Source organism: Paraburkholderia sp. Cy-641, from assembly GCF_011752945.1.
GTDB lineage: Bacteria > Pseudomonadota > Gammaproteobacteria > Burkholderiales > Burkholderiaceae > Paraburkholderia.
Window position 1 is genome coordinate 1 of sequence record NZ_VWWM01000019.1, and the last position, 57,671, is coordinate 57,671.

51 protein-coding genes and 1 pseudogene (1 of these 52 running past the window's edge) are annotated in these 57,671 nt (G+C 65.2%); 29 read left to right on the forward strand and 23 right to left on the reverse strand.

What is annotated here, in order from left to right; translation table 11 throughout:
* From ilvA to queF, 3 genes are all read left to right on the forward strand, one after another.
* The coding region (gene ilvA / locus F3J20_RS12310; RefSeq protein ID WP_167283512.1) for a threonine ammonia-lyase, biosynthetic at positions 1–854 on the forward strand (854 nt) is incomplete at its 5' end.
* A gap of 23 nt (positions 855–877) precedes the next feature.
* A complete protein-coding gene (locus F3J20_RS12315; RefSeq protein ID WP_167049763.1) occupies positions 878–1,780 on the forward strand; it encodes a 5'-nucleotidase in 903 nt (300 codons plus the stop codon).
* Positions 1,777–2,601 carry an NADPH-dependent 7-cyano-7-deazaguanine reductase QueF gene (gene queF, locus F3J20_RS12320; protein ID WP_167283513.1) on the forward strand — a complete coding sequence of 275 codons (825 nt, stop codon included), beginning with the start codon at positions 1,777–1,779 and terminating at the stop codon, positions 2,599–2,601. Before F3J20_RS12315 ends, queF begins: the two co-directional genes overlap by 4 nt.
* Positions 2,602–2,717: 116 nt before the next feature.
* Here the strand turns inward: queF and F3J20_RS12325 are convergent, their stop codons facing one another.
* The 3 genes from F3J20_RS12325 to F3J20_RS12335 form a co-directional block, all read right to left on the reverse strand.
* Positions 2,718–3,104: a RidA family protein gene (locus F3J20_RS12325; protein WP_167049759.1), complete on the reverse strand. Its 387-nt coding sequence runs from the start codon at positions 3,102–3,104 to the stop codon at positions 2,718–2,720.
* Between the two features lie 71 nt (positions 3,105–3,175).
* Positions 3,176–4,657: a D-aminoacylase gene (locus tag F3J20_RS12330; RefSeq protein WP_167049757.1), complete on the reverse strand. Its 1,482-nt coding sequence runs from the start codon at positions 4,655–4,657 to the stop codon at positions 3,176–3,178.
* 14 nt (positions 4,658–4,671) lie between these two features.
* Positions 4,672–5,562: a MurR/RpiR family transcriptional regulator gene (locus tag F3J20_RS12335; protein WP_167049755.1), complete on the reverse strand. Its 891-nt coding sequence runs from the start codon at positions 5,560–5,562 to the stop codon at positions 4,672–4,674.
* Between the two features lie 165 nt (positions 5,563–5,727).
* Between F3J20_RS12335 and F3J20_RS12340 the strand changes: the two genes are divergently transcribed.
* Positions 5,728–7,005, forward strand: coding sequence for an amino acid deaminase (locus tag F3J20_RS12340; RefSeq protein ID WP_167049753.1), 1,278 nt, complete (start codon positions 5,728–5,730; stop codon positions 7,003–7,005).
* 130 nt (positions 7,006–7,135) lie between these two features.
* Here the strand turns inward: F3J20_RS12340 and F3J20_RS12345 are convergent, their stop codons facing one another.
* A complete protein-coding gene (locus F3J20_RS12345) occupies positions 7,136–7,639 on the reverse strand; it encodes a MarR family transcriptional regulator (RefSeq protein ID WP_167049751.1) in 504 nt (167 codons plus the stop codon).
* Positions 7,640–7,669: 30 nt separating this feature from the next.
* The gene (locus tag F3J20_RS12350) at positions 7,670–9,265 is read right to left on the reverse strand and encodes an MDR family MFS transporter (RefSeq protein ID WP_167049749.1); all 1,596 of its coding nucleotides are present in this window, start codon (positions 9,263–9,265) and stop codon (positions 7,670–7,672) included.
* 149 nt (positions 9,266–9,414) lie between these two features.
* Here F3J20_RS12350 and F3J20_RS12355 point away from each other — a divergent pair, with 149 nt between their 5' ends.
* A complete protein-coding gene (locus F3J20_RS12355) occupies positions 9,415–10,254 on the forward strand; it encodes an EcsC family protein (protein WP_167049767.1) in 840 nt (279 codons plus the stop codon).
* On the opposite strand, the gene F3J20_RS12360 is transcribed toward F3J20_RS12355, so the two are convergent.
* The 8 genes and pseudogenes from F3J20_RS12360 to F3J20_RS12395 all read right to left on the reverse strand — a co-directional run bounded on the left by F3J20_RS12360 (position 10,224) and on the right by F3J20_RS12395 (position 21,955).
* The gene (locus F3J20_RS12360) at positions 10,224–11,207 is read right to left on the reverse strand and encodes an alpha/beta hydrolase (RefSeq protein WP_167049747.1); all 984 of its coding nucleotides are present in this window, start codon (positions 11,205–11,207) and stop codon (positions 10,224–10,226) included. The two genes, F3J20_RS12355 and F3J20_RS12360, sit on opposite strands and share 31 nt — an antisense overlap.
* Positions 11,208–11,414: 207 nt before the next feature.
* Positions 11,415–11,849 (reverse strand): CHRD domain-containing protein, encoded by a 435-nt coding sequence (locus F3J20_RS12365; protein WP_167049745.1) that lies wholly within the window; start codon positions 11,847–11,849, stop codon positions 11,415–11,417.
* A gap of 434 nt (positions 11,850–12,283) precedes the next feature.
* Positions 12,284–16,717, reverse strand: a complete 4,434-nt coding sequence (locus tag F3J20_RS12370; protein ID WP_240162785.1) for a transporter substrate-binding domain-containing protein — start codon at positions 16,715–16,717, stop codon at positions 12,284–12,286.
* A gap of 209 nt (positions 16,718–16,926) precedes the next feature.
* Positions 16,927–17,670 (reverse strand): aquaporin Z, encoded by a 744-nt coding sequence (gene aqpZ / locus F3J20_RS12375; protein WP_167049743.1) that lies wholly within the window; start codon positions 17,668–17,670, stop codon positions 16,927–16,929.
* Between the two features lie 264 nt (positions 17,671–17,934).
* The gene (locus F3J20_RS12380; protein WP_167049741.1) at positions 17,935–18,579 is read right to left on the reverse strand and encodes a response regulator transcription factor; all 645 of its coding nucleotides are present in this window, start codon (positions 18,577–18,579) and stop codon (positions 17,935–17,937) included.
* 285 nt (positions 18,580–18,864) lie between these two features.
* A pseudogene (locus tag F3J20_RS12385) lies at positions 18,865–19,527 on the reverse strand (response regulator transcription factor); the annotation flags it as partial.
* A 131-nt stretch (positions 19,528–19,658) separates the two neighbouring features.
* Complete coding sequence (locus F3J20_RS12390; RefSeq protein ID WP_167049739.1) at positions 19,659–20,339, reverse strand: response regulator transcription factor; 681 nt, start codon at positions 20,337–20,339, stop codon at positions 19,659–19,661.
* Positions 20,340–20,530: 191 nt separating this feature from the next.
* A complete protein-coding gene (locus F3J20_RS12395) occupies positions 20,531–21,955 on the reverse strand; it encodes an MFS transporter (RefSeq protein WP_167283514.1) in 1,425 nt (474 codons plus the stop codon).
* Between the two features lie 94 nt (positions 21,956–22,049).
* On the opposite strand from F3J20_RS12395, the gene F3J20_RS12400 reads away from it, so the two are divergent.
* From F3J20_RS12400 to F3J20_RS12435, 8 genes are all read left to right on the forward strand, one after another.
* Positions 22,050–22,931, forward strand: a complete 882-nt coding sequence (locus tag F3J20_RS12400) for a LysR family transcriptional regulator (RefSeq protein WP_167049735.1) — start codon at positions 22,050–22,052, stop codon at positions 22,929–22,931.
* Between the two features lie 492 nt (positions 22,932–23,423).
* Entirely contained in the window at positions 23,424–24,143 is a 720-nt protein-coding gene (locus F3J20_RS12405) for a c-type cytochrome (RefSeq protein WP_167283515.1), read from the forward strand.
* 227 nt (positions 24,144–24,370) lie between these two features.
* Positions 24,371–25,636: a cytochrome c gene (locus F3J20_RS12410; protein WP_240159354.1), complete on the forward strand. Its 1,266-nt coding sequence runs from the start codon at positions 24,371–24,373 to the stop codon at positions 25,634–25,636.
* 35 nt (positions 25,637–25,671) lie between these two features.
* Positions 25,672–25,845: a hypothetical protein gene (locus F3J20_RS12415; RefSeq protein ID WP_167049729.1), complete on the forward strand. Its 174-nt coding sequence runs from the start codon at positions 25,672–25,674 to the stop codon at positions 25,843–25,845.
* 2 nt (positions 25,846–25,847) lie between these two features.
* Positions 25,848–26,420, forward strand: coding sequence for a cytochrome C oxidase subunit II (locus tag F3J20_RS12420; RefSeq protein WP_167049727.1), 573 nt, complete (start codon positions 25,848–25,850; stop codon positions 26,418–26,420).
* On the forward strand, positions 26,407–28,032 hold the full coding sequence (locus F3J20_RS12425; protein WP_167049725.1) for a b(o/a)3-type cytochrome-c oxidase subunit 1: 1,626 nt from the start codon (positions 26,407–26,409) through the stop codon (positions 28,030–28,032). The genes F3J20_RS12420 and F3J20_RS12425 overlap by 14 nt, the downstream gene beginning before the upstream one ends.
* On the forward strand, positions 28,029–28,844 hold the full coding sequence (locus F3J20_RS12430; RefSeq protein WP_167049723.1) for a c-type cytochrome: 816 nt from the start codon (positions 28,029–28,031) through the stop codon (positions 28,842–28,844). Before F3J20_RS12425 ends, F3J20_RS12430 begins: the two co-directional genes overlap by 4 nt.
* Before the next feature lie 85 nt (positions 28,845–28,929).
* Positions 28,930–29,727, forward strand: coding sequence for a DUF4239 domain-containing protein (locus F3J20_RS12435; protein ID WP_167049721.1), 798 nt, complete (start codon positions 28,930–28,932; stop codon positions 29,725–29,727).
* Positions 29,728–29,798: 71 nt separating this feature from the next.
* On the opposite strand, the gene F3J20_RS12440 is transcribed toward F3J20_RS12435, so the two are convergent.
* Complete coding sequence (locus tag F3J20_RS12440; protein ID WP_167049720.1) at positions 29,799–30,308, reverse strand: hypothetical protein; 510 nt, start codon at positions 30,306–30,308, stop codon at positions 29,799–29,801.
* 355 nt (positions 30,309–30,663) lie between these two features.
* Between F3J20_RS12440 and F3J20_RS12445 the strand changes: the two genes are divergently transcribed.
* Positions 30,664–30,891: a hypothetical protein gene (locus tag F3J20_RS12445; RefSeq protein ID WP_167049718.1), complete on the forward strand. Its 228-nt coding sequence runs from the start codon at positions 30,664–30,666 to the stop codon at positions 30,889–30,891.
* Between the two features lie 264 nt (positions 30,892–31,155).
* On the opposite strand, the gene F3J20_RS12450 is transcribed toward F3J20_RS12445, so the two are convergent.
* Entirely contained in the window at positions 31,156–31,686 is a 531-nt protein-coding gene (locus F3J20_RS12450; protein WP_167048258.1) for a single-stranded DNA-binding protein, read from the reverse strand.
* A 158-nt stretch (positions 31,687–31,844) separates the two neighbouring features.
* Positions 31,845–33,032, reverse strand: a complete 1,188-nt coding sequence (locus F3J20_RS12455) for an MFS transporter (protein WP_167048260.1) — start codon at positions 33,030–33,032, stop codon at positions 31,845–31,847.
* A 196-nt stretch (positions 33,033–33,228) separates the two neighbouring features.
* Here F3J20_RS12455 and uvrA point away from each other — a divergent pair, with 196 nt between their 5' ends.
* From uvrA to F3J20_RS12470, 3 genes are all read left to right on the forward strand, one after another.
* The gene (uvrA, locus tag F3J20_RS12460; protein ID WP_167048262.1) at positions 33,229–36,102 is read left to right on the forward strand and encodes an excinuclease ABC subunit UvrA; all 2,874 of its coding nucleotides are present in this window, start codon (positions 33,229–33,231) and stop codon (positions 36,100–36,102) included.
* 34 nt (positions 36,103–36,136) lie between these two features.
* Positions 36,137–37,222, forward strand: a complete 1,086-nt coding sequence (locus tag F3J20_RS12465) for an AI-2E family transporter (protein ID WP_167048264.1) — start codon at positions 36,137–36,139, stop codon at positions 37,220–37,222.
* Positions 37,223–37,593: 371 nt separating this feature from the next.
* The gene (locus F3J20_RS12470; protein ID WP_167283516.1) at positions 37,594–38,850 is read left to right on the forward strand and encodes a PepSY-associated TM helix domain-containing protein; all 1,257 of its coding nucleotides are present in this window, start codon (positions 37,594–37,596) and stop codon (positions 38,848–38,850) included.
* A gap of 77 nt (positions 38,851–38,927) precedes the next feature.
* Here F3J20_RS12470 and purU read toward each other — a convergent pair whose 3' ends face one another.
* The 5 genes from purU to F3J20_RS12495 all read right to left on the reverse strand — a co-directional run bounded on the left by purU (position 38,928) and on the right by F3J20_RS12495 (position 44,195).
* Positions 38,928–39,797 (reverse strand): formyltetrahydrofolate deformylase, encoded by an 870-nt coding sequence (purU, locus tag F3J20_RS12475; RefSeq protein ID WP_167048268.1) that lies wholly within the window; start codon positions 39,795–39,797, stop codon positions 38,928–38,930.
* 109 nt (positions 39,798–39,906) lie between these two features.
* A complete protein-coding gene (locus tag F3J20_RS12480) occupies positions 39,907–40,755 on the reverse strand; it encodes a DUF4743 domain-containing protein (RefSeq protein WP_167048270.1) in 849 nt (282 codons plus the stop codon).
* 71 nt (positions 40,756–40,826) lie between these two features.
* A complete protein-coding gene (locus F3J20_RS12485) occupies positions 40,827–41,441 on the reverse strand; it encodes a LysE family translocator (RefSeq protein WP_167048454.1) in 615 nt (204 codons plus the stop codon).
* Between the two features lie 100 nt (positions 41,442–41,541).
* The gene (locus F3J20_RS12490; protein ID WP_167048272.1) at positions 41,542–42,108 is read right to left on the reverse strand and encodes an adenine phosphoribosyltransferase; all 567 of its coding nucleotides are present in this window, start codon (positions 42,106–42,108) and stop codon (positions 41,542–41,544) included.
* A gap of 80 nt (positions 42,109–42,188) precedes the next feature.
* Positions 42,189–44,195 carry a cation:proton antiporter gene (locus tag F3J20_RS12495; RefSeq protein ID WP_167283517.1) on the reverse strand — a complete coding sequence of 669 codons (2,007 nt, stop codon included), beginning with the start codon at positions 44,193–44,195 and terminating at the stop codon, positions 42,189–42,191.
* A gap of 194 nt (positions 44,196–44,389) precedes the next feature.
* Between F3J20_RS12495 and kdsD the strand changes: the two genes are divergently transcribed.
* From kdsD to F3J20_RS12550, 11 genes are all read left to right on the forward strand, one after another.
* Positions 44,390–45,373: an arabinose 5-phosphate isomerase KdsD gene (kdsD, locus tag F3J20_RS12500; protein WP_167048276.1), complete on the forward strand. Its 984-nt coding sequence runs from the start codon at positions 44,390–44,392 to the stop codon at positions 45,371–45,373.
* The gene (locus F3J20_RS12505) at positions 45,373–45,933 is read left to right on the forward strand and encodes an HAD family hydrolase (protein ID WP_167048278.1); all 561 of its coding nucleotides are present in this window, start codon (positions 45,373–45,375) and stop codon (positions 45,931–45,933) included. The genes kdsD and F3J20_RS12505 overlap by 1 nt, the downstream gene beginning before the upstream one ends.
* Complete coding sequence (gene lptC / locus F3J20_RS12510) at positions 45,930–46,529, forward strand: LPS export ABC transporter periplasmic protein LptC (protein ID WP_167048280.1); 600 nt, start codon at positions 45,930–45,932, stop codon at positions 46,527–46,529. The genes F3J20_RS12505 and lptC overlap by 4 nt, the downstream gene beginning before the upstream one ends.
* A gap of 29 nt (positions 46,530–46,558) precedes the next feature.
* Positions 46,559–47,230 (forward strand): lipopolysaccharide transport periplasmic protein LptA, encoded by a 672-nt coding sequence (gene lptA, locus F3J20_RS12515; protein WP_167048282.1) that lies wholly within the window; start codon positions 46,559–46,561, stop codon positions 47,228–47,230.
* Positions 47,231–47,247: 17 nt separating this feature from the next.
* The gene (lptB, locus tag F3J20_RS12520; protein ID WP_167048456.1) at positions 47,248–48,024 is read left to right on the forward strand and encodes an LPS export ABC transporter ATP-binding protein; all 777 of its coding nucleotides are present in this window, start codon (positions 47,248–47,250) and stop codon (positions 48,022–48,024) included.
* Between the two features lie 210 nt (positions 48,025–48,234).
* Complete coding sequence (locus tag F3J20_RS12525; RefSeq protein WP_167048284.1) at positions 48,235–49,749, forward strand: RNA polymerase factor sigma-54; 1,515 nt, start codon at positions 48,235–48,237, stop codon at positions 49,747–49,749.
* 169 nt (positions 49,750–49,918) lie between these two features.
* Positions 49,919–50,275, forward strand: coding sequence for a ribosome-associated translation inhibitor RaiA (raiA, locus tag F3J20_RS12530; protein ID WP_167048286.1), 357 nt, complete (start codon positions 49,919–49,921; stop codon positions 50,273–50,275).
* A gap of 323 nt (positions 50,276–50,598) precedes the next feature.
* A complete protein-coding gene (locus F3J20_RS12535; protein WP_167048288.1) occupies positions 50,599–51,114 on the forward strand; it encodes a PTS sugar transporter subunit IIA in 516 nt (171 codons plus the stop codon).
* Between the two features lie 68 nt (positions 51,115–51,182).
* Entirely contained in the window at positions 51,183–52,151 is a 969-nt protein-coding gene (gene hprK / locus F3J20_RS12540) for an HPr(Ser) kinase/phosphatase (protein ID WP_008921706.1), read from the forward strand.
* Between the two features lie 119 nt (positions 52,152–52,270).
* On the forward strand, positions 52,271–53,164 hold the full coding sequence (rapZ, locus tag F3J20_RS12545; protein WP_167048290.1) for an RNase adapter RapZ: 894 nt from the start codon (positions 52,271–52,273) through the stop codon (positions 53,162–53,164).
* Positions 53,165–53,203: 39 nt separating this feature from the next.
* Positions 53,204–53,839: an LON peptidase substrate-binding domain-containing protein gene (locus F3J20_RS12550; RefSeq protein WP_167048292.1), complete on the forward strand. Its 636-nt coding sequence runs from the start codon at positions 53,204–53,206 to the stop codon at positions 53,837–53,839.
* A 75-nt stretch (positions 53,840–53,914) separates the two neighbouring features.
* On the opposite strand, the gene mutY is transcribed toward F3J20_RS12550, so the two are convergent.
* Both mutY and mutM read right to left on the reverse strand, forming a co-directional pair.
* Entirely contained in the window at positions 53,915–55,060 is a 1,146-nt protein-coding gene (gene mutY, locus F3J20_RS12555) for an A/G-specific adenine glycosylase (protein WP_205299278.1), read from the reverse strand.
* 7 nt (positions 55,061–55,067) lie between these two features.
* Positions 55,068–55,898, reverse strand: a complete 831-nt coding sequence (gene mutM, locus F3J20_RS12560; protein ID WP_167048296.1) for a bifunctional DNA-formamidopyrimidine glycosylase/DNA-(apurinic or apyrimidinic site) lyase — start codon at positions 55,896–55,898, stop codon at positions 55,068–55,070.
* A gap of 87 nt (positions 55,899–55,985) precedes the next feature.
* Here mutM and F3J20_RS12565 point away from each other — a divergent pair, with 87 nt between their 5' ends.
* Positions 55,986–57,671 carry the 5' portion of a tetratricopeptide repeat protein gene (locus F3J20_RS12565; protein WP_167048298.1) on the forward strand. 156 nt of this gene lie beyond the right edge of the window, so only the first 1,686 of its 1,842 coding nucleotides appear in the window; it begins with the start codon at positions 55,986–55,988; its stop codon lies beyond the right edge, outside the window.

The window sequence follows — 57,671 nt, forward strand, 5'->3', positions numbered from 1 at the left end:
TGACGCTGAACGAAGTGGGCCTGTTCTCCGATGGCACGGCGGTCAAGCTCGTCGGCGAGGAAACCTTCCGCCTGTGCAGCGAGTATCTCGACGAAGTGCTGCTCGTGAATACCGATGCACTGTGCGCCGCGATCAAGGACGTGTTCCAGGACACGCGCAGCGTGCTCGAACCAGCCGGTTCCTTGGCGGTGGCCGGTGCGAAGCAGTATGCCGAACGGGAGGGCATCGAAAATCAGACGCTGATCGCGATCACCTCGGGCGCGAACATGAACTTCGACCGCATGCGCTTCGTCGCCGAGCGCGCCGAAGTCGGTGAAGCGCGCGAGGCGGTGTTTGCAGTGACGATCCCCGAAGAACGCGGCAGCTTCAAACGCTTCTGCGAACTGGTCGGCACCCGCAGCGTCACCGAATTCAACTACCGGATCGCGGATGCCAATTCGGCGCACATCTTCGTCGGCGTGCAGATCCGCAACCGCAGCGAGTCGGCGCAGATCGCGGGCGCATTCGAAGCCCACGGTTTTGCCACCGTCGATCTCACACTCGATGAACTCTCGAAGCAGCACATCCGCTACATGGTCGGTGGACGCTCGCCGCTCGCTCTCGATGAACGCCTGTTCCGCTTCGAATTCCCGGAGCGCCCGGGCGCGCTGATGAAATTCCTCTCGTCGATGGCGCCGAACTGGAACATCAGCCTGTTCCACTATCGCAACCAGGGCGCGGACTACAGTTCGATCCTGGTCGGTATCCAGGTGCCCGAGAGCGACCACGCCGCGTTCGAGCGCTTCATCGAAACGCTCGGCTATCCGTGCTGGGAAGAAACGAAAAACCCGGTCTATCGCCTCTTCCTCGCCTGACCTCTCTGAACCGGAACGCACCGATGGCGCTGTCACTCGCCGACAAACTCGTGGTCGCCATCTCGTCGCGCGCGCTGTTCGACTTCGAGGAAGAGAACCACATCTACGAGGCCGGCGACCTGAAGGCCTACGAAGCATTGCAGCGCGAGCGTCTGAACGTGCCCGCCAAACCGGGCGTGGCGTTTCCGCTGATCCGCAAGCTGCTCGCGTTGAACGCGGGCGGCCATCGCGTCGAAGTCGTGATCCTGTCGCGCAGCGATCCGATCAGCGGACTGCGCGCGTTTCACTCCTGCCGCGAACATGGGCTCGCGATCGAGCGCGGCGTGTTCACGCGCGGGCGCGCGCCGTTCGGTTATCTGAAGCCGCTGAACGCGTCGCTGTTCCTGTCGGCGAATCAGCAGGACGTGCGCGATGCGCTCGCCGCGGGTTTTCCGGCCGCGCGCGTGTTGCCGGAATCGGCGAAAATGGCGAGCAAGTACCCGGATGAAATCCGCATTGCGTTCGACGGCGACGCGGTGCTGTTTTCCGACGAGGCCGAGCGCATCTTCCAGCAGGACGGCCTGCGCGCATTCGTCGGTCACGAGATCGACAACAAGCACCTGCCGCTCGCGGACGGTCCGCTCAAGCCGCTGCTCGAAGCGCTACACCGGCTGCAGAAACTCGCGGACGCGGCCGCGCCGATGCGTATTCGCACGGCGCTGGTCACGGCGCGCTCGGCGCCCGCGCACGAGCGCGCGATCCGCACCCTGATGGCATGGAACATCGAAATCGACGAAGCGATGTTCCTCGGCGGCCTCGATAAAAGCGCCTTCCTGCGCGAATTCGAGCCCGACTTTTTCTTCGACGACCAGATCGGCCACTGCGAATCGGCCCGCGTCGTAACGGCGACCGGGCATGTGATGAGTGGCATCGTGAACGCATCATGACACCCGAACAATCTCCGCTCGGCAAGTCCTCGACTTACACCGAACAATACGATCCGACGCTGCTGTTTCCGATTGCGCGCAGCCATGCGCGCGAGGCGATCGGCATTACCGCGCGACTGCCGTTTTTCGGCACCGACATCTGGAACGCCTACGAGCTGTCGTGGCTCAACACACGCGGCAAGCCGCAGATCGCGGTCGCGACGTTCTTCGTGCCGGCCGACTCGCCGAACATCGTCGAGTCGAAATCGTTCAAGCTCTATCTCGGCTCGTTCGCGCAGACCGCGTTCGACTCGGCCGAAAGTGTGCGCGACACGATCAGGCGCGACGTGTCCGCATCGTGCGGCGCGACGGTGTCGGTGCATCTGCACACGCCGCACGAATTCGGCAAGCTGAAAATGGAAGAATTCGACGGCCTGTCGCTCGATCGGCTCGATCTCGAAGCGAGCGTCTATCAGCCGGACGCGTCGCTGTTGAGCGCGGCGCACGACGACGCGCCGGTCGAGGAAACGCTGTTCTCGAACCTGCTGAAGTCGAACTGCCCGGTGACCGGCCAGCCCGACTGGGGCAGCGTGCAGATTCACTACGCCGGCCCGCAGATCGATCATGCGAGCCTGTTGCGCTACATCATTTCGTACCGCAATCACACGGGCTTTCACGAGCAGTGCGTCGAGCGGATCTTCGTCGACATCATGAAGATGTGCAAACCGCTGAAGCTCGCGGTGTATGCGCGCTATACGCGGCGCGGCGGGCTCGACATCAACCCGTTCCGCACCAACTACAACCTGCCGATGCCGGACAACATGCGGCTCGCGCGGCAATAACGCCAACGCGCGCGCACGGCAAAACGCGGCGGCAGGTCAACGCGACGAGGGCGCAGCAGCGCCATCACAGCCTGCCGCGCCCTCGTCATATTTGAGGCCTTCAGTCGGGTGCCAGATCAGGCCGCCGGCTTCTTATAAGCCACGCAATCCACCTCGACCTTGCAGTCGATCACCATCGACGACACCACGCACGCACGCGCCGGCGGATTCTCGCCGAAGTACTCGCGAAACACCTTGTTGAACGAAGCGAAGTCGCGCGGATCGTCGAGCCACACGCCGCAACGCACGACGTGCTCGGCACCGTAACCCGCTTCCTCGAGGATGGCGAACACGTTCTGGATCGCCTTGTGCGATTGCTCGACGATGCCGCCGTTGATCACCTCGCCGTTTTCCATTGGCGTCTGCCCCGATACGAACAGCCACCCGTCCGCTTCGACCGCACGGGCGAACGGCATATGCTGACCACCCGTTCCTTTTCCGCCTTCCACGCCATATCGCTTCATCGTCATACTCCTTAAAAAAAGTCGGGCATGCGCGGCGCCCTCGCTGCGCATGCCGCCATCAATCGAAAAATTTAGAACGCGCCCTGCGCATCGCCCTGCGACGGCGCGCCGCGCGTGACGAACCGGCCGGCCCGCTCGCCCGTCGCCGCGCCGTCGCGATACGACAGCACGCCGTTGACCCACACCGCGTCGATACCGGCGGCCGCCTGCTGCGGCTGCTCGAACGTCGCCGTGTCCTGCACTTTCGCCGGGTCGAACAGCACGAGGTCGGCGTGATAGCCGACATGTACTTCGCCGCGTTCCGCGAGACCGAAGCGGCGCGCGGACAGGCTCGTCATCTTGCGTACCGCTTCTTCGAGCGGCAGCAGCGCGGCATCGCGCGCATAGTGGCCGAGCACGCGCGGAAACGCGCCCCACAGCCGCGGATGCGGCAGCGGATCGTTCGGCAGGCCGTCCGAGCCGACCATCGTCGCCGGATGCGAGAGGATGCGCCGCACGTCGTCTTCGGACATGTTGTGATAGACCGCGCCCGCCGGTTGCAGGCGCTTGCCCGCTTCCTGCTGCGAGACGCCCCACTCTGCCGCGACTTCCTTGATGAGCTTGCCGGCCATCTCCGGATGCGGCTCGGACCACGTGATCGTGATGTCGATATCGCCCGTGACCTGCTTCAGATCGAGCGTCGACGAACTGCGGTTGTACGGATAGCAGTCGCAGCCGACCAGTTGCCGGCCGCGCGCACCTTCGAGCGACTTCAACACCTCGACGCTGCGCCCCCAGTTCGACGGCCCCGCGCATTTCAGATGCGAGATGATGACCGGCACGCGCGCATGGCGGCCGACGCGGTAGGCCTCGTCCATCGCGTCAAGAATCGCGTCGAACTCGGTGCGCATATGCGTCGTGTAGAGCGCGCCCGCCGCGGCGAGCGGTTCGGCGAGCGCCATCACTTCCTCGGTCGGCGCGGCGAACGCCGAACCGTACGCAAGCCCCGAACTCAAGCCGAGCGCGCCATGCGCGAGCGCTTCCTCGAGCTGCGCGCGCATGCCTTCGATTTCCTCTCGCGTCGCCGCGCGATCGAGCCGGTCCATCTGGTTGTTGCGCAGCGCCGTGTGGCCGATCAGCGCGCCGACGTTCACGGCCGGCCGCGCGGCGTTCACCGCGCTTACGTAGTCGGCGAAGGTCGGGTACTGGAACGCGTCGCGCTCGCCGAGCAGGTTCATCGGGTCGGGCGGATCGCCCTTCAGCGACACCGGCGACGCGCTGATCCCGCAATTGCCGACGATCACCGTCGTCACGCCCTGGGTGATCTTCGGCAGCATCTGCGGCGAGCGGATCACGTGCGTGTCGTCGTGCGTATGCACGTCGATGAAGCCCGGCGCGAGCGCCCGGCCGTCGGCCTCGATCACCTCTTCGGCGAGCCAGTTCGACAGATTGCCGATCGCGGCGATGCGTCCGTCGCGGATCGCCACGTCGCGCTCGACGGGCGGCGCGCCCGTGCCGTCGTACAGTTGCGCGCCGACGATCAGCGTGTCGGCGGCTTCGGGGTGCGAATGCATGGATCAGTCTCCTATCAGTCCCCTAAGGGTTGTCGATCGCCGCCGCCGCGGTGCGCGTCGAGCGCGTGCTTCATGCGGCGCAGCAGTTCCCGGCTCTCGTCGCCCTGACTGACGGCAAGTTCGGTGACGAGCACATCGAGCGCCATCATCATCGCGTAACGGGATGACGACGGCTTGTAAATAAAGTCGGTTTCGAACGCGACGATCGGAATCAGCCAGTCGGCGAGCTTCGCGAGCGGCGACGCGGGCGCGGTCAGCGCGATCACGGTCGCGCCGTAGCTGCGCGCAATCCGGCAGTTCTCGACCACCTCCGGCACGCGCCCCGTGGTGGACAGCGCGATCACCACGCACTCGCGCGACACCGTGCTCGCGACCATGCGCTGCAACAGCCCGTCCTGATAGGTCGCGACCGGCCGGCCGAGGCGCACGAGGCGGAAACGCATTTCGTCGGCGAGCGCGGTCGAGCCGCCGCCCATGCCGAACACGTAGATCATGCGCGCGTCGCGCAGCGCGGCCGCCGCTTCGGCGAGCGGCGCCTGGCGCAGCAACTGATGATTGTGCGCGAGCGCCGTTTGCAGTTCGTCGAAAACGCGCGTGGCAATCGGCTCGGGGGCATCGCCGGTGGCCCCCGCTTGCAGGAAGCGCTGACCGACCGCGGCCGCCTGCGCGAGCCGCAGCTTCAGTTCGCGCACGTCTCGGCAGCCGACCGCCTTGGCGAAGCGCGTGACGGTCGCGACGCTGACCTCGGCCTGCTGCGCGAGTGCGCCGATGCTCGCGCGCGACGCGCCGGTCAGATCGTCGAGAATCAGCGCGGCGACCTTGCGTTCGGCCGAGCGCAACTCCGGCGCGCATTCGGCGATGCGCGCGACGATGTCGAAAGCGAGCGGTTCGGCGCTACTGTTCATGGCAGGCAGTGGGGTTCGCGGCACGTCCTGCGCGGGCCTTTCCGGCGGCCGGCGTGAGCGTGGCACTCGCGTGGTACTAAATAACATTTCTCCGGACATCCTACTTTCGGTAACATACTAAAGTCAAATCCGTTTCAATTTAACTGGCCGATGGAGCACGGAGACATGAAAGTTACAAACTATCAAGGCGCGACGATAGATCCTTATAGCAAGGGCTTGGGCATCGTTCCGGGCACCAGCATCCAGCTCACCGACGCCGCGCGCCTCGAATGGAATCTGCTCGACGAGGACGTGAGCCTGCCGGCCGCCGTGCTGTATGCCGATCGCGTCGAACACAACCTGAAGTGGATGCAGGCGTTCGTCGCCGAATACGGCGTCAAGCTCGCGCCGCACGGCAAGACCACGATGGCGCCGCAACTGTTTCGCCGCCAGCTCGAAACCGGCGCATGGGGCATCACGCTCGCCACCGCCCACCAGGTGCGCGCCGCCTACCACGGCGGCGTGTCGCGCGTGCTGATGGCGAATCAGCTGGTCGGCCGTCACAACATGATGATGATCGCCGAATTGCTCAGCAATCCGGATTTCGAATTCTTCTGTCTCGTCGATTCGGCCGAAGGCGTCGAGCAGCTCGGCCAATTCTTCACGTCGGTGAAGAAGCCGCTGCAGGTGCTGCTCGAACTCGGCGTGCCGGGCGGGCGCACCGGCGTGCGCGATGAAGCGCAGCGCAACGCGGTGCTCGATGCGATCGCGCGCTATCCGGACGTGCTGAAGCTCGCGGGCGTCGAACTGTACGAAGGCGTGCTGAAGGAAGAGCATGAAGTGCGCGCGTTCCTGCAAAGCGCAGTTGCCGTCACGCGCGAGCTCGTCGCACAGGGCCGTTTCGCGCGCGCGCCGGCGGTGCTGTCGGGCGCGGGGTCGGCGTGGTACGACGTGGTCGCCGAAGAGTTCGCGCAAGCCACCGAATCGGGCAAGGTCGAGGTCGTGCTGCGTCCCGGCTGCTATCTGACGCATGACGTCGGCGTCTACCGCAAGGCGCAGACCGACATCTTCGCGCGCAATCCGGTCGCGAAGAAAATGGGCGAAGGGCTGCTGCCGGCGCTGCAACTGTGGGCTTACGTGCAGTCGATTCCCGAGCCCGATCGCGCGATCATCGGTCTCGGCAAGCGCGACTCGGCGTTCGACGCGGGCATGCCGGAACCGGCGCGCCACTATCGCCCGGGCAGCGAGGCGCCGCGCGACATCGCCGCGAGCGAAGGCTGGGAAATCTTCGGCATGATGGACCAGCACGCGTATCTGCGGATTCCCGCCGGCGCCGATCTGAAAGTCGGCGACATGATCGCGTTCGACATTTCGCACCCATGCCTGACGTTCGACAAGTGGCGTCAGGTACTCGTCGTCGATCCGCAGTATCGCGTGAAGGAAGTAATCGAAACGTTCTTCTGATTCGAATTCGAGCGCGCGGCGCCGTTGCTTGCGGCGACGGCCCAAAAAACGAAGGCTGTGGACCCTGAGGTCCACAGCCTTTTTTATTGCACGGCGAACGCGTGGTGAACCTGTGAACGCGTGGCGCGCTTCAGATACGCTGCGCCGCCTCGTCGCCGGCCGTTTCCGGCACCGCCGCGACAGTAGCGTCCGCCATGCCCGGTGCGGCTGCTACTTCGCCGATGCGCGTCTCCAGTATCTTCAACGCGCTCGACAGCGCCCCGAGCGCATCGTCCGGCAACCCCGCCATCGTGTCGTGCAGAAACGCATTGCGGCGCGGCAGGCTCGCCTCGGTCGCGGCCTGCCCCGCGTCGGTCAGGCGCACGTTGGTCACGCGGTTGTCGCGCGTATCCATGCTACGCGCGATCCAGCCCATCCCTTCGAGCACCTTCAACTGCCGCGTGAGCGCGCCCGGATCGACGCGCAGCCGCTCGACGAGCCGCTTCTGCGACGACTCGCCGGCCTGCTCGTGCAGCGCGAGCAGAATACGCCAGCGCGGCAACGGATGCCCCACCTGCGCCTCGAAAGCGGACATGAACGTCCGATACGTGCGGCCGAATTGCTGCATCACGGCGACGCGGTCCTGTTCTTCCATAGTCTGTCCGTCAAACGCCAAGTCCAAAAATCAGTCCACGTGCATCACGGGCTCGAGCTTGCGCTGCAGCTTGATCGGCGGCACGCGGCGGCTTTGCCACACCGACACCACGGCAATCACCGCGGCCATCGCGAGACCCAGATGGATCGCCGAGACCAGCGCCTCGCGCGCGCCTTCGAGCAGCACCGCGCCGTTGTGGCCCGCGTGCGTCAACTGGGCGACGAGCGTGGTCTGCGCCTCGCGGTTGATGAGAATCTGCGGATCGCCGAGATCGCCGAACCAGTGCGACGCGCCCGCGCTGTCGAGCGCGCTGCGCACGCCACTCTTGTACATGTGGGTGACGAGCGTGCCGGTCAGCGCCGTGCCGATCATCCCGCCGATCATCCGCAGCGACTGCAGCAGCGCCGTTGCGATACCGAGGTGCTCGCGGCCGGCTGTCTGCTGCGCGAAGATCGTCAGGTTCGGCATCACGAAGCCGAGCCCGAGGCCGCCCGCGACCATGAACGACATCAGCGCCCACTGCGGCATCGAACGGGTCGCGACGACGACGCCGAGGCAGGCCACCGCAACCAGCGCGAAGCCGACGTACAGCATCAGGTTCGGATTCTTCACGCGCGACACGACCCGCCCGTTCGCAATACTGCCGATCGTGATGAACACGACGAGCGGCGTGATAACCAGCCCCGCGTCTTTCGGCGACATCCCGAAACCGCCCTGGAACAGCAGCGGCGCGTAGAACAGCAGCGAGAACATCGAGAAGCCGCCGAGCACCGCCAGCGTAAAGAGCGCGGACAGGCTGCGGTTACGGAACATGTCGACCGGCAGGATCGCGGTCGGGCAGCGCTTTTCCCACTGCCACAATCCCACCGCCGAGGCGATGCTCAGCGCGAGCAGCGCGAACGCGCTCAGCGTGACGCCATGCTTCGGCAGCAATTCGACGAACAGTTGCAACGAGCCGAGTGAGACCGCGATCAGCACCGCGCCGGGCCAGTCGAGCCGCATCTTGCCCTCGTGCTCGACCTGCCGCAGATGCGGCAGGAACCGCCACACGAAAAACAACGACAGCAGCCCGACCGGCAGATTCACATAGAAAACCGAGCGCCAGCCGTAGTACTGCGTAAGAAAGCCGCCGAGCGACGGCCCGACCGCGTTGGCGATGCCGAACGCCGAACTCATCAGCACCTGCCAGCGCAGCCGCACGACCGAGTCGGGAAACAGATCGGGAATGCACGCGAACGCGGTGCCGACCAGCATGCCGCCGCCGATGCCTTGCAGGCCGCGCGCGAGCACGAGAAACAGCATGCTGTTGGCGGCGCCGCACAGCACCGACGCGCCGGTGAACACGACGATCGACGCGATCACGAACGGCTTGCGCCCGTAGTAATCGCCGAGGCGCCCGAAAATCGGCACGGTGATGACCGAGGTCAGCAGATACGAGGTGGCGACCCACGCGTATAGCTCGAAGCCCCGGAGCTCGGACACGATGGTGGGCAGCGCGGTGCCGACCACGGTCTGGTCGAGCGCGACCAGCATCGTGACGAAGGAAATGCCGAGCATCGCCAGCAGGGATTCACGGAACGGTAAAACTTGCCCACTCGAATGGTGGGCGGCGGTATGGACAGCCATTTTTGATAGAGCAAAAGTTGACTTGTCAAAGAATAGGGAATCATACCACGGCCAGGGGCTCTAAGCGTGACGTGCCGGCGCAACACCTCACACCGGCAAGCCGACCCATCGGATCCATGAACATGAACACGACCACGCCAGGGAGGCTCATGCAGCCGAGTTCGCTCGCAACACCGTCTTTATCGGAGCAGGACCTGAGCGCGCTGCGGCGCGCGAAACATCAGCTCGAAAGCCCCGCACTCGCGATGAAGCTCGCGAGCATCGTCGGCGCGCCGATCGAGAAGCTGCTCTCGCGCATTCCGGCGTTCGCCAACGAAAAGGTCGCCGATGCGACCCAGGCCGCGCTGCGCAAATGTCTGTCGATCGCGCTGCGCACGCTCGGCCGGCGCGACGCGGCCAAGCTGCTCGCGCCCGACAAGCCGAACAATCTGCTGCACAAGTTCGCGGTGGCGACCACCGGCGCGGCCGGCGGGGCGTTCGGCCTCGTCGCGCTGCCGGTCGAGCTGCCGGTCACGACCACGCTGATGTTCCGCTCGATCTGCGATATCGCGCGCAGCGAAGGCGAAGACCTGAGCTCGATCGAAACGCAGCTGCAATGCCTGACGGTGCTCGGCATGGGCGGCACGTCGAGCGAGGACGACGACGCCGACCTCGGCTATTTCTTCATGCGCGGCGCGCTCGCGCAGGCGGTGTCGAAGGCGTCGTCGGAAATCGCGAGCAAGGGCTTCACGACGCACGGCTCGGCGGCGCTGCTGCGGCTGCTCAACGCGATCGCCGCGCGCTTCTCGGTGCAGGTCAGCGAACAGATCGCCGCGAAGTCGATTCCGGCGATCGGCGCGGTGCTCGGCGCGATGGTCAATACGGTGTTTATCGACCACTTCCAGCAGGTCGCGCACGGGCACTTCACGGTGCGGCGGCTCGAACGCGAGTATGGCCAGGCAGCGATCGAGGCCGCGTATCAGACGCTCGACGTCACGCCCGATAACTGAGCGGCATCGGCGACGCGGGCGGCGCTCGCGGCGCGGCTCGTCGCGCGCCGCACGAACGCGGCCGCGCGGTCGAGCGCACGGTTCGCCTCGGGCATGAACGGCGCGAACATCGGCCAGACGTGCGGCACGTTCTTCCACACCTCGCATTCGCAATCGACGCCGGCCGCGCGCGCCTTGTCGGCGACGCGCCGCGCGTCGTCGAGCAGCACTTCGGTGCTGCCCACCATCATGTAGAGCGGCGGCAGACCGCGCAGGTCCGCATAGAGCGGCGACGCATACGGATGCGTGGCCGGCGCATCGCCGAGATAGACGCTCGCCGCGCGCGCGATCGACGCGCCGCAGAACATCGGGTCGGCGCTGTCGTTGTCGAGAAGGCTCGCGCCGGTCGTCGCGAGATCGGTCCACGGCGAGAACAGCAGTCCGCCCGCGGGCAGCGGGTCGCCGGCGTCGCGCAATGCGACCAGCGTGGCGAGCGCGAGGCCACCACCGGCTGAATCGCCGGCAATCACGATCGAGCTGGGCGCGATACCCATGACGAGCAACTGGCGATAGGCGGCGATCGCGTCGTCGAACGCGGCCGGGAAGCGATGCTCGGGCGCGAGACGGTAATCGAGGGAAAAGAGCCGCGCGTTGACGCGCGGCGCGAGCGCGAACGTCAGCGAGCGATGCGTGTCCGGCGAGCAGAAGTAGTAGCCGCCGCCGTGGCAGTAGAGCACGACCGGTTCCGCGGCGCCGGCCGGCGTGCCGTTCGCGCGCTCGAGCCATTCGCCGCGCAATGGCGCATCGTGCTCGCCGTACGTTTCTCGCAGATGCCAGCCGCGCGGCACGCGAGGCGTCCAGACGCGCTTCGAGGTCAGCGCGCGCGCCCGTTCGACGTCGATATGCGGCTTGAGCGTTTCCGGCCGGAAGTGCCTGCGCAAATACCAGCATGCGAGCGCATTTTGCCAACTCATCGGGACATGCTCCTTCAATGATGTCCCGTCATGGTACGTGCGTTGGCCGCGATGCCGGTGGATGGCGGGTTCTAATCGCGGGTTGCCTGCTGAGGTTTGGTGGGGCTGGGTCGTTGAGCGTCCATGTCCGGGCGCTTGGGCTTGAACTCATGCTCAAGCCGCAACCGGGACCGCAGCCTCCGCAGCGAGCCCGCGCCGACGCTGGACCTAGTTGGCCGGCAGGACCTGCCCGCGAATCTCGCCCATCGGGTTCTGCGCGGTGTGCACGTTGAAGTACCACTGCCCCGCCATCAGATCCGTGACCTGCTGCTCGGTCAGCTTCGCCGATCCTTTGATCGGGCTCGCCAGCGCGTTCTTGTCGATCGGCACCTGGACCTTCGCGTTCTGGCCGACCGGCGCGGGACCATGAAAATGCGCGGCGCTCGCCGGGCCGCTCAAGCCTTCATAGGTGACGGTCCATTGCAGCGATTGGGTCGACGTGTCGAAGGTCGCGTTCAGCATGCCGTGCCCCTGACTCACACGCGGCGGCACCTCGCTCGACGGTTCGAGGTCCGCTTTCAATGCCACCGTATCCGCAAGCGCCACACCCGACGCCAACGCCCACATCACCACGGCCAGATTCAATTTTCGCAGCGTAATCATAGTTTTCTCCGGACTTTGACGCGCCGCCGCGGTGTCGTTTCGGGCCGCGCGGAGCTCCCACATACTAGTGCAAATCGGCGGGCCTCGGTGGACGTGCTCGGGTGTTCCGGCAAGCGCAGATCGAGCTACGCCGGACGCCGGTTCGTCGCGGTTCATCGTTATTCGTTGCGATGAAAAGTACGCAATACGTACACACGTTCGACAAAAAAGCCCTGAAAAAGGGACTCAAATGCGCGACACCACTGTTTTAAGCGATTTATTCAAACAATTAATTGTGCAATTTGTAATGAATAAATGAGACTACAGCGGTTATGCTTCTGCCTGCGAGAAGTGACTCCTTCATCGAAGGACGTCTCCAAATCTTTAACGCGGCTTCGGCCGCGTTTTTTTTTCGTCCATAGCGTTTGATTCGCGCGTTTTTACGAGACAAAACGCTACGCGAGCAACGCCGCCTGCTGTTCGATCCCGTCCATGAGCGCCTCGCACTCGCGGATCAACGCAAAACCCTCGTCGCGCAAACGCTCGGACGTCTTTATGTCAATGCCGTGACGATATGTTTCGAGCAGCTGCATCAGCGGCGGATACTGCAACACGCTCGCCGCGCCCTCCACCCGATGCAGCCATTGCCGCACGCGCGCGACCTCGGCACGTTCGAGCAGCAACGCGAGCGATTGCAGATCGTCGCGCGTGGACGAAACAAACGAGTCGAGCAACGCCTTCACCGTCGATTCGCTTCCCCACAGCTGGATCATGTGTGCGAGGTCGACCGGTACGAACGGCTCCTGTCGTCGAAGGCCCGGTTGAACCGTCGGGCCTTCGGGGGCCTCTACCGCTTCCGCTGTCGCCCCTGTGACCACAACCGCGTCGGCCGGCGCGGCCTGCCCCTGCCACGCACTGTCGGTGCCGAACCAGCGGCTCAGATAGTCGCGCAAGGTGGCGAGCCGGGTCGGCTTGATGAGGCTGTCGTCCATGCCGGCCTCGCGGCACAGGTCGAGGTCGTCGGGTGCGGTGTTCGCCGTGATGCCCAGAATCGGCAGACGATGCGCGCCGCCGCGCGCCACCTCCGCTTCGCGGATGCGCCGCGTCAGCTCGTAGCCGGAGAGATTCGGCATATGGCAATCCGTGAGCAGGCAGCCATAGCGCGTGTGTTCGAGCGCGACGAGCGCTTCCGCGCCGTCGTTCACGACGTCGCAGGCGAACCCGAGCAAAGCCAGTTGATGGCGAATCAATTCCTGATTGACGGGGTGATCTTCCGCGACAAGGATCAGCCTTCCGTTCGCGATGGCCCGCGCGCGATCGGGTGGCGTCGCGACGCCTTCGGGCGCATGCGCCACACCGGCCGTGCGCGGCACGAGCGCGGCGAGTCCGGTCAGCGCAGCGGCGCACGCAGCGCCGAGACCGCGCCACGAAATCGGATTGATGCTCACGCGCACCTTGTCGTCGAGAATGCGGTAGCCCGTCGGCTTCGACTTTTCGGTCAGCGTGACGATGCGCGTATTCGCGCCGATAGCCGCCGGCAGCACCACGTCCTCGCCGACGAACAGCAGGTCCACGCCGGCCAGCGCGGCAGGCGCGCGCAACCGTGCCGCTTCGGGCACGATGGCATGCAACTCGAGCCCGAGCGCCTTGCCGAAATGCGTCAAGGCAAGGCCGACACGCGGGTCGCCGGCAATCACGACGCCGCGCTTGCCACGCAAACCGTTGACCGAATAGCGTTGCGCGACGACGGATAGCGTGAGCCGCACGATCATGTTCGTGCCGCGACCGGGTTCGCTGCGCAGCGCAAGCGTACCGTTCATCAGTTCGATCAGCTTGCGGCAGATCGTCAGCCCCAGACCCGTGCCGCCGAAGCGCCGCGTGGTGGACGATTCGGCCTGCACGAACGGCTCGAACAGACTGGCCTGCACGTCCGGCGCGATGCCGATGCCGGTGTCGTGCACGCTTATTTCGAGCGTTTGCGCAGATGTCTCCGCGAATGGGCGCGACAATGGACGTGACCCGCCGCCGTGCGCGGCGACCGACACGCTCACGCCGACCTCGCCCTTCGTCGTGAACTTGATCGCATTGCCGAGCAGATTGAAGAGAATCTGCCGCAGGCGCACGCTGTCGCCGCGCAACGTCGCGGCAACCTCGGCGGCGATTTCCACGCGCACCTTGAGCCCTTTTTCATGGGCTCGTCCCGCAAGCAGGCCGACCGCGTTATCGACGAGTTCGCGCAGATCGATCGGCTCCGCTTCGAGCGTCAGCCGCCCCGCTTCGATTTTCGAATAGTCGAGCAGATCGTCGAGAATCTGCAGCAGTGCGCCCGCCGACTCGTGGATCATGCCGAGCATTTCGCTCTGGTCCGTGCTGAGCGGCGTGCGCTCCAGCACCTCGACGAGACCGAGCACACCGTTCATCGGCGTACGGATTTCGTGGCTCATCATCGCGAAGAAGCTGTCTTTCGCGCGCGCGGCCGCCTCGGCCAGATCGCGCGCCCGCGCGAGTTCCTCCGAGCGCGCGTGCTCGAGGCTCGCATCGACCCAGTAGCCACTCCAGACGACACCGCCGTCCGCTTCGCGGCGCGGCACCAGTTCGGCGCGCACCCACTTGGGCTGGCCACCGCTATCGAGGCGAAACTCGGTGTGCACCGGCGTTTCGCACCGCGCCGAGCGCTCGAGTTCGGCCAGCACGAGCGGCCGGTCTTGCGCCGACACACGCTGAAAATCACCCCAGCCATGCGGCCCCGGCGACACCTCGCCGTCGCCGAGCAGATGCCGCGTGTCGCCGCCGACATACGGAAACGAATACACACCGGCCGGACTGCGCCGCAGTTGGAACACGACGGCCGGCAACGAGCGCGTCACGTCGAACAGGCGCCGTTCGGTTTCGCGCGCAAGCATTTCGGCGCGGCGGATGTCGGTGACGTCGACCATCGTGCCGAGCACGCAGACCGGCTGGCCGTCGCTGCCGCGGCAAACGCTCGTCCAGAAGAAGCCGTGCCGCGTCTCGCCTGCCTCGTCTTCGAACTGCAGTTCGACCTTCGCGAGACTGCCGCCGCGGAGAATCTCGCGCGTCATCTCGTCGAGCTTGCGGCTGTTCTCTCCGCCCCAGGTTCCCACTTCCGCCGTGGTGCGCCCGAGTACCGCGTCGCGGCGCTTCCCGCACGCTTTTTCATAGGCCTCGTTGATCGCGATATAGCGCCCATCCAAGTCTTTCGCGATGAGCGGATAGGGCACCGTCTTCATCATCGTCTCCTGAAAGTTCAGTTGCAGCGCGAGTTCGCGCTCGGTCTGCTTGCGCAACCTGACTTCGCGTTGCAGCAGCAGATAGGCGCGCAACGTGACCAGCAGCACGACGCCGATACCGATCAGCACCGGCAGCAAGCGCATTGCGGTCACGCTCCAGACTCTCTCGTTGGCGGCAACGGGGCTCACCCACTTCTGCCGGATACGCTGCTTTTCGGCAGCGGGCATCGCCTGCAATGCGCGGTCGATCAGTTTGACGAGCGGACTCAAGTCCTGACGCACCGCGAAATACAGCGAATCGGCTTCGCCGAGCGTGCCGAGCACCGCGAGCACGCCCGCATAGCGCTGCTGGAGTTGCGCATTGATGGCGGCCGCATTGCCGACGAGGATGTCGGCCTCGCCGCTCGCGACCTTGCGCAACGCATCGCCGAGACTCGCCGCGACGGCGATGTGTCCGGCCGGTACGGCTGCGAACGCGAGCGGCAGCGAGCCGGCCACATGCGAGGGAATGACGATGCGGCATGAAGCGAAATCGCCGAACGAACACGCGGGTGGCGCACCGCTGCGTCCGACGATCACGAGCGGATCGCGCTCGTAGACGCGGCTATGCTCGGCGCCTTCGAGAAGCGGGCCATGGCGCGACGCCGTCGAGAGAATCGCGAGGTCGCCGCGCTGGAACGCTTCGACGGTGGACGGCCAGTCGGTCATGCGCGCGCGGTTGAATACGACACCCAGCGTGCTGCTCAGATAGGCGAGGTAGTCGGCGGTGAGACCGACGGGTCGGCCCGCGTCGTCGATATAGCTGAACGGCGGCCAGTCGCCGTCGAAACCGACCTGCAACGGCGGCAGCGAGCGCAGCCAGTTCTTCTCCTGCGACGTCAGCGTGAAGCCGGGCTCGGCCGGCTCGGGCGCGGCGCCGAAGTTGCCGGAAAGCCAGCGCGCGCGAATCGCGGCGGCCTCGGCGGGATTCATCGACGCGATTGCGTGGTTCAGACGATCGCGCAACGCAATGCGGTCGAGCGGCACGCCGAAGCGCAAGTCGAGTGCCTTGCCGCCCTGCTCGAACGCCACGCGCAGGCCGCGAAACTCGTCGGTCGCCAGTTCGAACTGCACGACCGGCGTGAAGCCGATGTAGAGATCGGCGTCGCCGCGCAGAACCGCCGCCAGTGCCTCGCGCGTGGTCGTGAACGGAACGAGCGCCGCGTGCGGAAACCCCTCGCGCAGCAGACGCTCGCGGGCGAACCCGTGCTCTATCGCAATCCGCGCGCCGGCGAGTCCGGCCAGATTGGTATAGCGGTCGTCGTCGCGCCGCACGACCGCCGAGGCGAACGCGCGGAAATAGGGCGCCGTAAAACTGAGGCAGCGCTCGCGCTCGGGCGTGCGGGCAACGCTGATCAGCAGATCGACGTCGCCGGCGCACGCCGCCGCGAGCAATTGCGCCATATCGGGAAACGTCTTCGCCTCGATGACGACGTTCGGCCCGACAAGCGCGCGCAACAGATCGCCGCTCACCCCCGTGAGCCGGCCGCCCTGCTCGATATCGAACGGCGGCCAGCCTTCGGCGAGCACACCGACGGTCAGCCTGGCGGGGAAGTTCGTGGAATGCGCGGCGAAATCGGTGGTGAAGGAAGCGAGAGGCAACGCCGATGCGCGGGGAGCCTGCAACGCGCCGTGAGACGGCCTGGCGATGCCGGTCGCAAACACCAACGCCGCGACACATATCGCGAGCAGCCGCCACAACGAGCGACGCGCCCCGCACGTTGCCGGCATGACGTGGCGCACATTCGCGTAACGCGCAACCGCATGACGCAAGCCCACGCGCAACGACGCCGCCTGCCCTCGACAACCGCTCACGCGACGTCACCCCGCTCATCGGCCAACTTAGCGGACGGATCGGCGTTGCCGTGCATCAACGAGAACAGAACGCCGGCCGCGACCGCGCCCGAAAGTGGCGCGGCCCAGAACAACCAGAGCTGATCCAGCGCCCAGGCACCGACGAACAACGCCTGCGCCGTCGAACGCGCCGGATTGACCGCGCCGTTGGTGACCGGAATCGACACGAGATAGGCAAGCATCAAACAGGCGCCCGTCACGAGCGGCGCGACCGGCGCCAGCTCTTTCCGGTCGACGACGAGCAGGCAAGCGATGACGAACACGAAAGACAGCGCGAACTCGATGACGAGCGCCGAATGCAAGGGATAGTCCGCCGGCGAATGCGCGCCGAAGCCGTTCGCCGCGAAGTCGCTCGCGGCGATTTCGAAGCCGGGCCGGCCGCTCGCGACGTAGACGAGAAAAGCCGCCGCAAGCGTCGCCCCCACGAGTTGCGCGGCGATATACGGCAGCAGGTCGCGCACCGGAAAGCGTTGCGCGACCGTGAAGCCGATCGTGACCGCGGGGTTGAAATGCGCGCCCGAAGTCTCGCGAAACACATAGCTCGCGGTCGCAAAAGCAAGCCCGAACGCCAGCGACATTTCCAGCGCGCCACTGCCTTGCAGCACCCCGCCCGGATCGAGCACGGCGCTCCCGCACCCGACGAACACGAGCCATGCGGTGCCCACGCTTTCGGCCCACAGACGCTTACCTAGCGCGACCATTCCCTCTCCCATTCGTGTCGATACAGGGCAGAGGGCGCCGCCGGACAGCACGAAAACCTCTGCATTGATATCCCTCACCGCCTTCTATCAGGATGGCGAAATAAACGCCGCGCTACTCACAACGCTTGACGAGTCGTGAATAACACCGTGACGGGTTCGACATTATTGAATGGTGCCTACCCACGACCAATCAGAATATTCTTAAAACCAGGAGCAATCTGAATTGGGCTGTCACGAGACGCTGCGCGCATACGTCAAACATCGTCAAATCAATCCGATCTGACTCGCGTAGTTGACGAGATCGCCTTCGGTTTCGAGACCGAGCTTGCGCATCGCGCTGCGTTTCTGCGTGCTGATGGTCTTGCCGCTGCGCCGCAAGCGCCTGGCAATTTCATGCACCGAGAGTCCATGCGCGTAGAGCTGGAACACTTCCCACTCGCGCGCGCTGAGCGTGCCCGAATCCAGCTGCAAGTCCGGCTGCGCCGCTTCGAGCACCGCGCGCACCTGCTGCGACAGATGAATCCGCCCCGCGGCGACCGCTTCGATCGCATCGATCAAGGTCGCCGCGGCATCGCGTTTGTCGACGATGCCGGTCACGCCGATTCTGCGCAGGCCCATCAGCATCGGCGCGCGGTTCACCATCGTCAGCACGACGACGCGCGGATGCCGCTTGCGCCTCAGCACACGGCGCAACAGCGGCACGGCGTTGCCACTGCCGTCGAGCCCCGGCATGCCGATGTCCGAGACGACGACATCGCACGCGCAAGTGTCGAGCAGTTTTTCGAGCGCGTCGGCATCGGCCGCTTCACCGACGATTTCGAGATTGGGTCGCGTGTGCAGCAGATGTCTGACGCCTGCGCGAATGCAGTCGTGATCGTCCGCCACGACAATTTGGATCTTGTTTGCCATCCGTTGTTGTGTTGTCATCGGCACGCCCGCACGCAACGTGCTCCCCGGGTCATGCCGATAGTGATGCCAGTGCCGCGCGGCTGCGCGGCACATCGCCGCCGCTCAGCGCTCCTGCCCGTCGCCCTGCCGGTCGCCGGGGTATTCGTCCTGCTGCCAGTCCGGTTCGGGGTCGCCGGCGCGACCGTAGACCGTGCCATGCTCATGGACATATTCGTGGCCATATCCGTGACCATATTCGCCGCCATAGCCAGGCCCGTACTCGAAGCCCCGGCCCGGCCACTCGGACACCACGCCGTGCTCGAACGCAAAGCGGAACAGTTCCGCGTCGCTATGGAGAGCCAGCTTGCGCATCGCCATGCGTTTCTGCGCGCTGATCGTCTTCACGCTGCGCCCGAGCCGCGCCGCGATCTCGGTGACGCCGGAGCCGGCCGCATATTGGGTGAACACCTCGAGTTCACGGCGCGACAGCGTGGCGCGCACGATGTCGCGCTGCTGGCTCATGGCGACGTCGGCGAGCAGCGCGCGCACTGCGGGCCCGACGTAGCACTCGCGCGCGAGCGCCGTCACCACCGCCACGCGAATCAGATCGATCCGGTCGCGCTTGCTGAGCAGTCCGTCGACGCCGAGCGACATCAGCCTGCGCAACGTCGACGCCTCGGTTTCCATCGTGAGGATCACGAGCGCGACATTCGGGTAGCGCTCCTTGAACAGCCTGACGGCATGGAAACCGCCGCCGTCGAACGCGCCCGGCATGTAGAGGTCCATCAGCACCAGGTCGCATGGACTGCGATCGACCTGGCGGAACAGCTCGTTGAGGTCCGCCGCGCGGCCGACCAGTTGCAGATCCGGATAGTTGCCGATCAGGTGCTCGATAGCCAGCAGAACCAGCGGATGGTCGTCCGCGATAATGGTTCGAACCGGCATGCCTGTCGCAGCAATGGAGTTCATCGTCTCACGCTCCCTCTTACGTTCGTTTCGTGATGCCTGATTCCGTGTGAACGGCATCTTCGAAATGATTGAGGATTTCGGCGGCGATACATATAAGAACGCTCTGAAATGGCGCGAACGATTTCGCGCATCTACGCCGGCTGATCCGATTCGAGGCAAGGCATGCCGTGAGCGCGCACATGCGCAAGCAGATCGGGGTCGGTGGCGACGCCGAGCCGCTCCATCGCCGCGCGCTTTTGCCGCGTGACCGTACGGCGATGGCAGCCGAGCGCCACCGCGATCTCGCCGATCGACTCGCCGCACACGAGCCGGCGCAGGATTTCGCTTTGGCATCCCGACAATTGCGACTCGGGCGCGAACGCCGGTGCATTCCCGTCGTCCGGCACGGGGCCAAGCGCCGCGACGACGGAGCGGCCCAGATAGCGCACGCCGGCCGCGCTGCGCGCAATCGCCTGGGCAAGCTCGTCGAGCGGGTCCGCTTTGGAAAACACACTCACCGCGTCATCCGAGACGAGTGCGCGCAGCACGTCGAGATCCGTTTGCGCGGTCGCGACGACCACGCGCAGCGCCGGCCAGTCGCGGCGAATGCACTGCACGAGGCCGAGTCCGTCTTCGAGCGTGCCGGCGGGTTCCGGCATCGAGAGATCGATCACGAGCACGTCGCACGGCGTGCTTTGCAGCAGCGCGATCAACGCGGCGGGAGTGTGCGCCTGGCCGACGACCGCGACACCCGTTCGGATCGCGAGCGTGGAGCGCAAGCCGAGCAGAATGAACGGGTGATCGTCAGCCAGGATGATTCGGAGAGTCGTCACGATGGACCTCGCATGTCGTAGCGGTGATGGGCTCGCGCGGCAAACGCCTGGTTGCGCCGCGCGTGTCGGGCCGCTTCCCGCTGCGCGCCAACGTGCCGAATCGGCTATCAGATCATCGCCACCATCGCGCGACAATCGGACCGTTCCGAATCCGCTTCAAAAGCACATCGTGAGACTCGCGTTCCGGCGTCTCACGATCCGGCGACATCGCAGGCGCGCGCCGTCGGCATCGCGCGTGCCGAGGCCGCGCGCGGCAGCACCGGCAGCGCGATCAATGCGCATGCGCTCGCGACCGCCCACACCATCGGCCACGAACCCACGGACAGCAGAGGCGGAATCACGAGCGGCGTCACAAACAGCGTGAGGAACACACAGGTGTTGCCGATCGCGAGCGCGGTGCCCGCGCGGCTCGTGCCGGCGAGCGTCGCGAGTTCGGTGAACGCGACGCCGTGCCATGCGGACGCACTCACACCACCGAGCACGATCATCAGCGCGAACAGTGCCGCGAGCGCGCCGTGATGCAGACCGGCGATCCCCGTCGCAAGCGCGAGCGATGCGAACAGCACCGCGGTGAGCAGACTGCAGGCGCGCATATACGCACGGCGATTGCCGCGCCGGTCGGTCCACGTGCCGCTCCACACGCGCGCGATCGCGGCCCCCGTTTGCACGGCGGCCATCGTTACGCTGATCGCGAGCACGCCGGCCCGGCCGAAGTCGTGCAGAAACACGGTGCCGAACGTGATGACGGCGATCTGCGGTGCGCACAATGCGCCCGCGCCCAGCGCGACGCGCCAGATGCGCACGTCGCGCAGCGGCGAGACCGCCGCCGGCACGCTGGGCCGCGCCGCCGCCGCCGCCGCAGCAGCAGCCTGCCGGCAAGCCGGGCGGGCGGCGTGGGTGCCGCGCGCCCGTTCCGCGCCGCCAGCATCGTTAGCCGCGTTGGCTCCATTCGCGCCGTCTGCCCTTTGCCCGTCTTCCGTGCGCAAATGCGCCGGCTCATGCAGCCAGCACCACGCAAACCACGCCGTCACCGCGCACGCCACCGCCAGCACCGCATACGCGCTCGCAAAACCGCAGCGCGACACGAGCACCGGCAGCACCAATGCACCGAGCCCGCCGCCGGCCGGCACGGCCGTCTGCCGGATGCTCATCGCGAGACCACGCTCGCCTTCTCGAAACCACGCCATCACGGCGCGGCCGCTCGATCCGTTGACGCTGCCACCGAGCAGGCCGACGAGCAGCAGGCCAAGCGCGAGCGGCGTCATGCCCGGCACCTGCGCGCCGCCCGGCGACACGAATAGCGCAAGACCGGCGAGCGCGGCCGCGGTCGACAGCAAGCCGAGCAGCAGCACGCGGCGGTCGCCCCAGCGGTCGGTCAACAGCCCCCACGGCAACTCGCTGACCGCAATGCCAAGCCCGAGCATGCCGAGCACGAGACCGAGCCCGTCGTTGCCGAGGTGATAGCCCGAGCGTAGAAAAACCGCCGTCGTCGGAATGCCCGAGAACGCCGCCGAAAAGCTCGCGTTCGCGGCAAAGCCCACGCCGAGCACCTTCCAGCGATGCTTCGCGCCGCGTTCGACCGCACCGCCCAGCGGCACCGCAGATTCGTTGTCCATTCCACCCTCCGAAAGAATTCAGAGGTATCCTACGGCTGGGCTTTCCATCGGAAAAGCCGGAAAATCAGATCGTCATCATCGGAAATACCGAATCATGAGCCAGCGCGGATTCGACCTCACGCAGTTGCGGACTTTCGTCGCCGTCGCCGAATCGGGCAGCGTGTCGGCGGGCGCGGAACGCGTGTTCCTGTCGCAGTCGTCGGTGAGCGAGCAGTTGAAGAAGCTCGAGGAACGCGCGGGCCAGCCGCTGTTCGTGCGCAGCAAGCAGGGCGTCAGCACGACGCCCGCGGGCGAGCGGCTGCTCGATCATGCACGGCGCATCATCGCAATGAGCGAAGCGGCATTCGACGACCTGCAGGGCCGCTCGCTCGACGGCGAACTGCGCATCGCGATCACCGACTATTACCGGCCGCACGACATCGCGCGCATTCTGAAAGCCTTCTCCGAGCAGCACCCGCGCCTGAGGCTGCACGTCACGGTGCAGCCGAGCGCGGTGATCGACAGCGGCGCCGACGATCACACCTCGTTCGACATCGGGTTGTCGGCGCGGCTCGTCACCGGCCAGACGCGCACGCGCGGCGGCGCACCGGCGAGCACGGTCGTGAGGCGCGAAAAGCTGCTGTGGGTCAGCGCCGCCGATGCCGCGCCGCGACCGTCCGCGCCGTTTCACCTCGTGCTGCTGCCGTCGACATGCCAGTTGCAGCGTTTCGTCGTCAAGCTGCTCGACGAGCACAAAGTGGCCTACGTGGTGTCGCATTCGGCCTCGGGCGTCGCGGGTCTGCAACTCGCGCTGAAGGCGGGGCTCGGCATCTCGTGCCTGAACGAATCGTCGACCGGCAACGGCGTGGTGGCCTGCCCGGCCAACACGGGCTTGCCCGCGCTGCCCGCGGTCGAGTTTCATTTGCTGCCGGGGCGGCCCGGCGAAAGCGAACGGGTCAGCAATGCGCGCACGGCGCTGATGCGGCTCTTCGCATAAGACGTCACGCGCCAACATCGGACGATCACATTCGCATACCAACCCGCATCGCCCAAGCGACGCTGTGCGCCCGCACATTGAAATTGCGTTGCATCGTGCATAGCATGGTTTGATCTAGCTCAAGAATCCGTCGAAGCGTCGGCCGTTGCGATTGACGCTCCTGTTGAATTGCTGCAACCTGTGCGCGCTGTCCTGGCCCGACTCCACGCAGCCGTTTGAATGCGTTGCTCATGCTCAGTGCGGCAGCAGCCGTCCTCGGCGTATTCAGCGTGCATCATCGTTGTCGCCATGCAAGTGCATCGCCATCGCGAATCGATACTTCGCGATGCCAAACAAACCGGTTCCGCCTCGCTGTTCAAGCAGTCCTTAAAACAACGGGCAGGAAACACACGATGGTCCGTCATGCGCCGCCGGCCGGATTCGCCTGAGAGCCCGCGAACGCGTATGAAAAATCGATCGTGAGAAAAGAACGTTCCCCTGACGAGGCCTCGCGTGCATCGTAGAACCATCGGATCTTCAGTTCTGCTATTTCTGCTGTACGCGCTCGGCAGCGGTGCGTCGCTCGCGGCCGCCGAGGTGCCCGGCGCGATGCCCTCGGCGATGGACGAGCGCGTGCGCGCCTGCACCTCGTGCCACGGCGTGCAGGGCCAGGGCCTGAACAACGACTACTTTCCGCGCATCGCGGGCAAGCCCGCCGACTATCTGTTCAACCAGCTCACCGCGTTTCGCGACGGCGGCCGTACCTATCCGCCGATGGGCTATCTGCTCGCGTTTCTGCCCGACGACTATCTGCGCAAGATCAGCCAGTATTTCGCCGATCTGCAACCGCCCTATCCCGAGGCCGATCACGGCAACGTATCGCCCGAGGTGCTCGCCGCAGGCGAGCGGCTCGTGCGGCACGGCGACCCGGCGCGCAAGATACCGGCCTGCATCGCCTGTCACGGCGCGCGCATGACCGGCACGCAGCCGGGCATTCCAGGCCTGCTCGGCCTGCATGCGAGCTATATCGCCGGACAGATGGGCACGTGGCGCTCGGGCACGCGTCACGCGCTCGCGCCGGACTGCATGCATACGATCGCGGTCAAGCTGAGCGACCGCGACATCACCGCGGTGTCGAGCTGGCTCGCGCGCCAGCCGCGTCCGGCCGATCCGCGGCCCGCGCCGACGGCCGCCGGGCCGCTGCCGCTCGCCTGTGGGAGCCAGCCGCAATGAAGCCGATACGTCGTTCGCCGGATTGGCTGCGCTCGCTGGGTGCGAGGCTGGGCTTCGGCTCGGATCGTGGTGTGAGATCCGGGTTGAGTTCTTCCGGGTCGAGTTCCATTCCGCGTTTCGTCACGCGCCTTGGCAAGCCGCGCCACACAATGAGATCGCTCGCGGCCGGCTCGCTGGCAGCTGGCCTCATCGCGAGCGGCGCTGGCCTGCTTGTCGATCTGCCGGCCATGCCGTTGATCACCACGGCCCATGCCGCGGCGCCGCAAGCCACGCCCGCCGCCGCCAACGCAACGACAACCGCAACCACCGCGGTCACCACACCCACCGCCGCCCCCCGCTCCGACCTCGTCAAGCGCGGCGAGTATCTGGCGCGCGCCGGCGACTGCATCGCCTGCCACACCGCGCCGCGCGGCAAGCTGTTCGCGGGCGGCCTCGCGATGGACACGCCGTTCGGCACGCTCTATTCGCCGAACATCACGCCCGATCCGCAATACGGCATCGGCACGTGGAGCGAGGACGCCTTCTTCAAGATGATGCGCACGGGCCGCAAGCCCGACGGCACGCTGATCTATCCGGCCATGCCGATTGCGCAATACACGAAGGTCACGCGCGAGGACTCCGATGCGATCTTCGCATTCCTGAGAACCGTCGAGCCGGTGCGCGAACCGAACCGCAAGCACACGCTGCGCTTTCCGTTCAACCAGCGCGAGCTGCTGTACGGCTGGCGCACGCTGTATTTCCACGAGGGCGAGTTCAAACCCGATCCGGCCCAGTCGGTCGAGTGGAACCGGGGCGCGTATCTCGTCGAAGGGCTCGGACACTGCTCGATGTGCCATACGCGCATCAACATGCTCGGCGGCTCGTCGCAGCGCGAGCAGTTCGCGGGCGGGCTGATTCCGGTGCAGAACTGGTACGCGCCGTCGCTCACGTCCGACAAGGACGGCGGCCTCGGCGACTGGAGCATCGAGGACATCGTCGATCTGCTGCAGGCCGGCATTTCGAAGCGCGGCGCGGTCTACGGTCCGATGGCCGAAGTCACCTATCACAGCCTGCAGTATCTGTCGGACGACGACATCCGCGCGATGGCCGTCTATCTGAAGTCGCTGCCCGACAATCGCGGCCGCAAGAGCGGCCCGAGCGCGACGCCCGACGCGCAGGTGTTCGCGCTCGGCAAGCAGATCTACGCGGACAAATGCGCGCTCTGCCACGGCGCCAACGGCGAGGGACAACTGCCGCACTATCCACCGCTCGCGGGCAACCAGTCGATCGAAATGGATTCGGCCGTCAACCCGATCCGCATCGTGCTCAACGGCGGCTTCCCGCCCGGCACGAAGCGCAATCCGGAGCCTTACGGCATGCCGCCGTTCGGCCAGGAGCTGAACGACACCGAGGCGGCCGCCGTCGTCACCTTTATCCGCACCGCGTGGGGCAATCACGGGCTACCGGTGACGGCCCGCGAGGTCAACGCGTTGCGCAACGCGCCGCTGCATTGACGCGCCGCCCCGGACAACACGGAGAAAACCGCAAGATGGAAGCGAACGACACCCACGACGCGCCGCCCACCGACGCCGAAGTCGAGCGCATCGTCGCCGCCGGTCCGCATGGCGCGATCGCGCTCGCCGGCGTCGCGACGCTGATCGTCATCGCGATCTGGTTCGGCTTCTACTTTCTGGTGTTCCTGCCGCGCGGCATCATCCACTGACCATGTCGACCGAATCGAGCCATCAACCCCATAGCGGCCATGCGGTCGCGTTACGCGCCGAGCGCCGCTGGGCCATCTTCGCCAGCGCGCTGATCGTGCTGCTGCTCGCCGTGATCGTGTTCTCCGGCGTGCACTGGGCGATGATGCCGCCCTCGCGCGTCGAGACGATCGATCCCGCGCGGCTGCAACTGTCCGGCGAATTCGTCGAGGACAATCTCGGCAGCGCGGTCCAGCCCGACGGCTCGGTGATCGTGCGCTTCGTCGCGCAGCAGTACTCGTTCACGCCGCAGTGCCTGCTCGTGCCCGCCGACACGCCGGTCACGATCCGCACGACGAGCGCCGACGTCGTGCACGGCCTGCTCGTGAACGACACCAACATCAACACGATGATCGTGCCCGGCTACGTCTCGACGCTGAACACCTATTTCGACCATCCCGCCGACCACGCGATGCCGTGTCACGAGTTCTGCGGCTTCGGCCATCAGACCATGTGGGCGCACGTGAAAGTGATCGACAAAGCCGCCTTCTTCGAGCAGGCCCGACAATCACGGAGACTCAGCTGTGTTTCACGCTAAGCGACTCGTTCTCGCGCATTTCTGGCTCGCCTTCGTGCTGTTCCTCGTCGCGCTCGTGCTCGGCGCCTGGCAGATGCTCGCGCGCAGCCCGTTCCTGCCGTGGGTCGGCGACCCCGAGCTGTACTACCGCTCGGTGACCGCGCACGGCACCGTGATGGCCTACGCGCTGCCGACGCTCGTCGCGATGGGCTTCGGCTACGCGATCGTCGAGCTTGCGCTCGCGCAGCGCCTCGCGGGCCTCAAGTGGGCATGGGCCGCGTTCTTCATCCTGCTCGTCGGCGCGGTCATGGCGATGGTGCCGGTCGCGCTCGGCGAGGCCTCGGTGCTCTACACGTTCTATCCGCCGATGATCGGCAGTCCGTTCTACTACCTCGGCGTGGTGCTCGTGGTGATCGGCTCGTGGATCTGGGTCGCGCTGATGCACGTGAACCTGCGCATCTGGAAGCGCGCCAATCCGGGCAAGCCGGTGCCGCTCGCGATGTTCGCCAACGTGGCGGGCGCGTATCTGTGGGCGTGGACCGCGGTCGGCGCGGCGCTCGAAATCCTGTTCCAGATCCTGCCGGTCGCCTTCGGCCTCACGAAGACGATCGACGCCGGCCTCGCGCGCATCCTGTTCTCGTGGACGCTACATGCGATCGTCTACTTCTGGCTGATCCCGGCGTATATCGCGTACTACACGCTGGTGCCGCGCGCGATCGGCGGACGGCTCTACAGCGACTCGATGGCACGCGTGTCGTTCATCCTGTTCCTCGTGTTCGCGATGCCGATCGGCATCCACCATCTGTTCGCCGATCCGCAGGTCGGCGCGGGCTTCAAGTTCCTGCACGCGGTGTTCACCGGCATGGTGTCGGTGCCGACGCTGCTGACCGTGTTCACGATCTGCGCGTCGGTCGAAATCGCGGGCCGGCTGCGTGGCGGCAAGGGAGCGTTCGGCTGGCTCACGGCGTTGCCGTGGCGCAATCCGATGATGCTCGTGATCGCGTTCTCGTTCGTGATGCTCGGCTTCGGCGGCGCGGGCGGGCTCATCAACATGAGCTATCAGCTGAACTCGACCGTGCACAACACGCAGTGGGTGACCGGGCACTTCCACCTGATCTTCGGCGGCGCGATCGTCATCATGTACTTCGCGATCGCGTATGAACTGTGGCCGCAATTGACCGGCCGCGCGATCTGCTCGGCGAAGCTCGTACGCACGCAGTTGTGGCTGTGGTTCATCGGCATGATGGTCGTGACACTGCCGTGGCACTACGTCGGCCTGCTCGGCGCGCCGCGCCGCATGGCCTATTACGACTACAGCATGCCGGGCATGCAGGGGCAGGCGTTCTGGGTCGGCATGTCGGCGGTCGGCGGGCTGATCCTGCTCGTCTCGGGGGGGCTGTTCATCTATATCCTCGCGAAGTCGCAGTTCGGGCCCGCGACCGAACCGCAAGCATTCCGTTTCGCGACCGCCGCGCATCCGGTCGAGCGCGTGCCGGTCGCGCTCAACGGCTTCGGCCTGTGGGTCTCGCTGATGATCGGGCTCACGGTCGTCAACTACAGCGTGCCGATCCTGCAACTGCTCAGGCTGCCGCAGACTTCGGTGCCGGCGGTCGTCATCGGAGCGCAGCGATGAACGAGGAACGCGTCTTCAGCTTGCGCAATCCATGGTTCACATGGAGCGTGGGCGGCACGATCGCGATTGCGATCGTCGCGATACTGATCGGCTTCGTCTGGCTGCCGTCGGCGAGCACCGCGTTCGGCGGCCTCGATCTATGGGCGCGCATCTGCGGCGCGGCGGGCGTGCCGTCGAGCTGGTACAGCGGCGACAGGAGCGTCCCGGCAACGGTGCCCAGTGAAGTGGTCGTGCTGCCGCCGCAGCGAGTCACGCATGCGGCGGCGGATTCGATCGGCCGCGGCGCGACGATCGCGACGCAGAACTGCTCGATGTGCCACGGCGTGTCCGGTACACCGCCGGTCACGGCGCCCGCGCTCGCGGGGCAATACGCCGACGTGATCTACAAGGAGTTGCGCGACTATCAGAACGGCCAGCGCCTGAGCGCGGTGATGCAGGCGATCATCGCGCCGCGCAGCGAGCAGGATCTGCACGATCTGGCCGCTTACTATGCTTCGCTGCCGCGCGCCGAAGCGACATCGTCAACTTCGCGCGCCGGCGCGGAGCCCGATGCGAACGCGGTGCGGCTCGCGATGCAGGGCGATCCCGAGCGCAATATCGCGCCCTGCGCGGCCTGCCACGGACAGCTCGACCGCAAGGGCGCGGCGCCGTGGCTCGGCGGGCAATCGGCGGTTTATCTGGCGGCGCAGCTGCACGCGTTCGCGGCGGGCGACCGGCATAACGACATCAACGAGCAGATGCGCAACGTCGCGCGGCAAATGACGCCCGAGGAAATCGAAAGTCTCGCGAAGTACTATGCGGCGATGCCGTAACGCACGACCGGCTTGCTGGCGCGTGCGGCTTGAGATAAATCAATAAGGTGTCGCAACGCAATTCCTGTTCGGGAGTGTCCTCCGTATGTCGGAAATCGGTTCGGCCGTGCTGGTGTTCGTGCTGTTGCTGGCCGCGACCGGCATCGGCGTCGGCGTACGGCCGCTGCTGCCTGAGGAGCACAAGGCGCACGAGACCGTGCAACTGATCCAGCTCGTGATCGGCATGCTCGTGACGTTCGCCGCCCTCGTGCTCGGCTTGATGACGGCCTCGGCAAAATCGGGCTTCGACACTGCGGCGAACGATCTGCGCACCCTTGCCGCCGAGCTGATCGAATTCGACACGACGCTGCGCGAGCTAGGCCACGATACCGACGACTCGCGACGCCTGCTGCGCCAGTACACGGCGGCGGCGATCGCCTCGACGTGGCCGGGCGAGCCGGCGCCGGGCGGCGACTATCCGCGCGTCGGCACGCAGGACAGCGCCGGCACGCTCGAAAACGAGCAGCTCGGCGACATGCTGACGTCAGTGGGACAGCAATTGCGGCAACTGCGCACGCGCGATTCGCTGCAGCAACGCACGCTGGAGGATGCGTTGACGCAATACCGGCGCGTCGTCGACGCACGCTGGCGAATCATCGAAGAGGCGCACAGCTCGATCTCGCAGCCGTTCTTCACGACGCTCACGTTCTGGCTGTGCGTGATTTTCCTGAGCTTCGGACTGATCGCGCCGCGTAATGCGCTCGCGCTCGTCACGATCACGCTGGGGGCGGTGTCGATTGCTTCGTCGATCTACGTGATCGTCGATCTGGATACGCCCTTTTCAGGGCCGATCATGATTTCGAGCGCGCCGCTCAGAGGAGCGCTCGACCATCTGCGCAAGTGAGGCGACATTTCCGATGCCTCGCGCGAAACGCAGCGGCACGAGCCGACGCAGACCTCGGCTCGATTGGCGTACTAGGGTTTATCGACGGTGCCCTGAAACGAAGTCTTCGCACGGTCCATCATGTCGTGTACCAACGGCCCGTTCGTTTTCTGCAAAACGACCAGCGCGACGGATGCCAGAACCAGCAACGCTACGCCGCCCCATAGAATCCGCGCCCGGCGACCCGCTCCTCGCGTACCTCCCGCTGTCGGGCGGGCTGTCGCGCCCACGGGCTGATCGGTGCGTTCATGTTCGGAGACCGTGCCGATGCCGTCGCCGCGCAGCGCGACGACTTCGGCTTGCAGCCTCGTGAGTACTTCGATCTTCCGGTTGGCAATTTCACCGTCGATCTTCGCCGCGCGCAGTTCGCCGCTCAGCCTCAAGACGGCATCCTGAAGCGCGGCGGCGTCTTTGTGAGCCTGCCTGAGCAATTCTTCCAGGCCGTCCCGGCCGTTTAGCACATGAAGCCCTTCGGTATCCAGGGGTGAATTGATTGGAGCGTGATATGTGTAGTTATAAGGTTGGTTCATGATTTCGTTCAAATTTTTGTCGAAATAAATTTTATACGTTCGATTACGGGATATATTCATTGCAGGAGAAATGACATTCGCCTTTTGTCAAGATGGCAAACAGATAACTGCATTTTTTAATTGAGCGAGCTTTATTGGAATGCGCTTGCCATCTTCGTTGCGAATGCGGCCGACGTAACGAGCGTCGATCATCGAACGGATGTGGTCACAGGGATTAGCCTGTGCAAGCGCTTCTGGCAATCGTGCCGGCGATGGCTACGTGCCCATGAACCCGGGGATTGCGCTGTCAAACGGACGGCGCTCTAATGCAACTCTGCGTGCAACCCTGATCTGTATCGCGAAAAAATCTTGTGATGGTGATGCCTGATTGAACGGCACCGCATTCGGAATTCTTTTTATCAGCAGCAGCACTGAAATTGAATCAGCCGTGTCCGAAATTGGCGGAGTTCTGGGTTTTATTTTTTATTATTTTCCAGATCGACTGATCGAATTATTTTGGGAAATAACGTGCTCGACAAAAGCGGGAGAGGAAGGCGCCAATACTGTGAGGCACACCCTTGGTATTCACGTCGATGCCGTTGTTCCAGTCTTCTAACGGTTCGAAGAGCACCACGCTATCTGCCCTTGATATGACGCGATTTTCAATGGGCGAAGAAGTGTAGCCGTATGCGATTTACATAGACGGCTCATCTCTTCGAACACAAGCCAGTACGGGTGACGCGAATATGCGCGGGCCGTTCTTTCACGTAGTCGTTGAGTAAAAACGCCATCCAGTCACAATTTGGCACGTGGGTAAAGAAAAAGCCCGTGTGCTCAAGGCACACGGGCTTCAATCAACACAAATTACGCGAAGTAGGTTTTAGAAGGGAATATCGTCATCCATCTCATCGAACCCGCCGCCAGCCGGCGCGCTCGGACGGCTCGCGCCACCACCGCCGCCGCTGCCGCCACGCGAACCGCCACCGGACATCGCCCGGCCACCGCCGCCGCCACCACGTTCCATCGGCTCGCCACGGCTGTAGCCGCCTTCGTCGCCACCGCCCATCGACGCGCCGCCGCGGCCGCCCAGCATCTGCATCTGTTCAGCGACGATTTCGGTCGAGTAGCGATCGGTGCCGTCCTGCGCCTGCCACTTGCGCGTGCGGATACGCCCTTCGAGGTAGACCGACGAGCCCTTCTTCAGATATTCCGACACGATTTCCGCGAGGCGGCCGAAGAACGCCACGCGGTGCCATTCGGTCGCTTCCTTCATTTCGCCGGACGCTTTGTCCTTGTAGCGGTCCGTCGTTGCAAGGCGGATGTTCGCCACTGCGTCGCCGCTCGGAAGATAACGGACTTCCGGATCGGCTCCGAGATTGCCGACGAGAATGACCTTGTTCACGGATGCCATGAGTTTCTCCTGTTGATTCCATTTGCAGGCGGCGCGGCACTACGCGGTTCGCGTCTCATGGCCGGCAGGCCCGAGACCGGAAACGCGCCTCTGCCCGCCGCCGGGTGAGTTCTGGATGCGTGGGACGTGCCCCGGGGACATGCCCCGAATACGCTCTGCTATGCCTTGCGCGGCGGCTGTTTCATCTGTGCGGCGATTATAAGCCAGCAGAACACGAGCCCCGAACAGGCGAAGAACACCGCGCTCGCGCCGTTCGCCTTCAGCAGCCAGCCGCCGACCACGCCGCCCAGCGCCAGCCCGATCGACTGCGTGGTGTTGTACACGCCGACCGCCGCGCCCTTGCGGGTGCCGGGCGCGAGTTTCGATACCAGCGACGGCTGCGAGGCTTCGAGAATGTTGAAGCCCAGAAAGTAAACGAAGAGGATCGCCGCCACACTGAGAATCGTATGCGGTGCGACGCCCAATAACAACTGGCCGATCAGGATAAGACCGATCGCCGAAAGCAGCACGATCTTCATCTTGCCGCGCCGTTCCGCGGCGATGATCGCCGGCACCATCATCACGAACGACAGGCCCATTACGGGCAAATAAACTTTCCAGTGTGAAGCAACCGGCAGGCCGCCCGCTTCGAGAATGCGCGGCACGACGAGGAACAGCGCGGTTTGCGTCGCGTGCAGCGCGAGCACGCCGAAGTTCAGGCGCAGCAGCTCGACGTTGTGCAGCACCTCGGCGAACGGCGCGCGCACGTGCACGGGCTTCGGCGCATCGGGCACGATCCACAGCACCACGCCGATCGCGAGAATCGCGAAAATGCCGACCAGCGTAAAGAGCCCGCTCATGCCAAGCCAGTGGAACACGATCGGCGCGCCGACGATCGCCACCGCGAACGACATGCCGATGCTGCCCCCGACCATCGCCATCGCCTTGGTGCGATGCTCCTCGGAAGTAAGGTCGGCGATGAACGCGAGCACCGCCGAGGACACCGCGCCCATGCCCTGGATCACCCGCCCGACGATGATCCACGTCATGTCGTGCGCGCCCGCCGCGACGAAGCTGCCGATCGCGAAGATCAGCAGGCCGGTCGCGATGACGGGCTTGCGGCCCACCCGGTCGGAAATCCAGCCGTAGAAGATGTAGAGCATCGACTGCGTGACGCCATAGGCGCCGAGCGCGATGCCGACGAGCAGCACGTTGTCGCCGCCGGGGATGGTCTTCGCGTAAACCGAGAACACCGGCATGATCATGAAGAGACCGAGCATGCGCAACGCGAAGATGGCGGCAAGCGACATGGTCGCGCGCAATTCGGGCGCGCTCATGCGTGTGGAGATGGCGGACGGATTGGACATCGGAAGCGTTGTTTGAATGAGCCGGACGGCACACCGCGCGGCGAGCCCACGGAGCCGAACCGTCGCCCTGCAGCGCACCTCGAGCCTGCCCTCGCGCCCTGTTCCCGCTGTCAGGAAGCCGTAACGGCGGTCTGGAAAAGTCGTTATAGTAGCAGGTTTGGCCTCCTCCTCTTTCCGCAGTTCATGGAATAAATCCGTGGAACAAATCCGTATTCGTGGGGCTCGCACCCACAACCTGAAGAACGTCAATCTCGACCTACCGCGTCACAAGCTCGTCGTCATCACGGGGCTGTCGGGCTCCGGCAAATCGTCGCTGGCGTTCGACACGCTCTATGCGGAAGGACAGCGGCGCTACGTCGAAAGCCTCTCGGCCTACGCGCGCCAGTTCCTGCAACTGATGGAAAAGCCCGACGTCGATCTGATCGAAGGCCTGTCGCCGGCCATTTCGATCGAGCAGAAAGCGACCTCGCACAATCCGCGCTCGACGGTCGGCACCGTCACCGAAATCCACGACTATCTGCGTCTGCTGTTCGCGCGCGTCGGCACGCCCTACTGCCCCGACCACGAAATTCCGCTCGAAGCGCAAAGCGTCTCGCAGATGGTCGACGCGGCGCTCGCGCTGCCCGAGGAAACGCGCCTGATGATCCTCGCGCCCGTCGTCAGCGATCGCAAGGGCGAGCACACCGATCTGTTCGAGGACATGCAGGCGCAAGGCTTCGTGCGCTTTCGCGTGCGCTCGGGCGGCGGCACGGCCAACGAAGGCACCGCGAAAATCTACGAAGTCGACTCGCTGCCGAAGCTGAAGAAAAACGACAAGCACACGATCGACGTCGTGATCGACCGTCTGCGCGTGCGCCCCGACATGAAGCAGCGCCTCGCCGAATCGTTCGAAACGGCGCTGCGTCTCGCCGACGGCCGCGCCGTCGCGCTCGAAATGGATACGGACAAGGAGCACCTGTTCAGCTCGAAGTTCGCCTGCCCGGTCTGCTCGTATTCGCTGCCGGAACTCGAACCGCGCCTGTTCTCGTTCAACAACCCGATGGGCGCGTGCCCCGAATGCGACGGCCTCGGCCAGATCACCTTCTTCGATCCGAAGCGGGTGGTCGCACATCCGTCGCTGTCGCTCGCGGCGGGTGCCGTGAAGGGCTGGGACCGGCGCAACCAGTTCTACTTCCAGATGCTGCAGAGCCTCGCGGCGTTCTACGACTTCGACATCGACACCGCGTTCGAAGACCTGCCGGAGAAGGTCCGCAAGATCCTGCTGTACGGTTCGGGCAAGCAGGAGATTCCGTTCTCCTACATCAACGAGCGCGGCCGCACTTCCGTGCGCGAACACGTGTTCGAGGGGATCATCCCGAATCTGGAGCGGCGCTACCGCGAAACCGATTCGGCCGCCGTGCGCGAGGAACTCGCCAAGTATCAAAACAACCAGCCCTGCCCGGCTTGTGCGGGCACGCGGCTGCGCCGCGAGGCGCGCTTCGTGCGCATCGGCACGGATGAGGACGCGCGCGGCATCTTCGAGATCAGCGGCTGGCCGCTGCGCGACGCGCTCGGCTACTTCCAGACGCTGCGCCTCGAAGGCTCGAAACGCGAGATCGCCGACAAGGTGGTCAAGGAAATCGTCGCGCGGCTGATGTTCCTCAATAACGTCGGGCTCGATTACCTGTCGCTCGAACGCAGCGCGGAAACGCTCTCGGGCGGCGAGGCGCAGCGCATCCGGCTCGCCTCGCAGATCGGCTCGGGCCTGACCGGCGTCATGTACGTGCTCGACGAGCCGTCGATCGGCCTGCATCAGCGCGACAACGACCGGCTCATCTCGACGCTCAAGCATCTGCGCGATCTCGGCAACTCGGTGATCGTCGTCGAGCACGACGAGGACATGATCCGCATGGCCGACTACGTGGTCGACATGGGCCCGGGCGCGGGCGAGCACGGCGGCATGGTGATCGCCGAGGGCACGCCCGAAGAGGTGCAGCGAAACGCGGCGTCGATGACCGGGCAGTACATGTCGGGCGCGCGCACGATCGAATTCCCCGACGAGCGCAAGGAGCCCGACGAGCGGCACCTGCGCATCGTCGAGGCGCACGGCAACAATCTGCACAACGTGACGCTCGATCTGCCGGTGGGTCTCCTGACCTGCGTGACCGGCGTGTCCGGCTCGGGCAAGTCGACGCTCATCAACGACACGCTCTATCACGCGGTCTCGCATCACCTGTACGGCTCGTCCACCGAGCCCGCGCCGTACGAGTCGATCGAGGGCCTCGAGCATTTCGACAAGGTCATCAACGTCGACCAGTCGCCGATCGGCCGCACGCCGCGCTCGAATCCGGCCACCTACACGGGCCTGTTCACGCCGATCCGCGAGCTGTTCGCGGGCGTGCCGGCCGCCAAGGAACGCGGCTACGATCCGGGCCGCTTCTCGTTCAACGTGAAGGGCGGACGCTGCGAATCGTGCCAGGGCGACGGCGTGCTGAAGGTCGAGATGCACTTCCTGCCCGACGTCTACGTGCCTTGCGACGTCTGCCACGGCAAGCGCTACAACCGCGAAACGCTCGACATCCAGTACAAGGGCTGCAACATCAGCGAAGTGCTCGACATGACGGTCGAACACGCGTACGAGTTCTTCAAGGCCGTGCCGGTCGTCGCGCGCAAGCTGAAAACCTTGCTGGACGTGGGTCTCGGCTATATCCGCCTCGGCCAGTCGGCCACCACGCTGTCGGGCGGCGAGGCGCAGCGCGTGAAACTCTCGCTGGAACTGAGCAAGCGCGACACCGGTCGCACGCTATACATCCTTGACGAACCGACCACCGGCCTGCATTTTCACGACATCGCGCTGCTGCTGGAAGTAATCCACCGGTTGCGCGACCAGGGTAATACCGTCGTGATCATCGAACATAATCTCGATGTAATCAAAACTGCGGACTGGGTCATCGATCTCGGTCCCGAAGGCGGCGCGGGCGGCGGGCAGATCATCGCCCAAGGCACGCCCGAGCAGGTCGCGAAGTCGAAGGCAAGTTTTACCGGCAAGTATCTGGCGCCGCTTCTGAAGCGCACCGCCAGCGCAAAGTAACGCAGCACCTCACGGGTTGGAGACGGAACAAGCCATGACCAAGCGGAATCAGGCGCGCGACGAAGGACGGGTGCAAGACCTGCGGCCACGCCCGGTCAGGCTGACCAGCGACATGAGCCTGCCGAAGCTGTCGGCGGTCGAAATCGGCAGCTACGTGGTGATGCTGTTCGCCATGTGGGCGGTGATCGAACTGAAACTGCTCGGCTCGCTGCTCGCCGGGCTGCTCGTGTTCCAGCTCGTGCATACGATCGCGCCGCGCATCGAGCGCCACATGTCGGGCAAGCGGGCGCGCTGGCTCGCGGTGGTGATCCTCTCCGCGGTGATCGTCGGCGCGTTGACGGGGCTCACGCTCGGCATCATCGAGCACTTCGAGAACGACGTGCCGAGCGTGCAGAATCTGCTCGATCAGGCCATGCAGCTGATCGACCAGGCGCGCGGCCGGATTCCGCAGTTCATCGCCAACTATCTGCCGGTCGACACCGAGCAGATGAAGACGCGCGCCGCGGAACTGATGCACACGCACGCGAACATGCTGCAGCAAGGCGGCACGACCGCGGCGCGCGGGTTTACGCATGTGCTGCTCGGCATGATCATCGGCGCGATCATCGCGGTCGGCGCGCAGAAGCATATCCAGCGGCTGCCGCTGTCCACCGCGTTCGTCACGCGCGTGACGCGTTTCGCCGACGCTTTCCGCCGCATCGTGTTCGCGCAGGTGAAGATTTCCGCGCTCAACGCGGTATTCACCGCGATCTTCCTGCTCGTGATCCTGCCGCTCTTTCACGATCAGTTGCCGCTGTCGAAAACGCTGGTGCTGGTGACGTTCATCGTCGGGCTGCTGCCGGTGATCGGCAATCTGATCTCGAACACGATCATCGTCGCGGTCGCGCTGTCGGTCAGCTTCCCGGCGGCGGTCATGTCGCTCGTGTTCCTGATCCTCATTCACAAGCTCGAATACTTCCTGAACGCGCGGATCGTCGGCGGACAGATCGAGGCGCGCGCCTGGGAACTGCTGATCGCGATGCTCGTCATGGAAGCGGCGTTCGGCATTGCCGGCGTGATCGCGGCGCCGATTTTCTATGCGTATATCAAGCGCGAGCTGATTTATCTGCGGCTCGTGTGAGCGTAAGCGGTGGAAGGGGCAGAAAAGACGGAAGGAGCGGATAAGGCGGGCGGGCCTCGCGGCCGAACCGGTTGATCGAAGCCGGCGCTCGCGCCGGGTAGGACATTCGAGAACGGACGGCTCAAGCTCACACTGAGTCACGCTGGCAAAGCAAAGCGGCACTACGGTGCCGCTTTTTTTTCGCCTTGCACTGCGACACACGACTTGCCACACACGACAGCGTTTTCCCTGACAGAAAACTTGCAGCGGATCGTACAAGCCCATAATATGAGAATAATTCCCATTTACAAGACGATTCGCATCGTGATATTTCGCCTGAATTTCCGCCCTGGCTCGGCCCCGGGTTTCCGCTTCGCCCGGCCGGTTCGCGCATGAGAGGCCAGCTCGTCCGTCTGCACCGCTGGTTCGGCGTCGCCACCGCGTTGTTTCTGTTCGTCGCCGGTCTGACCGGGGCGATCATCGCCTGGGACCACGAACTCGATGCGGCGCTAAACCCATCGTTCTACCAGGCCCGTACGGCCGGCCCGGCGCTGTCGAGCCTCGAACTCGCGAACCGCGTCGAGGCGGCCGACCCGCGTCTTCAGGTGACCTATCTGCCGCTAGAAGTCGAGCCCGGCCAGGCATTGCAGATGATGGTGCTGCCGCGCACCGATCCGGCCACCAGGAAGCCCTACCCGCTCGACTTCAACCAGATCGCCGTCGATCCCGTCACCGGCGAAATCCAGGGACGCCGCGAATGGGGCGCCGTGTCGCTCGCGCGGCTCAACCTGATTCCATTCATCTACAAGCTGCATTACACGCTGCAGTTGCCGTTCATGGGCGGCTTCGACGTCGGCACGTGGCTGATGGGGATCGTCGGCATCGTCTGGCTGTTCGATAGCGCGATCGCGCTATGCCTGTCGTTTCCAAGCTTCAAGGCCTGGCGCAAGTCGTTCGCGTTCCGCCTGAAGCGCGGCGGCTACGCGCTCACGTTCGATCTGCACCGCTCCGGCGGCGTATGGATCTGGGGCGTGCTGATGATCGTCGCGCTGACGTCGATCTCGATGAACCTGTCGTCGCAGGTGGTGCGCCCGATCGTCTCGCGCCTCTCGACGCTGACGCCCGATCCGATCAACAACCCGGAAATCCTGCGCGCGCCGCAGCCGGGCGATCGGGTATTGAGCCGCGAGCGCATCGTCGACATCGCGCGACAGGCCGGCAAGGACAGGCATCTGACCGTACCGCCGGGCGGCCTCTACTACGCCGGAGGCCTGCATGCGTACGGCGTCGGCTTCTATGCGCCCGGCAACGATCACGGCGACATCGGCCTCGGCAACCCGTGGATGTACTGGGACGCCGTCACCGGCAAACAGCTCGCCGCGCAGATTCCCGGCAAGGGCACCGCGGGCGACATCTTCATGCAGGTGCAATTCCCGCTGCACTCGGGGCGCATTCTGGGCCTGGGCGGACGGATTCTGATCAGTGCGACCGGTATCGCAGTAGCCGTGCTGAGCATCACGGGCCTGCTGATCTGGCTGAAGAAGCTGAACGCGCGCCGCCGTTCCGCGCATAACGCGAATCTTCTCGCGCGCAACCCGGACGGAGCCCATGGAACGAACGGCGCGAGTGGAACGGCCGTGCGCTCATAGGAGAGCGCGAGGGACATCACGCCAGGAAAACCGCCATTGCGCCGGCCTCGACCGGCGCAATGCCTATTCGGCAACGGTTAGCGGAACACCACCGTCTTGCTGCCGTTCAGCACGACGCGATGCTCGACGTGCCACTTCACCGCACGCGCGAGCGTCACGCATTCGACGTCGCGGCCGATCGCCGTCAGTTGCTCCGGCGTCATGCTGTGATCGACGCGCTCGACTTCCTGCTCGATGATCGGGCCTTCGTCGAGATCGGTCGTCACGTAGTGAGCGGTCGCGCCGATCAGCTTCACGCCGCGATCGAACGCCTGGTAATACGGCTTCGCACCCTTGAAGCTCGGCAGGAACGAGTGGTGAATGTTGATCGCGCGGCCGGCCAGCGCTTCGCACAGCGTCGGCGACAGAATCTGCATGTAGCGCGCGAGCACCACGAGGTCGGCCCGATGCTCGTTGATGACGTCGAGCACGCGCGCTTCCTGCGCGGCCTTCGCGTCCGGCGTGCCGCCGAGCAGCGGGAAGTGATGGAACGGAATGTCGTAGCTCGCGGCGAGCTGGTAGAACTCCTTGTGGTTCGAGATGATCGCCGGAATGTCGATGTTGATCTGACCGGTGCGGTAGCGGAACAGCAGATCGTTCAGGCAGTGGCCGATTTTCGACACCATAATCACGACGCGCGGCTTCACGCTCGCATCGTGCAACTCCCAGCGCATGCCGAACTGTTCGGCGAGCGTCGCGAACGAGGCACGCAACGCGTCGAGCCCCGGATCGCCGCCCACCTGCTGAAAATGCACGCGCATGAAGAATTCGCCGGTGCCGCTGTCGCCGAACTGCGCGGAGTCGAGAATATTGCTGCCACGCTCGAACAGAAAGCCCGACACGGCGTGAACGATGCCGGGCCGGTCGGCGCACGACAGTTTGAGGATAAAGCTGTGATCGGTCGACATGACCTCGGTGACTCCCTTCTTCAATGCGTGGTTTGTTTCAGTGCGTTCAGTGCGTACGGGCTGTGCGGGGCGAGCCGAATCCTGGCGCTTAAGAATCCAGGCGCCTAACCTAGCCCTGCTTCGGCGGCGCGAACAGCGCGTCGATGCCCGCGCACGCGTCCTCGTCGATCCAGCGGCGGCGCAGCAGACAGTCGAGCGTGGCGAGGCTCGCATCCACCGTCAGCGCGCTTTCCTCGACCCAGCGCGCGACTTCGTCGATACGCGCAAGCCGGTGTTCGCCCACTTCGCCGTCCTGGTTGCGCGGCGCGAAGTCGGCAGGCAGCGCAAGGTCGTAGATGAAAATCTGCTCGGCCTGCGTGCCTTCCGGCAGCGATTGCAGCACATGCGCGGTGCGGCCCGCGACCGCGCGCGAGGCGATCTCCGCCGGGATGCCGGCTTCTTCCCAGCATTCCTTGACGATCGTCTCGCCGATGCCGAAGCCCCAGCCGATCCCGCCCGCGACGACATTGTCGAGCATGCCGGGGTCGGTCGCCTTGGTCTCGCTGCGGCGCGCGATCCATAATTGCGGCGCGCCATCCGCGTATTCTACGATGCCGTTCAGATGCACCGCGTAGGTCATCGTGCCGAAGAAGCGCGACGCGGCGCGCTCGATATAGGCGAGCGGCGGCGCGTCGAACGCGTTGCGGATCGCGTAGGTCTCGTTGCGCCAGCCGGGAATGCGGCCATCGGCGGCGAGCGCGCCGATCACCGAAGCGAGCGCCGCGCTGCGTAGATCGACGGTGTCGAATGCGGCGGCAAGCGTCACGGCATCGCTAGCGATTTCGAACACGTCGGGCCAGCGCGCGAGCAACGGCACGTCGTGTTCGCGAATCCAGCCGACCTGTTCGGCGCCGATTCTGAACGGCCGGTGAGCGCTGGCGTCGAAGCGGCGCGCGGCGGTGATGCAAGGCAAAGTCATCGAAAACTCCAGACTGTCCGCACGACGGCGAACCTAAGCAAAGCAAATGCAAGCGTGTCGGTCGACACGTCTCAATCACGCAACGCGACGCGAATCCCGATCGCAATGAACGTCGCGCCGGCCAGGCGATCGAGCCACACGCCCACGCGCGGCCGCCGTCTGAGCCAGCCGCCGATGAGGCCCGCGCAGACGCCGAACAGCGAAAACACCACGACCGTCTGCAACATGAAGAGCACGCCGAGTTCGAGCATCTGCACCGTCACGCTTTGCGCGCCATGCGGCTGCACGAACTGCGGCAGGAACACGACGAAGAACAGCGTGACCTTCGGGTTCATCAGATTGCCGAGCACGCTCTGGCGGAACACCGCGCCAAGCGGCTGCGGCGCGCGCTGATGCGCGGTCGCGAGCCCCTCGCTGCGCAGCGCCTTGATGCCGATCCAGACCAGATATGCGGCGCCCGCGAGCTTGATCGCCTCGAACGCGAGCGGCAACGAACGCAGCAGCGCGGCGACGCCGAGCGCCGCGAGCGTCGTATGAAACGTGATGCCGGCGGCAAAGCCGAGCGCGGCGACGAAGCCGGCCGCGCGGCCCTGCGAGATGCCGCGCGCGAGCACCTGCAGATTGTCCGGACCGGGCGCCACGGTAATCGCGATCGAGGTGGCGAGAAACAGCAGGAAGTTGGGCATCGTCATGGCCTTCTCGTGGGGCGGCGGGTGAGTATCTGATGAATGCCGGATGAGTGCCGGGCGGTTGCGTGCCGGGTGCGGCACGCGCGGCACCGCACGCTCAATGTCCGTCGAAACTCGTCACCGTATACAGCGCAAGGCCGCCCTCGCTCAACAGCGTCGAACCGCCCAGCTCGGGCAGATCGACGATCGCCGCGCCTTCCACGACGACCGCGCCGAGCCGTTCGAGCAACTGCTTGCCGGCCATCATCGTGCCGCCGGTCGCGATCAGATCGTCGATGATCACGACGCGGTCGCCGGGTTCGCACGCATCCTCGTGAATCTCGACGGTCGCGGTGCCGTACTCCAGTTCGTACGATTGCGAGATCCTCTTGTACGGCAGCTTGCCCGCCTTGCGGATCGGGATGAAGCCGAGGCTCAGCTCATGCGCGACGATCGGCCCGATGATGAAGCCGCGCGCATCGAGCCCGGCGATGTAGTCGAGCTTCGCGTCGATATAGCGCTGCACGAACAGGTCGATCAGCACGCGCAGCGACTTCGGCTCGCGCAACAGCGGCGTGATGTCGCGAAACTGCACGCCGGGCTGCGGCCAGTCGGGCACCGTGCGAATGTGACTTCTGATGTAGTCGGCCGCATCGAGCGGCGCGCTCGCGAGCGCGTTGGACATGATGACTCCGGATGGACCTGGAAAGGCCCGGTGAAAAGCTGGCTAAAGGATTCGTAAAGGACTCACTTCGGCGGCCGGCGTCAGGCCGCGGCGGCGCCCGCGCGGCGATGCTTCTTCGAGAGCCGTTCCTCGGCTTGCGCCAGTTGTTCGGGCAGACCGCGCAGCACCACGATGTCGCTCGCGCGCAGTTTCGTCGACGGGTCCGGTTCGACACCGCGGATGCCATGCCGGCGGATCGCGGTCACTTCGACGCCGAGTTCGAACAGGCCCAGCTCCGCGAGCGTGCGGCCCACCGCGTCGGCGCTGGCGTCGACCGGAACCGATTGTAGCCGCACCTGTTCGTGGCCGTCGTCGTCCTCGATGTCGTCGGCGCCGTGGAAGTAGCCGCGCAAGAGCGAATAGCGCTCGTCGCGCATCTCCTCGACGCGCCGCACCACGCGCCGCATCGGCACGCCCATCACGACGAGCGTGTGCGAGGCGAGCATCAGGCTGCCCTCGACGATCTCCGGAATCACTTCGGTCGCGCCGGCGGCCAGCAGCTTTTCCAGATCGGAATCGTCGACGGTGCGCACGATGACCGGCAGCGTCGGCTCCATCTCGTGGATGTTGTGCAGCACGCGCAATGCCGAGGGCGTATTCGCATAGGTGATCGCGATCGCAGCCGCGCGGTGCAGGCCCGCCGCCAGCAGCGATTCGCGCCGCCCCGCATCGCCGAACACGACCGATTCGCCGGCCGCCGCGGCCGCCGCGACACGGTCCGGGTCGAGGTCGAGCGCGACGTACGAGAGCCCTTCGTGTTCGAGCATGCGCGCGAGGTTCTGCCCGGCGCGGCCGTAGCCGCAAATGATCACGTGGCCGCTCTGCTTGAGGCTTTGCGTCGCGATGCGCGTCATCTGCAGCGACTGCATCATCCATTCGGTCGACGACAGCCGCAGCACGATGCGGTCGGTGTTCTGGATCATGAACGGCGCGGCGAGCATCGACAGCAGCATCGCCGCGAGAATCGCCTGCAACAGCGTCGCGTCGACGAGATGGCGGTCGAGAATCAGGTTCAGCAGCACGAAGCCGAACTCGCCGGCCTGCGCGAGGCCGATGCCGGTGCGCATCGCCACGCCCGGCGTCGCGCCGAAGAGCCGCGCGAGGCCGGTGATCATCACGGCCTTCAGCAAAATCGGCCCGACGAAAAAGCCCAGCACGATGAGCGGATGCTCCCAGATCACGCGCGGATTGAGCAGCATGCCGGTCGTCACGAAGAAGAGCCCGAGCAGCACGTCGCGAAACGGCTTGATGTCTTCTTCCACCTGATGCCGGTACGGCGTCTCGGCGATCAGCATGCCGGCGATGAACGCGCCGAGCGCGAGCGACAGGCCGAACTTGTCGGTGATGAACGCGGCGCCGAGCGTGACGAGCAGCAGGTTGAGGATGAACAGTTCCTGCGAGCGGCGCCGCGCAACCACGTTGAACCAGCGCGTCATGAAGCTCTGGCCGACGATCAGCAGCAGCGCCAAGGCCACGACGATCTTGATCGCCGCGATGCCGAGCGCGCTGACCAGATTCTCCGAGCGCCCGCCGAGCGCGGAAATGATGATGAGCAGCGGCACCACCGCCAGATCCTGAAACAGCAGCACGCCGAAGATATTGCGGCCGTGCTCGGTTTCGATTTCGAGCCGCTCGGCGAGCATCTTGCTGACGATCGCCGTCGACGACATCGCGAGCGCGCCGCCCAGCGCCACGCTCGCCTGCCACGTGATATGCACCCAGCGCTCGAGCACGAAGCCGAGCGACACCGCCACCGCGACCGTGCCGATCACCTGCAGCAAGCCGAGGCCGAACACGAGCCGGCGCATCGAGCGCAGCTTGGAGAGCGAAAATTCGAGTCCGATCGAGAACATCAGGAACACGACGCCGAATTCGGCGAGGTTCTGCGCGCCCGCCGAATCGGGAATCAGCCCGAACGCATGCGGCCCGACGACGATGCCGACCGTCAGGTAGCCGAGCATCGGCGGCAGATTCAGGAAGCGAAAGATCACCACGCCCGCCACCGATGCCAGCAGCAGGAACAACGTCATTTCGAGCGGGGAAATCATCGGCAAAAACGCATGGGTGAGGCGTCCTCGTTCGTCAACGGAACCCGCGCGCGCAGGACACCGCGCGGCAGGGTCGGGGGGCCGGAAAAAAACGCTAAAGGGCTGCTAAAGGGGCTGGCGAAAAGCTCGTGCAGCCGGCGGCTTGGCACAGCAGGCCCGGCGCGGCGAACAGGCGCCTTTGCTATACTCCGCGAATGATAGCGAAAATCAATGGCGACAGGGCACTCGCGCTGGCTCGCGACGTGCTCGACATCGAAGCGGACGCCGTACGCGCGCTTCGCGATCAGCTCGACGGCAGCTTCGTCGGCGCGGTCGATCTCATCCTGGGTTGCGGCGGACGCGTGGTCGTTTCCGGCATCGGCAAGTCCGGCCACGTGGCCCGCAAGCTCGCGGCCACGCTGGCGAGCACCGGCACGCCGGCGTTCTTCGTGCATCCCGCGGAAGCCAGCCATGGCGACCTCGGCATGGTCACCGCCGACGACGTCTTCCTCGCGCTATCCAATTCCGGCGAAACCGAAGAACTCGTGGCGATCCTGCCGCTCATCAAGCGGATCGGCGCGAAGCTGATCGCGATGACGGGCCGCCCGGCGTCGAGCCTCGCGCAACTGGCCGACGTGCACCTGAATTCCGCCGTCGCCAAAGAAGCCTGTCCGATGAATCTCGCGCCCACCGCCAGCACCACCGCCGCGCTCGCGCTCGGCGACGCGCTCGCGGTCGCGGTGCTCGACGCGCGCGGCTTCGGCCGCGACGATTTCGCGCGCTCGCATCCGGGCGGCGCGCTCGGCCGGCGCCTGCTCACTTATGTACGCGACGTGATGCGCACCGGCGAGCAGTTGCCGCGGGTCACGCCCGAGTCGACCGTCAGCGACGCGCTCTTCCAGCTGACCGCGAAGCGCATGGGCATGACCTCGGTGGTCGACCATAACGGCCGCGTGACCGGCATCTTCACCGACGGCGACCTGCGCCGCGTGCTCGAACGCGACGGCGATTTCCGCCAGTTGCCGATCGCCTCGGTCATGACGGCCAGCCCGCGCACGATCGGCCCCGATCACCTCGCGGTCGAAGCCGTGGAACTGATGGAGCGTTATCGCATCAATCAGATGCTGGTCGTCGACGAAGCGGGCAAGCTGATCGGCGCGCTCAACATGCACGACCTGTTCTCCAAGAAGGTGATCTGATGGCCGTGGCTCCCCTTACCGCGACTGAACGCGCCAGCCGCGTGAAGCTGATGATTTTCGACGTCGACGGCGTGCTGACCGACGGCGGCCTGCTGTTCACGGCGGAAGGCGACACGATGAAGGGCTTCAACTCGATGGACGGCCACGGCATGAAGCTGCTGCGCGAGGCCGGCATCGAAACCGCCATCATCACCGGGCGCAAGTCCGGCATCGTGGCGGCGCGGGTGAAGGAAATGAACATCACGCACGTCTATCAGGGCGTGCAGGACAAGCCGGCGGCCTTCGCCGACCTGCTGCAGCAAACCGGCCTCGCCGCCGAAGACTGCGGCTACATGGGCGACGACTGGGTCGATCTCGCGGTAATGCTGCGCGTCGGCTTCGCGGCCGCGCCGGCCAATTCGCATCCCGAGGTGATCGCGCGGGCGCACTGGGTCAGCGAGGCGCGCGGCGGCCACGGCGCGGCGCGCGAAGTGTGCGACACGCTGCTGCGCGCGCAGCACAAATACGAAGCACTGCTTGCGGCGGCCTGCAGCGGCGAGCAGCGGGGCCTCGTCGGATGAACCAGTTTCGCCTGACTTCGCTGATTCCGCTCGTCGCGATGGCGGCGCTCGCCGGCATCACCTGGTGGCTGCTGCAAGCCACCCTGCCGCGCAAGAGCGACAACGAGGTACGCCCCAAGGAACACACGCCCGACTATTTCGCGGACAACTTCTCGGTTTCCGAACTCGACCAGTCGGGCGCGACGCAATACCGGCTGACCGCGCAATCGCTGATCCATTACGAGGACGACGAAATGAGCGACCTCGTCAAGCCGGCCATGCGCGCGTTCCAGCCCGGCAAGCCGATCGTCACCGCGACCGGCGACACCGGCACGGTCAACGCGGACGCCTCGATCGTCAATCTGTACCAGAATGCCCGCATCCTGCGCGCGCCCGGCAACGGCGATCCGCAGATGCAGGCCGATTCCGAGCATTTCAGGGTGCTCGTCAACGACGATGTGATCGAGACCGAAAAGCCAGTTAAACTTCAGCGCGGCATGTCGGTAATGACTGCCAGCGGCATGAAATACAACAATGTCACCCGGGTTATGCAGCTGTTCGGCAATGTAAGAGGCGCAATCGCCGCAACCGACGCCGGCGGCGGCTCGTCCCACTAACCCGGGCCATTCATTCCAGGCATGACTGCATGAACGAATCGTTCCCCCGTTTTGATACCGGCCTCGCGCGCGCGCTGTCGGCGTGCCGCGCCGGGCTCGCCGCGCTCGCCGTCGCGCTGCCGCTCGCCGGCTTCGCGCCGCTCGCGCACGCGGACCGCGCCGACAAGGACAAGCCGCTGAACATCGAAGCGGACAACATGACTTACGACGACCTGCGGCAGGTCAGCATCTTCACGGGCCACGTGGTCGCCACCAAGGGGACGATCCTCATCAAGGCCGATCGTGTCGAAGTGTCGCAAGACCCGCAGGGCTACCAGTACGCCACCGGCACCTCGAGCGGCAGCAATCTGTCGTACTTCCGCCAGAAGCGCGAAGGGCTCGACGAATACATCGAAGGCACGGCCGTGCGGATCGACTACGACGGCAAGCAGGATCTGACCACGCTCACCACCAACGCGACGGTGCGCCGCCTGCAAAGCATGACGACGCTGCTCGACCAGGTGCATGGCAGCGTCATCACCTATGACGGCCAGAACGACTTCTACACCGCGAAGGCCGGCAAGGACGTCGCGAGCCCGGGCAACCCGACTGGCCGCGTGCGCGCGATGCTCGCGCCGCGCAACGGCGGCGCCGCGCCGCTGACCGGCGCCTCGGCCACGCTCGCGCCGTCCACCTCGATCCAGGGAGCGCCGAACCAGTGAGCACCATCAGCGGCAACATCGCGCCCCTGCCCAATCGCAAGCCGGCCGGCACCAGCAGTTCGCTGGTCGTGCGCAATCTGAAGAAGCGCTATGGCTCGCGCACGGTCGTCAAGGACGTCTCGCTCGACGTGAAAAGCGGCGAAGTGGTCGGCCTGCTCGGCCCGAACGGCGCCGGCAAGACCACGTCGTTCTACATGATCGTGGGTCTCGTGCCGCTCGACGCCGGCGAAATCGATCTGGACGGCAAATCGATCAGCCTGCTGCCGATCCACAAGCGCGCCTCGCTCGGCCTGTCGTATCTGCCGCAGGAAGCCTCGGTGTTCCGCAAGCTCAGCGTCGAGGAAAACATTCGCGCGGTGCTCGAATTGCAGCACGAAGAAAACGGCAAGCGGCTCAGCAAGGACGCCATCAGGTCGCGCACCGAAGCGCTGCTCGACGAGCTGCAGATCGCGCATCTGCGTGACAATCCGGCGCTGTCGCTGTCGGGCGGCGAGCGCCGCCGCGTGGAAATCGCCCGCGCGCTCGCCACCAACCCGAGCTTCATTCTGCTCGACGAACCGTTCGCGGGCGTCGATCCGATCGCGGTGCTGGAAATCCAGAAGATCGTCAAGTTCCTGAAGCAGCGCAATATCGGCGTCCTGATTACCGACCACAACGTGCGCGAGACGCTCGGCATCTGCGATCACGCGTACATCATCAGCGACGGCAGCGTGCTCGCGGCCGGCGCGCCCAGCGAGATCATCGAGAACGAAAGCGTGCGGCGCGTCTATCTCGGCGAACACTTCCGCATGTAAGCACATCAAGGGTCGCCGGCCGCGCGAATACGCACGGCCGGTCCTTTTTGCGGCATCCGCACATTCGCCGCCTCTCGTCTCCCCGCACGTCCATTTCCGCACGGCATCGGCTGGCGCCTCGCCTTGCCGGAAAACTCGCGCATGCGTAATTGCGGGTGTCGCAAGGTATCGCGGTCGTGGCAAACTCTCTACAATGAATCTCAACTTGCCATGAAAGCCAGCCTCCAACTCCGCCTATCGCAGCATCTTGCGCTGACGCCGCAACTACAGCAGTCCATCCGGCTGCTGCAGTTGTCGACGCTCGAACTGCAGCAGGAAGTCGCCATGGCGATCTCGCAGAACCCGCTCCTCGAGAACGAGGACGAATGGATCGCGAGCCCGTTGCGGGTGGCTGCCGACGGTTCGGTCATCGCCCAGACGCCGGGTGCGTCCACGCCGTCCGACCCGATGGCCGGCAACGGCTCGTCGGGGTCCGACGGCACGGGCGAGCGCGCCGAAAACGGCGAGCCGCAAGGTGTCGACGAATACAACGGCCTCTCGGGCGACGGCGGTGACGCATCGCAATGGAACCTCGACGACTATGGCCGCTCCGGCAACGCGTCGGATGACGACGACCTGCCGCCGCTGCAAATCCACGAGTCGAGCACCTCACTGCGCGATCACCTGATGGCGCAACTGCGCGTCACCCAGGCGAGCCCGCGCGACCGGGCGCTCGTCACGTTTCTGATCGAATCTCTCGACGACGACGGCTACCTCGCCGCCACGCTCGAAGAAGTGCTGGCCGATCTGCCCGACGAACTCGAAGTCGACCTCGACGAACTGAATGCCGCGCTGGCGCTGCTGCATAGCTTCGACCCGGCCGGGGTCGGCGCGCGCTCCGCGTCGGAATGCCTGAAGCTGCAACTGCTGCGGCTCGATCCGTCGCCCACCCGCACGCTCGCGCTAGACATTGTCGGCCATCACCTGGAATTGCTCGCGGCGCGCGATTTCACGCGTCTGCGCAAGCACCTGAAAGCGAACGACGACGATCTGCGCGACGCCCATGTGCTGATCCGCTCGCTCGAACCGTTTCCCGGCGCCGCCTACGGCAAGGCCGAAGCGGACTACGTCGTGCCCGACATCATGGTGCGCAGAACCGCTCAAGGATGGCAGGCCGAACTGAATCCCGAAGTCGTGCCGAAGCTGCGCATCAACCATCTGTACGCGAATATTCTGCGCAATAACCGGGGCGATCCCGGCAGCGGTTCATTGCGCCAGCAGCTTCAGGAAGCACGCTGGCTGATCAAAAACATCCAGCAGCGTTTCGAGACGATCCTGCGAGTTGCGCAGGCAATCGTCGAGCGTCAGAAGAGCTTTTTCGTGCACGGCGAAATTGCCATGCGCCCCTTGGTTTTGCGGGAAATTGCTGATACGCTGGGCCTACACGAGTCAACTGTCTCGCGTGTGACAACCGGCAAATACATGCTGACCCCATTCGGGACGCTGGAATTCAAGTACTTTTTCGGCTCACACGTATCGACTGACACAGGCGGCGCGGCCTCTTCAACGGCCATTCGCGCGCTGATCAAACAACTGATAGGAGCGGAAAACCCGAAATCGCCACTCTCAGACAGTCGCATAGCCGAATTGCTGGCGGAACAGGGCTTCGTGGTCGCACGGCGTACCGTGGCGAAATACCGTGAAGCGCTCAAGATCCCGGCAGTCAACCTGCGCAAGTCTCTGTAGCCCGCCGCGTTTTGCAGCGGGCATTTACCGGCCGCTCCGTGCATGACGGACAGGCCGGCCGCTGCGACCTGCCAGATGTCAGTCACCGGGGGGCGACACAGGCAAGCCGTCAGATCGACCGGACCTTTGTCATTGTGCGGACCAAGCGGCATTAGCTTGGAGAAGCACTATGAATCTCAAGATCAGTGGACACCACCTCGAAGTAACGCCTGCGTTGCGCGAATACGTGATCACCAAACTGGACAGGGTGCTAAGACATTTCGATCAGGTCATCGACGGCAGTGTGGTCCTCTCGGTCGACAACCATAAGGAAAAAGACAAGCGTCAGAAGGTGGAAATCAATCTCCATCTGAAGGGTAAAGACATTTTTGTCGAGAGTTGTGACAGTGATTTGTACGCGGCGATAGATCTTGTGATCGACAAGCTCGACAGACAGGTGATCCGCCACAAGGATCGTCTGCAAGGACATCAGCACGAGGCGATCAAGTATCAGCCGGCGCCGCAACTGGACGTGCCGCCGCAATAGGAGAATTAGAGGAAATCATTCATTTTCCCGCTCCGTCAAGCCGCCCGCAACCGGGCGGTTTTTCGTTTTCGGGCCACGTTCCCCGCGCCGTTTCCGCATGCCGTGCATGGTTTTCGCCAGTCTTTGCGCGAAGCGAAACGAGTCGCGGCGCAAGCGGTGAAAAACCTGGTATGCATCAATGGCGCGCCGCACCATCGTCCGCTACCCTGTTCTATAATGTTCCGGTTACCATCGGGGTCAAGCCAGCTCTTTGAATACGGCCGGCCGGAGTCTCGCGCTTTGGGCGACGGCTCTCACCGCACGTCTTCGCGAGCATCAAACGAATGGAACGCCACTTAAACGCCCCGGTGGGGAGAACCCAGGCCACGTTTTCGCCTGTCAACATGAATCGTTTAGCCAAATTTCTTCCCCTCGAGAACGTCGTCATCGGACTATCGGTCACCAGCAAGAAACGCGTGTTCGAGCAAGCGGGCCTGATCTTCGAGAACCAGAACGGCATCGCCCGCAGTACCGTCACTGACAATCTTTTTGCGCGAGAGCGCCTCGGTTCGACCGGACTCGGCGAAGGCGTCGCGATTCCGCACGGGCGCATCAAGGGCCTCAAGCAGCCGCTCGCCGCGTTCGTCCGTCTCGCGGAACCCATCCCTTTCGAAGCACCGGACGGTCAGCCGGTTTCGCTGCTGATCTTCCTGCTCGTGCCCGAACAGGCTACCCAACAGCACCTCGAAATCCTGTCCGAGATTGCCCAGTTGCTGTCCGATCGCGAGGCTCGCGAACGCCTGCATACCGAAGAAGACCGCGAATCGTTGCATCGCCTGCTCACTCAGTGGCAACCTTGATGCAGCGGCGGTAACCCCGCGCACGCGAGCACGGCCCGGCAAGCGGCCCACACTGGAGTCACCGACTCATGGATACGTCCAGCATCAACGCCCAGAGCATTTTCGACGACAACGCAGCCATGCTGAAGCTCAGCTGGCTCACGGGGCATGAAGGCTGGGAGCGCGGCTTTTCTTCGGAATCGGTCGCCAACGCCACCTCGAGCGCCGACCTCGTCGGCCACCTGAACCTGATCCACCCGAACCGGATCCAGGTGCTCGGCGACGCCGAAATCGACTACTACAAACGTCAGACCGACGAAGACCGCTCGCGCCACATGGCCGAGCTGATTGCGCTGGAGCCGCCGTTCCTGGTGGTGGCCGGCGGCGTCGCCGCGCCGCCGGAACTGGTGCTGCGCTGCACGCGCTCGTCCACGCCGCTCTTCACGACACCGACCTCGGCGGCCGCGGTAATCGACAGCCTGCGTCTCTACATGTCGCGCATCCTCGCGCCCCGCGCGACGCTGCACGGCGTGTTTCTCGACATCCTCGGCATGGGCGTGCTGCTCACCGGCGACTCGGGTCTCGGCAAGAGCGAACTCGGGCTCGAGCTGATCAGCCGCGGCCACGGTCTCGTCGCCGACGACGCGGTCGACTTCGTGCGCCTCGGCCCGGACTTCGTCGAAGGACGCTGCCCGCCGCTGTTGCAGAATCTGCTCGAAGTGCGCGGCCTCGGTCTGCTCGACATCAAGACGATCTTCGGCGAAACGGCGGTGCGCCGGAAAATGAAGCTGAAGCTGATCGTGCAACTGGTACGCCGCCCCGACGGCGAATTCCAGCGCCTGCCGCTGGAGAGTCAGACTGTCGACGTGCTCGGTCTGCCGATCAGCAAGGTCACGATTCAGGTGGCTGCGGGCCGCAACCTCGCGGTGCTGGTCGAAGCGGCCGTGCGCAATACGATCCTGCAATTGCGCGGCATCGACACGCTGCGCGATTTCATGGACCGCCAGCGTCTCGCCATGCAGGACCCCGACAGCCAGTTTCCCGGCAAGCTGATCTGAAGCCGGGCCGGGCCGCGCCGCGCCGCCCAAGCCATGCAGCGCCCGCGGCAAAAAGCCCGTCCGCGGGCACGCACATGGAAACCGGATGCTATGATGAAATTTACGGTTTCGACGACTCCATGCGCATAATCCTGATCACCGGCATCTCCGGCTCCGGCAAGTCCGTTGCCCTGAACGCGCTTGAAGACGCGGGCTATTATTGCGTCGACAATCTGCCGCCGCGCTTTCTGCCGCAACTCGCCAGCTATCTCGCCGAAGACGGCCAGGATCGTCTCGCGGTCGCGATCGACGCACGCTCGGGTTCGTCGCTCGACGAAATGCCCGCGATGATCCGCGATCTCAAACGCTCGCACGACGTGCGCGTGCTGTTTCTGAGCGCAAGCACGCAGTCGCTGATTCAACGCTTTTCCGAAACGCGCCGACGCCATCCGCTATCCGGCTCGCCCGCGCACGATGCGGACGTGGGCCTGCTCACCTCGCTCGCCGAAGCGATCGAGCGCGAGCGCGAACTGGTCGCGGGGCTCGCCGAATTCGGCCATCAGATCGACACGAGCAATCTGCGCGCGAACGTGCTGCGCGCATGGGTCAAGCGTTTCATCGAACAGGAAGACGCCGGGCTCGTGCTGATGTTCGAGTCGTTCGGCTTCAAACGCGGCGTGCCGCTCGATGCGGATTTCGTATTCGACGTACGCACGCTGCCGAACCCGTACTACGATCATGAATTGAGGCCACTCACCGGCCTCGACAAACCGGTGATGGATTTTCTCGATGCGCAGCCGGTCGTCCACGAGATGATCGACGACATCGAGAAGTATCTGTCCAAGTGGCTGCCGCATTTCCGCGACGACAATCGCAGCTACCTGACCGTCGCAATCGGTTGCACGGGCGGCCAGCACCGCTCGGTGTTCATCGCGGAGACGCTTGCCGCGCGTCTCGCAACATCGGCGAATGTGATTGTGCGGCACCGCGATGCGCCGGTCGACGTCGGCGAATCATCGAAGCTGATCGCTTAACTGGCCGCATCGCGCGGCCTTAACCGAAAGCGTTGCGCCATGTCCTCTACGCCTACTGTGTACGCCGATTTGCCGCTGTTTCCGCTGCATACGGTGCTGTTCCCCGATGGATTGCTGCCGCTGAAGATTTTCGAAGCGCGCTATCTCGACATGGCGCGCGACTGTCTGCGCGAAAAGACCTCGTTCGGCGTATGCCTGCTGAAAAGCGGAGCGGAAGTGGCGCGCGAGGAAGAGCCTTCGGTGCCCGAAGCCATTGGCTGTCTCGCCGAAATCGACGAATGCGACGTCGAAGCGTTCGGCATGCTGCTGATTCGCGCGCGCGGCACGAAGCGTTTTCGCCTGCTGTCGCATCGCGTCGAAGCAAGCGGTTTGCTGGTCGGCATGGCGGAGCCGCTCGCCGACGATCAGCCGCTCGAAGGCAACGATCTGCTGGCCAAATTCGGCGCCTGCGCGGAAGTGCTCGAAAGGATCATCGCGACGATCCGCGAGCGCGACCCGGATAGTCTGCCGTTCGCGGAGCCGTTCAGGCTCGCCGATCCCTCATGGGTGTCGAACCGTCTCGCCGAAGTGCTGCCGATCGCGCTGCGCGCCCGGCAAAAGCTGATGGAACTGACCGATGCCGGCGCGCGCATCGACGTCGTGCATCACTACATGCAGCAACATCAGCTGCTGTGACGTGACGGCAACCGCGAGCATTGCACGAGCGGCAGCACACACGATGCCGGCAGCGCCGCCGCTGCGCACGATCCGTTAGATCAACGAACCCTGCAGGCTGTCCAGCAGCTTGCGCACCGGCGCCGGCACCCCGAACGAATCGAGATCGCCGAGCGCGACCCATGCGGTATCGGCGTCGTTCAACGCCGCCAATGCGCCGGTGCCGCGATCCAGCTCCGCGATGCGCGGCTCGATATCGAGCTTGAAATGCGTGAATACATGCGAAAACGGCGCGAGCGGCGACACCGTGCCGTCGCTACCGAACGCTCGCGCGCGCTCGGCGAGCGCGGCTTCGTCGGCGGCTTCGGGCAGACTCCACAAGCCGCCCCAGATGCCCGACGGCGGCCGCCGCTCGAGCATCACCGCGTTGCCGTCGCGCAGCACGAGCATCCAGGTGCGGCGCGTCGGCACGGCTTTCTTCGGCCGCGCCGTGGGCAAGTCGCGCTGACGTCCGGTGACATTCGCAACGCAGTCGACGGCGAACGGGCAGCGCGCGCAGTCTGGCCGGCCGCGCACGCATAGCGTCGCGCCGAGATCCATCAAGCCCTGCGTGTACGCGCTAACTTCGTCGTCCGATGCATCGACCGGCAGCAGCGATTCGGCGAGCGTCCACATCGCGTTCTCTACCTTCTTCTCGCCCGGGAATCCGTCGACGCCGAACACGCGCGCGAGCACGCGCTTCACGTTGCCGTCGAGAATCGTCGCGCGCGCGCCGAAGGCGAACGAGGCGATCGCGGCAGCCGTCGAGCGGCCGATGCCGGGCAGGTCCGCGAGTTCGTCGACCGAGGCCGGAAACGCGCCACCGTGCCGCTCGACCACGACCTGCGCGCAGCGATGCAGATTGCGCGCGCGCGTGTAGTAGCCGAGGCCGGCCCACAGCGCCATCACGTCGTCGGACGGCGCGGCGGCCAGCGCGGCGACATCGGGAAAACGCGCGAGAAACTTCGCGTAGTACGGAATCACCGTCGACACCTGGGTCTGCTGCAACATGATTTCCGACAGCCAGATGCGGTACGGGTCGCGCGTGTTCTGCCAGGGCAGATCGTGCCGGCCGTGCTGGCGCTGCCATGCGATGAGGCGCGCGGAAAAATCGGGCATCGCGGGAAAAACGGGCGCCGCGGCGGACGCGCCCGCGCGTGAGTTCGCACGCGGGGTCGTAGTGGGTGTCAGGCGGGAAGGCATCGGAAATCTAGCGCTGGCAGGTGGGACAGAAGTACGTGGAGCGCTGCCCCTGCACGATCTGTTTGATGGGCGTCGCACACACGCGGCAGGGTTGGCCCGCGCGATCATAGACGAAATAGTCGAGCTGGAAGTAGCCGCTTTCGCCGTCGCTGCCGACGAAATCGCGCAGCGTGCTGCCGCCCTTCTCGATCGCGGCGGCAAGCGTCACGCGCACCGCGTCGGCGAGCAGTTCATAGCGCGCGAGCGAGACGCGCCCCGCCGCGGTGGTCGGCCGGATGCCCGCGCGAAACAGGCTCTCCGACGCGTAAATATTGCCCACGCCGACGACGATTTCTCCAGCCAGCAGCACCTGCTTCACCGACACCTTGCGCCCGCGCGTCAGCCGGTGCATCAGCGCGCCCGAGAACGCCGGCGAGAAGGGCTCGACGCCGAGCCCCGCGAGCAGCGGGTGCGCAAGGATGTCGCCCGCCTCGCGCGGATGCCACAACACCGCGCCGAAACGCCGCGGATCGCGATAACGCAGGATGAAGTCGTCGAAGATCCAGTCGACGTGATCGTGCTTCGCCGCGGCCGGCGGCTGCGGCACGTGACGCAGCACGCGCAGCGTGCCGGTCATGCCGAGATGCACGATGAACCAGCCCGCGTCGATTTCGAACAGCAGGTACTTGCCGCGCCGCTCGACCTTGCGCACCACATGGCCGCGCAAGGTTTTCGCAAGGCCGGCCGGAATCGGCCAGCGCAGCGCGGGCGTACGCACTTCGACGCGCTCGACCTTGCGCCCGGACACATACGGTTCGATCCCTCGGCGGGTAACCTCGACTTCTGGCAACTCTGGCATGTCTGATCGGTCTGCTACTTGCGTGGGTGGTTGTGCGCGTATTGTAGCGAGCGCGTTACAATCGACTGAAACATTGAACGGATTTCCATGAACGTGTCCTTCGTGAAGCTGCTTTCAAGGCGCCTCGCGCGCATGTCCAACGTGCCACATGCCGTATCCGCCCGGCGGATGCTCGGCGCAGCTGCGCTCGCATTATGGGCGCTGGCCGCCGTGCCCGCGCATGCGCAGGACCCCGCGCCGGATTCGGACGACACGTCGGTCACCTTGCCGGACCCGCTCGGTCCCGCAACGCCCGAAGACGAGAAATCGCTGCCGGACGTGCCGTTGTCGAGCCAGATCGTCTTCCAGGTGCTCGCCGCCGAGATCGCGCTGCAGCGCGACCAGCCGGCGCCCGCCTATCAAACCTACCTCGCGCTCACGCGCGACACGCACGACCCGCGCATGGCGCAGCGCGCCACCGAAATCGCGCTGGCCGCGCAAAGCCCGTCGGACGCGCTGGCCGCCGCGCAATTGTGGCAGCAGTACGCGCCGGATTCGGAGCGCGCCGCGCAACTCGACGCCTCGCTGCTCGTGCTGTCCGGCAAGCCCGACGACGCGGCGCCGATCCTCGCGCGCGAACTGGCGAAGGTGCCCGAGGAAAACCGCGGCAACGCGATCCTCTCGCTGCAGTTGCTGCTCTCGCGCGGCCCGAATCGCATCGGCGGTCTGCATGTATTGCAGGACCTCGCGAAGAACGACCTGAACCGGCCCGAAGCGCAACTCGCGCTCGCCCGTCAGCAGTTGCTGTCCGACGACGCGCCGGGCGCCCGCAAATCGCTCGAGCAGGCGCTGACCCTGAAACCCGACTATCTGCCGGCGGCGCTGACGCTCTCGCAAATGGGCCCGGAAGAGCGCAAGGAAGGCATCGCGTCGCTCGAAAAATACGTGCAGCAGAATCCGAAATCGCATGACGCGCGGCTCGCGCTCGCGCAGATGTATCTCGCGAGCGACCGTCTCGACGACGCGCAGAAGCAGTTCGAGAGCATGCGCAAGGCGAACCCGAACGACCTCACGCCGTTGATGGCGCTCGCGCTGATCAAGATCCAGCAGAAAAATTTCGCCGACGCGCAGACCTATCTGACGCAATACGCGCAGCTGGCTGACAAGACGCCGGGCGCCGATGCGGGCCAGGCCTACATCTACCTGGCGCAACTGTCGCTCGAACAGAAAAACGAAGCGGCAGCGAACGACTGGCTCAACAAGATTGCGCCGACCAGCCAGCAGTACATGCCCGCGCAGATCACGCGCGCGCAGCTGCTCGCGAAGCAGGGCAAGACCGACGACGCGCGCAAGCTGCTCGCCGGCCTGCAGACCTCCGACCCGCGCGACATGGCGCTGATCGCGCGCACCGACGCCGCGATCCTGTTCGACGCGAAGCGCTACCCCGAGGCCGAAGAGCGCCTGCAGCAAGCCACGGCAAACTTCCCCGACGACCCCGACCTCACCTACGACTACGCGATGGCCGCCGAAAAGACCGGCCATTACGACATCATGGAAGCGCAGTTGCGCAAGCTGATGAAGACGCAGCCGGACAATCCGCAGGCGTACAACGCGCTCGGCTATTCGCTGGCCGATCGCAATCAGCGTCTTCCGGAAGCGGACAAGCTGGTCGAAAAGGCCTCGGCCCTCGCGCCGAACGACGCGTTCATCATGGACAGCGTGGGCTGGGTCAAATACCGGATGGGCAACACGGCGGATGCGATCAAGCTGCTGCGCAAGGCGTACAGCATCCAG

Bases quoted from the DNA above. Each gene is read 5' to 3' on its own strand.
- F3J20_RS12345 (WP_167049751.1), bottom strand. From the start codon at position 7,639: ATGGAAGAACAGGACCGCGTCGCCGTGATGCAGCAATTCGGCCGCACG.
- F3J20_RS12355 (WP_167049767.1), top strand. From the start codon at position 9,415: ATGCAGCCGAGTTCGCTCGCAACACCGTCTTTATCGGAGCAGGACCTG.
- mutM (WP_167048296.1), bottom strand. From the start codon at position 55,898: ATGCCAGAGTTGCCAGAAGTCGAGGTTACCCGCCGAGGGATCGAACCG.
- F3J20_RS12315 (WP_167049763.1), top strand. From the start codon at position 878: ATGGCGCTGTCACTCGCCGACAAACTCGTGGTCGCCATCTCGTCGCGC.
- F3J20_RS12360 (WP_167049747.1), bottom strand. From the start codon at position 11,207: ATGAGTTGGCAAAATGCGCTCGCATGCTGGTATTTGCGCAGGCACTTC.
- F3J20_RS12350 (WP_167049749.1), bottom strand. From the start codon at position 9,265: ATGGCTGTCCATACCGCCGCCCACCATTCGAGTGGGCAAGTTTTACCG.
- F3J20_RS12490 (WP_167048272.1), bottom strand. From the start codon at position 42,108: ATGTCCAACGCGCTCGCGAGCGCGCCGCTCGATGCGGCCGACTACATC.
- F3J20_RS12455 (WP_167048260.1), bottom strand. From the start codon at position 33,032: ATGTCCAATCCGTCCGCCATCTCCACACGCATGAGCGCGCCCGAATTG.
- lptC (WP_167048280.1), top strand. From the start codon at position 45,930: ATGAACCAGTTTCGCCTGACTTCGCTGATTCCGCTCGTCGCGATGGCG.
- F3J20_RS12415 (WP_167049729.1), top strand. From the start codon at position 25,672: ATGGAAGCGAACGACACCCACGACGCGCCGCCCACCGACGCCGAAGTC.
- F3J20_RS12450 (WP_167048258.1), bottom strand. From the start codon at position 31,686: ATGGCATCCGTGAACAAGGTCATTCTCGTCGGCAATCTCGGAGCCGAT.
- F3J20_RS12325 (WP_167049759.1), bottom strand. From the start codon at position 3,104: ATGAAGCGATATGGCGTGGAAGGCGGAAAAGGAACGGGTGGTCAGCAT.
- F3J20_RS12435 (WP_167049721.1), top strand. From the start codon at position 28,930: ATGTCGGAAATCGGTTCGGCCGTGCTGGTGTTCGTGCTGTTGCTGGCC.
- hprK (WP_008921706.1), top strand. From the start codon at position 51,183: ATGGATACGTCCAGCATCAACGCCCAGAGCATTTTCGACGACAACGCA.
- mutY (WP_205299278.1), bottom strand. From the start codon at position 55,060: ATGCCTTCCCGCCTGACACCCACTACGACCCCGCGTGCGAACTCACGC.
- purU (WP_167048268.1), bottom strand. From the start codon at position 39,797: ATGTCGACCGATCACAGCTTTATCCTCAAACTGTCGTGCGCCGACCGG.
- F3J20_RS12410 (WP_240159354.1), top strand. From the start codon at position 24,371: ATGCCGTTGATCACCACGGCCCATGCCGCGGCGCCGCAAGCCACGCCC.
- kdsD (WP_167048276.1), top strand. From the start codon at position 44,390: ATGATAGCGAAAATCAATGGCGACAGGGCACTCGCGCTGGCTCGCGAC.
- F3J20_RS12365 (WP_167049745.1), bottom strand. From the start codon at position 11,849: ATGATTACGCTGCGAAAATTGAATCTGGCCGTGGTGATGTGGGCGTTG.
- F3J20_RS12485 (WP_167048454.1), bottom strand. From the start codon at position 41,441: ATGCCCAACTTCCTGCTGTTTCTCGCCACCTCGATCGCGATTACCGTG.
- F3J20_RS12495 (WP_167283517.1), bottom strand. From the start codon at position 44,195: ATGATTTCCCCGCTCGAAATGACGTTGTTCCTGCTGCTGGCATCGGTG.
- raiA (WP_167048286.1), top strand. From the start codon at position 49,919: ATGAATCTCAAGATCAGTGGACACCACCTCGAAGTAACGCCTGCGTTG.
- lptA (WP_167048282.1), top strand. From the start codon at position 46,559: ATGAACGAATCGTTCCCCCGTTTTGATACCGGCCTCGCGCGCGCGCTG.
- queF (WP_167283513.1), top strand. From the start codon at position 1,777: ATGACACCCGAACAATCTCCGCTCGGCAAGTCCTCGACTTACACCGAA.
- F3J20_RS12480 (WP_167048270.1), bottom strand. From the start codon at position 40,755: ATGACTTTGCCTTGCATCACCGCCGCGCGCCGCTTCGACGCCAGCGCT.
- F3J20_RS12335 (WP_167049755.1), bottom strand. From the start codon at position 5,562: ATGAACAGTAGCGCCGAACCGCTCGCTTTCGACATCGTCGCGCGCATC.
- F3J20_RS12330 (WP_167049757.1), bottom strand. From the start codon at position 4,657: ATGCATTCGCACCCCGAAGCCGCCGACACGCTGATCGTCGGCGCGCAA.
- F3J20_RS12395 (WP_167283514.1), bottom strand. From the start codon at position 21,955: ATGGACAACGAATCTGCGGTGCCGCTGGGCGGTGCGGTCGAACGCGGC.
- F3J20_RS12420 (WP_167049727.1), top strand. From the start codon at position 25,848: ATGTCGACCGAATCGAGCCATCAACCCCATAGCGGCCATGCGGTCGCG.
- F3J20_RS12340 (WP_167049753.1), top strand. From the start codon at position 5,728: ATGAAAGTTACAAACTATCAAGGCGCGACGATAGATCCTTATAGCAAG.
- F3J20_RS12505 (WP_167048278.1), top strand. From the start codon at position 45,373: ATGGCCGTGGCTCCCCTTACCGCGACTGAACGCGCCAGCCGCGTGAAG.
- F3J20_RS12525 (WP_167048284.1), top strand. From the start codon at position 48,235: ATGAAAGCCAGCCTCCAACTCCGCCTATCGCAGCATCTTGCGCTGACG.
- F3J20_RS12380 (WP_167049741.1), bottom strand. From the start codon at position 18,579: ATGGCAAACAAGATCCAAATTGTCGTGGCGGACGATCACGACTGCATT.
- rapZ (WP_167048290.1), top strand. From the start codon at position 52,271: ATGCGCATAATCCTGATCACCGGCATCTCCGGCTCCGGCAAGTCCGTT.
- F3J20_RS12400 (WP_167049735.1), top strand. From the start codon at position 22,050: ATGAGCCAGCGCGGATTCGACCTCACGCAGTTGCGGACTTTCGTCGCC.
- F3J20_RS12465 (WP_167048264.1), top strand. From the start codon at position 36,137: ATGACCAAGCGGAATCAGGCGCGCGACGAAGGACGGGTGCAAGACCTG.
- F3J20_RS12550 (WP_167048292.1), top strand. From the start codon at position 53,204: ATGTCCTCTACGCCTACTGTGTACGCCGATTTGCCGCTGTTTCCGCTG.
- aqpZ (WP_167049743.1), bottom strand. From the start codon at position 17,670: ATGGTCGCGCTAGGTAAGCGTCTGTGGGCCGAAAGCGTGGGCACCGCA.
- F3J20_RS12535 (WP_167048288.1), top strand. From the start codon at position 50,599: ATGGAACGCCACTTAAACGCCCCGGTGGGGAGAACCCAGGCCACGTTT.
- F3J20_RS12470 (WP_167283516.1), top strand. From the start codon at position 37,594: ATGAGAGGCCAGCTCGTCCGTCTGCACCGCTGGTTCGGCGTCGCCACC.
- F3J20_RS12430 (WP_167049723.1), top strand. From the start codon at position 28,029: ATGAACGAGGAACGCGTCTTCAGCTTGCGCAATCCATGGTTCACATGG.